We start from the raw sequence: 51,596 nt of genomic DNA, 5'->3' as shown, positions 1-51,596 counted from the left end.
CAAGCCGTTGGGTATCCCCTTGCGATTCAACCTAAATTCATCCCGCTCTAGCGCGCCTTTTTTGTAACCGGAATCGCATTTCCCCCGTCATCCCCGCGAAAGCGGGGACCCAGCGTGAGGCGCGGTCAGCGCCGATATAGTCATGTCGCAGCTAATCGCTGCTCTCGCTGGGTCCCCGCTTTCGCGGGGATGACGATAGGGGGTGCTTACAGTCAATGTATAACCGCTCTAGCGTAAGCATAATCCACGGAACGACGCGACCGGGTACCCGCGGATTACGGCTGACGCCTAATCCGCGCTACGAACCGTCCCATCCCCCCAGCGGGTATTCCTGCAGGATGTGATAGGTCGCACCCGACTTGCCCAGGACGCTTTCATAAAGGCAGTAACGGTCCACCGTGAACGGCCCCGCCTGGAACAAGCCGTTGGCCCCCATATAGTTTGCCAACTTGGCCGGCGGCGTGTCCTTCAGATAGGCCAGGGTCACATGCGGGCTGTATTTGCGCTGTTCCGGGGGCTGACCTGACCGGACCAGGGCGGATTCAACCTTGGCCTGAAGGTGCAGAAGCGGGTCGCTGTCCGCCAACCCGGCCCACAGCGCATGCTGCTTGTGCCCGCTGCCGAAACTGCCCAGGCCGGACAGGGTCAGCGGGAAGGAAGGGCCGGTGACAAGGTCCAACGCCTCATCCACATCATGGGCCGTGCCCTCGTCAATCTCCCCCAGGAAACGCAGGGTCAGGTGATAATTCTCCGGCGGCACCCAGCGGGCACCGGGCAGGCCGTGGGCCAGGCTGGACAGCCGTTCCACCACCGCCTCCGGCATCGGTATCCCGACGAACAGACGCAGCATGGCCTTCACTTCAAGGGCAGGGGTTGGGATTGGCGGCATGGACGGCATCCAGGGCGGCCAGCACCTCCGCCGACAGGGTCAGCGAGCCGGCATCAATGGCGACCTTAAGATGGTCCATGCTGGTGGCCCCGATGATCGTGCTGGTCACGAAGGAGCGGGAGACGACAAAGGCGATGGCCATGGCGGCGGGGTCCAGCCCATGGTCGCGGGCAATGGTCAGATAGTCGCGCGTCGCCACATCACCACGCGGCAGGTCATAGCGCGACTTGCGATGATCGACGGTACGGCGTGATCCCGCCGGCAAGGCGCCATCCAGATACTTGCCCGTCAGGGTCCCGGCGGCCAGCGGCGAATAGGCCAGCATCGACACATCCTCGCGCAGCGCCACCTCCGACAGCCCCATCTCGAACGTGCGGTTCAGCAGGGAATAGGGGTTCTGGATGCTGGCGATACGTGGCAGGCCCAGATGGTCGGCAGCGGCGACATAGCGCATGGTGCCCCAGGGCGTTTCGTTCGACACGCCAACATGCCGGATTTTGCCGGCCTTGATCAGGTCGGCAAAGACCGCCAGCGTCTCCTCAATCGGCACCTCACCCGGCTGGGCTGCCGGATGGGCCACGGTGCGGCCAAAGCGGTCGGCCTGCCGGTCGGGCCAGTGCAACTGATACAGGTCGATATGGTCGGTGCGCAGGCGCTTCAGACTGGCCTCCACCGCCTCCGTGATGTTTTTCCGGTCGGCGCGCGCCTTGCCACCGCGCAGGTAATCCATGCCCGACCCGTCACCCACCACCTTGCTGGCCAGCAGCACCTCATTGCGGCGGCCCGTCCGCGCGAACCACTCGCCAATAATCTCTTCCGTGCGGCCACAGGTGGCGGCGATGGGCGGCGCGGAATACATCTCCGCCGTGTCCCAGAAGAACAGGCCGCGATCCAGCGCCATATCCATCTGGGCGAAACCCTCTTCCGGGCTGTTCTGCCGGCCCCAGGTCATGGTGCCCAGGCAGAGGGCGGGAACCATCAGGTCGGTGCGGCCAAGGCGGCGAAGGGTCATCAGTTTATCCTCAATCCCAAAACGTAGCGCGGATTAGCGTGAGCGTAATCCGCGAAAACCCGGCGCCGTTGCACCGCGGATTACGCTTCGCTAATCCGCGCTACGAACGACGGCCCAAACCTCAATGCGCCTCGGCCCAGGACAGGCCGACGCCGGCTTCCGCCACCAGCGGGATGCCGATATCGGCGGCCCCTTCCATCACCCGGCGGACCAGGGCGGATGTGGCCTCCACCTCCGCGTCGGGCACCTCGAACAGCAGTTCGTCATGCACCTGCAACAGCATCCGTGCCTTCAACCCTGCCTCGGCCAGCGCGCCCGGCAGCTTGATCATGGCCAGCTTGATGATGTCGGCGGCGGTCCCTTGGATGGGGGCGTTGATGGCCTGACGCTCCGCATAGGCCTTGCGCGCGCCCTTTTCCTGGATGCCCTGTATCCAGCATTTGCGGCCCAGCAGGGTGCGGACATAGCCGTCGCGCGCCGCCTCGGCCTTGGTCTTTTCCATATAGGCCTGAAGCTCGGGGAACCGTTCAAAATAGGCCTTGATGAAGGCCCCGGCCTCGCCAGCAGCAATACCCAGCTGGCGCGACAGGCCGAAGCTGGAAATGCCATAGATGATGCCGAAATTGATGGCCTTGGCCCGGCGGCGAATCTCCGACGTCATCTGGTCCAGCGGCACGTTGAACACCTGGCTCGCCGTCATGGCATGGATGTCGATGCCATCGCGGAAGGCCTGGCGCAGGGCCGGGATGCCCGCCATTTCCGCGACGATACGCAGTTCGATCTGGCTGTAATCCACCGACATGATGCGGTTGCCGGGGGCCGCCACGAAGGCGCGGCGGATCTTCCGCCCTTCTTCCGTGCGGATGGGGATGTTCTGCAGGTTGGGGTCGGTCGAGGACAGGCGGCCCGTGGAGGTGGCGGCCAGCGCGAAGCTGGTATGGACGCGGCCCGTGCCGGGATTGATCTGTTCGCCCAGCGTGTCCGTGTAGGTCGATTTCAGCTTGGCGAATTGCCGCCAGTCCATGACCTTCTGGCAGATGGGAATGCCCAGATCGGCCAGTTCCTCCAGCACCGAACTGTCGGTGGACCAGGCGCCGGTCTTGGATGATTTCTTGCCGCCCGACAGCTTCATCTCATCAAACAGAATCTCGCCCAGCTGCTTGGGGCTGCCGACATTGAAGGTGCGGCCAGCCAGGACATGGATTTCAGCTTCCAGTTCCACCAGCCGCTTGGCGAAATCGTTGGACAGCTCTTTCAGGACCTGCCGGTCAACCAGCACGCCCTCCATCTCCATCTTCGCGACCACCGGCACCAGGGGACGCTCAATCGTCTCGTAAACCGTCACCATCCGGTCGGCCAGCACATCATGGCGCAGCACATGCCAGAGACGCAGGGTGATGTCCGCATCCTCTGCGGCATAGGACGTGGCCTTGTCCAGTGGCACGCGGTCAAAGGTGATACGGTTCTTGCCGGTGCCCGTCACCTCATCAAAGGAGATGGTGGTGACGCCCAGATGGCGCTGCGCCAGCTCATCCATGCCATGGCCATGCCGCCCGCCGCCAATGACGTAGGAGCGCAACATCGTGTCGTCGATGGGTGCGACCGTGACGCCATGCTTGGCGAACATCTGCCAATCGAACTTGATATTGTGCCCGACCTTCAGCACGCCCGGATGTTCCAGGAGCGGCTTCAGGATCGCCAGCGCGCGGGCCAGCGGCACCTGTTTGGGCGGCGGCGCGCCATCGCCGAAATCCAGGCCGCCCGCCCCTTCCTTGGGCGTGGACGGATCGATATGGGCAAGGGGGATGTAACAGGCACGGCCCGGTCGGGTGGACAGCGAGATACCTACCAGATTGGCGCGCATGGGCGTCAGGCCATCGGTTTCGGTGTCGACGGCAACGACCCCGGCCTCCATGCCTTCGGCCACCCAGGCGGCCAGCGCCTCCTCCGTGTCGACCAGCAGATGCTCAACCTTGTCCGGCCGGGGGATATGGGCATCGGCCCGTGCCTCCACCGGGGTCGTAGCCGGGGCAAAGGAACGGCCATCCAGGGCGGCGCGCAGGTCGCGGCGCTGCTGTTCCCCGCCACCGCCGGCGGCGGCCTGGATGGCGGCCCCATCGGCCAGGGTCCCGTCGGCGGCGATTTCCGCCTTCACCTTGGCAATGATCGACCGGAAGCCCTGCACACCCAGCCAGGACAGCAGCCGGTTCACATCCGGCTCCCGCACCTTCAGCTCTTCCACCGGCACCGGTACAGGGGCGTTTTCTTCCAGCTTGACCAGCCGCTTGGAAATGCGGGCCAGATCGGCATTCTCGATCAGTTTCTGCCGGCGCCCGGCCTGCTTGATCTCCCCCGCCCGCTCCAGTAGCGCTTCCAGCGAGCCATATTCGGTGATCAACTGCGCCGCCGTCTTGATGCCGATGCCGGGCACGCCAGGGACATTATCGACGCTGTCGCCGGCCAGGGCCTGCACATCCACCACCTTGTCGGGCGCCACGCCAAACTTCTCAAACACCTCGTCCGGCCCGATCATCTTGTTCTTCATCGGGTCCAGCATGCGGATGCCGTCATCCACAAGCTGCATCAGGTCCTTGTCCGACGACACGATGGTGACGGGCCGACCCAGGGCGCGGGCCTGCCGGGCATATGTCGCGATCAGATCGTCGGCCTCAAACCCTTCCAGCTCGATACAGGGCAGGTTGAAGGCCTCCACCGCCTCGCGGATGATCGCGAACTGGGGGCGCAGATCCTCCGGCGGGTCGGGGCGGTGGGCCTTGTAGTCGGGGTAGAAATCATTGCGGAAATTCAGGCGCTTGCTGTCAAAGATGATGGCCACCGCATCGGCCTTCAGCTCTGCCAGCAGCCGCATCAGCATATTGGTGAAGCCCATGACGGCATTCACCGGCGTCCCGTCGGGCCGGTTCAGCGGCGGCAGCGCGTGATAGGCCCGAAAGATGAAGCCCGACCCATCCACCAGATAAAGCGGCGTGCCGTCGGCCGGCGGAAGGGCGGTGCTGGGGGCGCTATCGGTCGGCATGGGGCGGCCTGTCGTTCCGGCTGTGTTCTAGGGGACGGAACATGGCGCAACGGGGCCGGGATGTCGAGACTGTAGAAACCTGCCGTCGCTCCGCGGATTACGCTTCGCTAATCCGCGCTACCAAAGGGGCGGCGCAATGGCGTAGCGCGGATTAGGCATCAGCCGTAATCCGCGGAAACCCCGCCGTCGTTCAATAACGTTTGAACCGGTCCAGCAGACGGTCGATGTAATCCCGCTCCGCCTTGGGCCGGTTCTGTTCCCCGGCGCGGCGGCGCAGTTCCTCCAGGATCTGGCGGGCGCGCTGCATGTCGGCCTCGGCGGGGATTTTCACCTCTTCCCCGTCCAGGGTGCCGGAACCGGGCAGCGGGCGGCCCAGCGGGTCGCGGCCCTGCTGCCGGCCCGTGCGGTTGCGCTGGCCGCCGGCCTGTCCGGGGCTGGCCTTCGCCATCTGTTCCTGCATGGATTTCAGCGTCTGCTGCAGCTGTTCCAGCGCCTCCCCCTGTGAGGCCACGGCCTGATCCGGGGCACCGCTGCGCAGGGCGTCGGTGGCCTCCTTCATGGCGCGTTCGGCCCGACCCAGGGGACGGGGGATTTCGCCCCCCATCTCACCCAGCCGGCGCATGATGTCGCCCAACTCACCGCGCAACTCTTCTTGCTTACCCGCCATGGCGCCGGCATGGGCATCCGCCTTGCCCTGCTGCGCGCCCTGGTCACCGGGGCGGCGGCTCTGGCGGTTGGGCATGGAAAGGCCCGGCATCTGGTTCGGGGGCAACTCCCCGGCCCCATCAAACTGTTCCTGCTGACGGGTGAAGGTGTCATCCATCAATTGCTGCTGCTGCTTCTGAACTTCCCGCAGCTTCTGGTTCAGTTCGGCCAGCGCCTTGCCCTGCTGGTTCGCCTCCGCATCCTGCTGCGGTGGCGGCTGCCCGTTCTGAAGATTTTCCATCATCTGCTGGAGCTGCGACAGCATCTCCCGCGCCGCCTCATGATTGCCGGATGCGGCCAGATCGCGCATCTGGCGTACCATGTCCTCCACCTCGTCCCGGCTCATGGATTGGGCATTGGGGTCGGGTTCGCCCTGGTTCTGCGGCTGATTCTGGGCCTGCGGGTTCTTGGCTTCCTGCTGTTCCAGCGCATCCATGAAATCGCGCATGGCCTGCTCCAGGCGCTGCATGGCCTGATCAATCTCTTCCGCCGGGGCGTTGCGGTCCAGCGCCTCCATCAGCGCCTTCTGCGCATCGCGCAACTCACGTTCGGCCAGTGACAGGTTCCCATCCTCGATACGCAGGGCCACATCCCACAGCATGGCGATGGAACTGGGCACCGTGTCCGGCCCGGCATTGCGCATCAGGCGGCCCACCGCGCTGCGCAGCGCCAGGAAGGCCAGCGGATCGCCATTGTAACCGTCCAGGTTCACCGACAGGTCATGCAGGGCACGGCCCACCAGCGGACGCACCGTGTCCCCCATCAGGATCAGGGTCTTGCGCTGTTCGATGATGGCGCGGGCCACGGGGTGCTTGAAATGCCGCTCCGGCAGGGTGATGGCCTGTTCGGCACTCTGCGACACCTGCCCGGCGCCATCGGTGGCGCGCAGGCGGACCGTCACCGGCATGCCGGCCCAGGGATGGCCCGACAGATCGTGATAGCCAGTGCCCGCAATCTCCCGCTTGTTCTTGGCCGGGACAGGCAAAGGCAGATCGAAGGGCGTCTTGTCGATGCCCATGGGCAGGTCGGTGGCCAGCGTTACCGTCGCCGTGACGGCATGGATGCCGTAATCATCGGCCCCGGTATAATCGATGCGCAGCGCATTGCGTTCGGTGGCCGCCGGGGGGGTGCGAAACGCGATTCCCGGCGGTTGGTCGGGGATCAGACGGATGGGCCAGGACGCCACCTCCCGCCCGAACTGCCGCACAGAGACCCCTTCCCCCTCGGTCAGGGCCAGTTCCACCTGATGGCCGCCACCAGCCACAGGCTGGAAATCCACATCCTGGTTGTTGGCGCGCAAGGTCGGCGTGCCCAGCCCGCCATCAAGCCGCACCACCAGCTTGGTTCCCGCCGGCAGGAACAGGGGTTTTTTCTCCCCCTCTTCCGTCCCGTCATCCGCCGCATTTGCGGGTTTCAGGCCCGTCAGGAACACGGGCGGCTGCCCGGTATAATCCGGCGGCGTGGCCCAGGCATCCAGGCGGGTGGGCGTGAACACACCCCCCAGTCCGATGGAAGGCACAAAGGCACTCAAAGTACGCCCGCCCAGATCGCCCCAGCCGACCGTCGCCCCCACCACCATCAGAAGCGCGACGGCGACGCGCAGGGCCCAGGGGTCCCGCTTGACCAGATCGCTGTCGGGCAGGTCGACGCGCAAATCCCGCGACTGCCCCTTCGCCCGTTCCTGCGCCAGCCGCCACAGCGCATGGGCCAGCGGATCACCGGCCCCGCCAGCGATGCCATCCTGCAATTGTGACAGGGGACGGTGTACCAGCCCGCTGTCGCGTTCCAGGCGGCGGCGGGCATCCGCCTCCGTCGGCAGGTACAGCGATCGCAGCCCTTGCCGCACCAGATAACCGACCCCACCCAGCATGAGCAGCAGCAGCGGCACATGCAGCCAGGGTGACAGATGCACGAACAGGCCCATCCAGGCCACGGCCAGGAACAGGCCCAGCAGCGACAAGGGTCGCCAGAACGGGGGCCACAGCGCCTCCCACCACAGGATGGCGCGGGCCAGTTTCAGGGGCCGGCTGCCGGCATCGCCCGGCAGGGGTGCCTTGGCCGGCACCTGCACCGATCCCACCCGATAGCGGCCCAGCAGCGACCGCAGCCGCGCGGCCAGCGTCCGGGCGGGACTCTGGCCGGCGGGACGCGGGCCGGGATCACGGGGCGGGGCGGGGCGGGGCGGCATCTGTCGTTCACACCTTACAAGTCTGACCGACAGCCTACCCCGCTTTCACCGCTTAAGGGGAGAGCCAATCGGGCATCTGCTCCAGCGTCAGGCTGTCCTCGAAGCTGGGGCGGCGGCGCACCACCTCGAACTTCGCGCCCGACACCAGAACCTCGGCCACCAATGGACGGGAATTATATGTCGAAGACATGGCAGCGCCATAGGCACCCGCCGTCAAAAAGGCCAGCAGGTCGCCCGGCGCCACGGGCGGCATGGGGCGCAGGCGGGCGAACGTGTCTCCCGTCTCGCATACCGGGCCGACAATGTCGGCATCGGCCAGCACCGCGCCACGGGCGGGTTCCGCCACGGGGATCACCGTGTGCCAGGCCTCATACATGGCCGGACGCACCAGATCATTCATGGCGGCATCGACGATCAGGAAGCGGCGGTGCAGCCCTTCCTTCACGAAGATGGTGCGGGTCAGCAGCAGGCCGGCAGCGGCCACCAGCGACCGGCCCGGTTCCAGCGTGACATGACAGCCCAGGCCGCCCACCGTTTCGGCAATGGCCTTGGCATAGGCGGGATAATCGGGGGCCTGATCCTCCGGCTTGTACGGCACGCCCAGACCGCCGCCCAGGTCGATACGGCTCAGCGGCACACCCTGGGCCTTCAGATCACGCACCAGCTCGGCCAGCTTGCCGAATGCCTTGCGGAACGGCGTGGTCTTCAACAGCTGGGAACCGATATGGACGGCGATGCCGACCGGATTGATACCGGGCAGCGCCATGGCGCGGGCATAGGCTTCACCCGCATGGGCGAAATCGATGCCGAACTTGTCTTCCTTGCGGCCCGTGGCGATCTTGCCATGGGTTTCGGCATCGACGTCGGGATTGATACGGATGGCGATGGGCGCTTGGACGCCCAGTTCCACCGCGACTTCCGACAGAACCTCCAGTTCGGGCAGGCTCTCGACATTGATCTGGTGGATGCCGGCCTTCAGCGCCGCGACCAGTTCATCGCGCGTCTTGCCCACGCCGGAAAACACGATCTTATCGGCAGGAATACCGGCGGCCAGCGCACGCCGCATCTCCCCCACCGACACAACGTCACCGCCGGCGCCCAGCTGTGCCAGGGAGCGGATGACGGCCAGATTGGAATTGGCCTTCAGCGCGTAGCAGATGGTGACATCCTGGCCGGCAAAGGCATCGGCATAGGCGCGCCATGCCGCCTTCAGCCCCTCTGTCGTATAGACATAGGTGGGCGTGCCGACCGAGGCGGCGATGGCGGGCAGGGCCACACCCTCGGCATGAAGCTGACCATCGGTGTAACGGAAACCGGGAACGGGGAAGCAGGTCATTGTTGCGGCTTCTCAGGCGAAGGGTTGGCCGGCTTCGGATCGCTGGCCGGATCGGGATAGGTCTTGGGCGGCGGACTGCCCGGCGGGGCCTTGGGGAAATGCGGTTTCATCCCACACCCGGCCAGCGCCAGAAGGGCAACGAAAAGGATGGCTTTGCGCATGGGCGGTCGTCCTTCTGGGGCCTTCCTTCCCGGTTTCCTCTCCCCCGTCATCCCGGCGGAAGCCGGGACCCAGGGGCGGGAAGGAAGCACGGAAGGGTTTTCATCAAACAAAAGGGGCGGACAAGGTCTGGCTTGTGGCCCCTGGGTCCCGGCTTTCGCCGGGATGACGGAGGGGTGGTGCCATCAGCATCCTACAGAAACCGCGCCTTCGCGGCTTCCACGGCGGCGCGGACGCGCGACGGGGCGGTGCCGCCAAAGCTGGTGCGGCTGTTGACCGACGCTTCCAAGGTCAGCACGCCATAGACGGCGTCGGTGATGCCGGCATGCACCGCCTGCATCTTTTCCAGCGGCACCTCGGCCAGACCGGTGCCCGCCTCTTCGGCCAGCTTCACGATGCGGCCCGTGATGTGGTGGGCATCGCGGAACGGCACGCCCAAGGACCGGACCAGCCAGTCGGCAAGGTCGGTGGCCGTGGGGAAGCCCGCCTCCACCGCGCGGCGCATGGAGGCGGGATCGGGCGTCATGTCGCGGATCATGCCGGTGGTGGCCGCCAGACACAAAGCCAACGTCTCATCCGCCATGAAGACTGGCTCCTTGTCTTCCTGCATGTCCTTGGAATAGGCGAGCGGCAGACCCTTCATGACGATCAGCAGACCGTTGAGCGCGCCGATGACGCGGCCCACCTTGGCACGCACCAGCTCGGCAGCGTCCGGGTTGCGCTTCTGCGGCATGATGGAGCTGCCGGTGGTAAACGCATCGGTCAGGCGGATGAAGCGGAACTGGCTGGTGCACCAGATCACGATCTCTTCGGCCAGACGCGACAGGTGGGTGCCGCAGATGCTGGCGGCGGCCAGATAATCCAGCGCGAAATCACGGTCGGACACAGCGTCCAGCGAATTGGCCGTGGGCCGGTCGAAGCCCAGTGCCGCCGCCGTCGCCTCACGGTCGATGGGATAGGGCGTGCCGGCCAGGGCGGCAGAGCCTAGCGGGCATTCATTCAGGCGGGCGCGGGCATCGCGCATGCGCGCCCGGTCACGGCCCAGCATTTCCACATAGGCCAGCAGATGATGGCCGAAGGTCACGGGCTGTGCCGTCTGTAGATGTGTGAAGCCCGGCATGATCAGGTCCGGGAACTGCTCTGCCCGGTCGATCAGGGCTGCCTGCAGCGCCTGCAGATCCTTGTCCAGCCGGTCGAACGCGTCACGCACCCACAGCTTGAAATCGGTCGCCACCTGATCATTGCGCGACCGCGCGGTGTGCAGCCGGCCTGCGGGTTCCCCGACAATCTCCTTCAGGCGGGATTCCACATTCATGTGGATATCCTCATTCTCCACCGTGAAGGTGAAGCGGCCCCCGGCAATTTCCGCCGCGACCTGATCCAGGCCGGACAGGATGGCATCGCGGTCGGCAACAGAGATGATGCCCTGGGCCGCCAGCATGGCGGCATGCGCCTTCGATCCCGCGATATCCTGCGCCCACAGCTTCTGGTCAAAGCCGATGGAGGCGTTGATCTGCTGCATGATGGCGGCGGGACCAGAGCCAAATCGCCCGCCCCACAGCGCGTTGGCGTCGGTTCCGGCGGCGGCGGTTTGGGTGGTTTTCTCGGTCATCATCATTCTGCGTCGGTTTGCGGGGTTGACGGCGGGGCCGTCGGGCACGAACTCTGTCACACAAAGTTCGATAGAGGGCAGAATGGCGATTTTCCGACGCATCGCAACAATCGTGGCCGTGGGTACAGCAATTCTCGTAACGGGGGGCTGCGGCGAGAAGAAGGAAAGTTCCGCGACCGCCCCCCCGGCGACGGCACCCGCAACCACCCCCGAAGCCCCGTCGGCACCCGTCGCCATGCCGGTTTTCCAGGGCGAGGCACGCCCCTTCGTGGCCAGCCCGGACCGCCCGCCTTTGCCCGCGATGACCATCAGCGACAAGGATGGCAACCCGGTCGACATGGCGTCGTTCAAGGGCAAGGCGCTGCTGATCAATCTTTGGGCCACCTGGTGTGCGCCCTGTATCCGCGAAATGCCGGCCCTTGACCGGTTGCAGGCGGAAATGGGTGGCGACAAGTTCCAGGTCATCACCATCTCCGTCGACCGCGGCGGCCTGAACGAGGTCGGGCCGTTCTTCGAGAAGGCGGGGATCAAGTCCCTGCCCGTCTATCTGGATCAGAAGATGACCAGCATGAAGGCCTTCCCCCTGAAAGAAGGCCTGCCCCTGTCGATCCTGGTCGATGCAGAGGGGCGCGAGGTCGGCCGTCTGGCCGGTGCCGCCCATTGGGACGGGGCAGAGGCCAAGGCCCTGATCGGCTGGGTTACACGCTGATCAGCGAAAAAATGCGCCGGGAGTGAAAATACCGCTTGCCCACCCCCGGCCCTTTCGCATAGAAAGCGCGCCTCGCACGGCTCTAGTCCCCATCGTCTAGAGGCCTAGGACACCGCCCTCTCACGGCGGTAACAGGGGTTCGAATCCCCTTGGGGACGCCAGCGCACTAATTCGACGCCAAATCAAGGCCGTAGCATCGGGCTAACCACAAGCCAGCATGCAGTTTGTATCATGAAAGTGTATCACCCTGAAGCTTTGAGTTGGCCTCAAGCGGTAGATAGGTGCTTGCCCTAAGTGAGCAAGCGCGCCTTCTGTCTGTTGAATTCGTCATCGGTGATAATCCCCAAGCCCCTTAGCTCCACTAGCTTTTTAATTTCTTCAGCCACCCCCAAAACTGGGCCGGGGTTATCGGAGTGCTGAATGCCGTCAGATTTGTCAGCTTGATGGATGGCATATTTGAACCTTGCCACCCATTCGTTTGCTTTGTTCCGAAACAGCATATGGCTTCCACTGCCCGCCTCGACTTCAGAGCGCAGGAAATTTATAGTAACAAACGGGCATTGTGGATGATTTATAGTTAAATGGACGTCAATCCTAGAAACTATCCCCTCATGAGTTGCTCCGTGCATCAATGCACCAACGATTGCACCGGCACCCCCAAACATGAGCCCACCTAAGGCTGCTTTTCCGGCTTGTCCAATCCTATTCTCTTTTGAAATTGTCCTTCCATTTTCTGATAACTGGACCTCTAGAATGTCTGATACATTGGCCACAAAACGAAATCTCTGGCCATTATAGTGTGACGATATAATAAAGCATGATAGATTTTTATTGGCAGAGACAGCGCTATTGCCGTCAAGCCCAACATAGAAATATTCAGCGATGTACTCACCTTGCGATCCAACTATTCTCTTTAGATCATCTTTTGACATTGATTCTAATGCGCCAAATATAAGGCACATAATTACAAAAACTATGAATATGAAAATAGCCCAATCTGGAATTTCCATTTTTTACACCCCTGTAAAGCGCTTCATAAAGAGAAATTACACAATATTAGAATTCCTAAGATAGTCGCATTGCAATCCTCCTAACTTGCATCGAACTCCACAACCCACCCTCTCTTGCCAGAAAACCACGTTGGTTTAGCAAGCCAGCAATGCTAGCAAAGCTTTCCCCAGCGTTTCTAAGCTCTATCACTACAGAGCCGACCTTTTCAGCGTAAATTGCCGCATGCAAAGCATTCTTGTTTGCACCACGACGTTGAGCCTCCACCAAATTTGTCCGGTTGCCCAGCGCCACCCCACGAGCTTTTGCAGCGGCCAGGGCTGCCTTTGTGCGAACGCTGATCTGATCCCGCTCATGCTCCGCGAAGGCGGCCAGCATATGCACCATGAGCTTGTTGGCATGGGGATTATCCGCCGCAACAAAATCAACCCCGCTCTCCATCAAGCGCGATAGGAAAGCTACAGAACGGGACAGGCGGTCCAGTTTGGCGACGATAAGTGTGGCCTTTTGCTTCTTAGCCTCGGCAAGGGCCTTAGCCAGTTCGGGCCTATCCGAGCGCTTCCCTGATTCCGTTTCGACGTATTCGGCAACGAGCGTAAGTTCACCCCCCTTAAGATGGCGAGCAACGGCTTCCCGCTGCGCTTCCAAACCCAGACCGCTTTCACGCTGGCCTTCTGTGCTGACCCGCAGATAGGAAATGAACTTGCCGTTTGCCATCGCGTCACCCCACCAACTTCATAACATCTCTATACGCTCGTTTAGAGGTGTTATGAAGAGCTATTTGCATGGGCACCACACACCTATGGAATCCCTGCGATTCTCCAATCGCATGGCTCCACATCCTATCCGTATGAAACTTAGTTTAGCCGCTATATGGCTTTAGGATTGCTTTAGGCGGCCTTAGCTTCTGACGGCTCAAAGGCGCAGAACTGCGCATAACGTATAAATTTCAGCGTCAGTTTGAACAACGCACCAACCCCATATTTTCACGAATCGCAGAATGTATTTCCCGGCTATAAACAATATGTTGCCCAGGAATTTTCTGTAGTTTTTTCAGGTTTCTGGAAATGTAACCTGCCCATCCCACAGCGTAATAAATCGGCCCTGACTGAACCTGCGTCCTATGGCGCTGGCCCTCCACTATCTCCCCTCCGGCGTTCCTCGCAGCGTCGCGGACAGCGACCATTTGGTTATCGTTAGCCAAGACTGCCCCATGTGTGTGGAGACGCTCCTTGTCGTCGATATCCAAACAGAAGACCGAGATCAGCGGGCTACCGAGCTTCCGCCTGACGTTTTCATCAAACCGTCGTTTGAACGGGGCAAGCCCTCTCTCCCGTACCTCCTTCTGCACTTCGTCACTGAGATTTACGTTGAGCGTCCTCCCACCCATATCGGCTATGAACTGAACGAACGTGTAAAGCTGTTGCACCCGCCTTTTTGTCGAGTCCTTCAGCGAAGAAGCAGGACTCTTTCCCGCAAATCTTTTCGCCCCCGAAGCTACCAACCCATTGGATTTACTAATATCTTCGTTGTCGTTGATTGCACTGGCAGGAGCGCGCTCTTTGCACTTTCGGCTCGCGAATGAGGATCGTGTCATGGTGCTGATTTTCCTTAAGGGGTGCCATTAGGCACCCCTGTCCAACTGATTGATTATCTTGTCGATATCGGCACCCAGCCCTGGAAACGATAGATCGCTTAAGACGGCGGAAGCTTCGAGGGTCCGTAGGTCAGCTCCTGCTTCACGTTCGTTTAATGCCGAAAATACGCTGATATCAATATCTGGCTCATCGGAATTAATATCAATTTCAACTGACTCTACTGCTTCCGCGAACGCAGACAATAAATCCCGTCCATTGCCCTCAGATTTATTAACGCCCTCTCTTAGCCCCCTGGAATAGGAACTTTCGAGTCCGCTATGCAGTGTGGTATTTACTTTTTCCTCAAGCCTTCGCTGAACATCAGCGGAGTATGACGCTATCCTGGCGTCGATTGCCAGCTCTAGCACACGACACATGCTCCGGTTTTCAAAAGCGGCCATCGCTCTGAGCTTCGCCATAGCCGAATTTCGTACACTCAAACTACGATACAAGTTCATGACTTCTCTCTTTCTGCCCGTAGGCACAATAATAATACCACATGAAATTCGGCACATCTTGCACATTCTCCACCCCTATCCGTAATATTTTGAAATAACCTAGGACTTCGTTATCAAATCACCGACGCCGATAGGGACATATAATCTAACAGATTCGTGAACTCTTTTAGCTTCAGCGACTGATAGAGCCCTTCCATAACCTGAACCGGCAGTCCCATTGTCATGGCCGAACACCTTATTGGATAATTCGTCGCCAATTCCGCTCGCTCTGAGCATCTGACGGAAGTTGTGCCGCAAGCTATGCAGCGTGACTTCGCTATTGGCGATGCCAATCTGATCCAAATACCTGTTACCCCACTTGGACCATGCTTCCCCCGATTTGCCGAACAAAAGAGGTTCGCCTGCACCCTGTCGCTTCTCCGCGTACTCAATGAAGCCAAGCGCTTCCAAGGCAGGTAAGACCGGCACCAAGCGGGCTCCGGCAACCGTCTTCGTCTCAACACCTCGAAGGTCGATACACCAGACGTCTCCCATAAGAATGAGTTTGGACGGCGCATCGGCGAGCTCCCCCGCCCTGGTACCCGTAAGCAGCCCCGCTGCCAGAAAGTAATATTTATCGTCACGATAGATGTTTTCGCCCGGAAGGTGCCGATGCCCTTCGGACTTACATCCCGTGAAAATTGGGCTGGCAGCAAAACGTGCGAGCTGTTCCTCGTTAAGGGCTTGCCGCCGTTCGGCGGCTCGTTCCCCTCGATGCCGTGTCCGGGGTTTTACGGTTTGGGCAGGATTCACCTTCAACAGCCCAAGCTCTACCAGATAGGCGAAATACCCCTTTACATGGGAAAGCTTCTTCACAATCGTCGCATGGGATGGCTTGCTGGCCCCCGCACGATTGATAGGTTTGTCCCGGACAAAGTCCGCATACTGTTTAATGTCAGGCGTAGTTACCTCGTCCAACGCCTTCTGCCCAATGAGCGTTTCAAGCTCATTGAATGCCTGAATATGTGAGGCCCTGGCTGAATCCCCAATGCTCGGTCTGTCCTTGAAGAACTCCGCCTCGTAAGCCCGCCACGACGGCTTTGCCGCGCTGCCAGCAGAATGCGTTGGCGCGTTGGGCATGATGTCGCGTTCAGCCTGTTCATCGGCGACACGGCTTTTAATCTCGCCGCCGTAGCTCGTTCCTAACCGTGGAACCACCTTTTCAAGGCCGGAGAACTCGACAAGCCATTTCCTTTGTATATGCCGCAACAGGCGGTCATAGGACGCACTGCCCCGGCTGAATGACAAACCTTCAGCCTCCAGGAACTCCTCTACGGTCGCCGCTAGGTGGAAGCCATTCCCTTGGGATATGTTCCGGGCCACCATCCGCTTAGACGTATCAACGTACCTAGACGCTGCCTCTCTGGCGTCGTCCAGTTCGGGAACCTCCGCCAGTTCCGTGAACAGGTCGTGATACTCGTCCAACTCCGCTTGAACGAAGCGGCGGCAGATGCTCTCCACCTGTTCCGCATTGATATGTTCGACATCCTTCATCATCGCTACCGCCCGGTTCCAAGCCGCCCATACGGTCGGCAGAATCTGTTTCGCGACGCGGATATCACTCGTCTCTAAGCTCCGAGCAACCTCGCGTCGGGGAGCGTATAGGGACCAGGGTTGAGGAAGTTTTCGCCTAAATCGATAAACGCCACCTCTTTTTTGCAGATGTTGCATTTTTGCCACAAAACTCTCCGTGTACCGGCGTGGTGTACCACTGCTGGCATCTTGGAAAGCCATAGCGACGCACTGCCTTGCATGGCGTCGAATCTAGGCGCGTACCATGTCCCCTCCCCTTGGGGACGCCAAGCGATTATCAAAAAAGCCCCGCTGCTCGCCAGCGGGGCTTTTTTGGTTTTCCCCTCTACGGCAAAGCCACAACCCTCTTCAGTCAGCCCCCACCATCTCGGCGATAAGGCCTGGATTCTTCTGGATAACGCGAAGGTACTGCTGCGCTGCGACCTCTGGTGACCGCGTCCCGCGCTCCCATTTACGGAGTGTATCCAGGGGAATGCCGTAGCGGGTTGAGAACTCTGCCTGGGTAACGCCGACGGACTTGCGCAGCGCCCGCACGTCAATTCGGTCGGGCACGTTTACGGTGGTGACGCGAACATCATTCGGTCGGCCCTCCAGATAGGCCGCCGCATCTTCCAGGCCTTCCAGAATCTCTGCTGCAATATCGCGACCCATGGTCAGTTCTCTATGTTAGCAACGGCAGAATGGACGAGGCTGATCAGCTTACGAATGTCCCGCCTGATCAAACTCCCCCCAACACCCCCGTCCGGTACAGCGTCACAGGCAGCCCGCCATGCGACACGGGCGGCAGGGTGGGCAGGAAGGGCAGTTCCGTGACCTTGGCCAGTGCCGCCTCGTTGGTGATCACGCCGACGCGCCAGCCCTTGAAGCGGTTCAGCATGGTTTTGCCGAAGGCGCCGTAGAGGCCGTAGAGTTGGCGCGTGTCGCCGATGCGGCCGCCATAGGGCGGGTTGACGATGACAAGGCCGGGGGGGCCTTCGGGGGGCTCCAGATCGCTGATGGCATGGGCGCGGAAGGTGGTGATGCCCCCCACGCCGGCGCGTTCGGCATTGGCCGTGCTCATCTTCACGGCCCCGGCGTCGCGGTCGCTGCCATAGAATCGCAGAGGCGTGTCGGCGGTGGTGGCCGTGCCGCGCAGGGTGGCCCAGGCGGCGGGGTCAAAGCTGGCCAATTGCTCAAAGGCGAAGGAGCGGGCGCGACCGGCATGCAGGCCGGCGGCGATCTCCGCCGCCTCGATCACGAAGGTGCCCGATCCGCACATCGGGTCCACCACCGGTTCGGTGCCATTGTACCCGCATTGGCGCAGGAACATGGCGGCCAGATTTTCGCGCATCGGCGCCTTGTTCACCGCCTCCTTATAGCCGCGCTTGTGCAGCGCCTCCCCGGATGTGTCGATGGAGAAGGTGCAGAGATCATCATCGATGCGCGCCTTCACCACCAGTTCGGCATCCTTGGTGATGGGGGCGCCCAGTTCCTCTGCAATGGCCTTGGCAATGCGCTGCGCGGCGGCACCGGCGTGATAGATGCGGGATTTGTTGCAACTGGCCTCTACCCGCACCGGCACATCGGCACGCAGCACCGTAGCCCAGGGAAATTTGCGGGCGCGCTTGTCCAGCTGTGCCAGATGCATGGCGCGGAAGGACCCGATCCGGGCCAGGACGCGGGCACCGCCGCGCAGTTCCAGATTGGCGCGCCAGACCTCGCGCCAGGGGCCATGCGTGGTGACGCCGCCCTTGGCGATGACCGGCTTCGCGAATCCCTTCTCCTGCATCTCCGCGCACAAGGCGGGTTCCAGGCCAGGCGTCGTCACCACGAAAATCTCAAGATCGGCGGTCTGTTCCATGGTGTTCTTCGGGGGCATATTTCCGGCAATCGGAAACATGCCCTAGCCTTTCGTTTTCCTCAATCGCCGGCGCTGCATCCGCAGCTTGGCTTCACGCCGCATGTGCGGCGCGGCGGCAGTCGCCGCCGGAGCAGTGTACGGTAGCCCGTAAACTGCTCTAACCCGGCATCACAAAAGAAGAAAGCCCCGCCATCCGGGGATGGCGGGGCTTTCAGACCTGTAACGGCCCGACCGTTTAGCGGGTCGAGGTGGCCGTCGTCGTCGAGGTCGAGGTGCTGGTGGCGACCGGCGGGCCGCTTTCATCATCACCACCGCCGACGGTGGCGGCGATCACACCGGCAGCCGCGACGGCGGCGACACCGGCCAGCGGAATCAGGTTGCCAGAAGCGAAGAACGAGGCCTTGTTGGCGCCAGCGGCGGCACCGGTGACGCGCGGAGCATCAGCAGCCGGGGCGGCCGGAGTCGACTGGGCCAGGGCCGTTGCCGGCGCGGCGATCAGCGCTGCGGAAAGCAGCAGGCTGGTGGTAAAACGGGTCATGTTCATAAATCCATATGGTCGAAAGGCGCCCCTACGGACGTAAATTAGCGTCCCGCACCCGCGAAGGGAAGGGGAAAGCCCGAGGTAATTCAACGGGTCGGATATGCATGGCCCTAAAGGAACAAAAGTGAAGGCCGGCACTGACGGTGCCGGCCCTGCGCAATTGTTCGTTCGGTGGAGGAGCCGAAGGGGCCGTTTCCGGCTGACCGACAACCGCCCTCCCCTTGGTGATCAGGCCGGAACGGCGGTCAGGCGCGTGCAGATATTGGCCACCAGGATCTGGCGGGCGCGTTCCACAATGTCATCCATGCTGGGCGTGCGAACGAACATCTTCGAGGCGCGCTGACGCAACTCATCGGTGGTGGGCAGGTGCGGCAGCTGGATATTGGCGACCAGCGCCTCCACCCGGACCTTGGCCTGATCACGGGCCTGGCGCATGCGCTCCTCGATCTCGGCCAGGGTGGGTGTATGGGCCAGCGCCTCACGCACCTGCTGGGTCAGCTTTTCCACCTGGAAGCTGGCGGCCAGCTGCGCGGCGGCGGCCTCGATCACCTTGGTGCCCAGACGCTGTTCGTTGCGGACCACCGATGCCGGCGGCTCGTGCACGTCCCAGACCAGACCCACAGCCTGCATGGCCTTGATGATGTAGTAGGAGGTGTCGATCTCCCACCAGCGGAAGCCCTGGCGGGCCGCCGACTGATAGTGATGATGGTTGTTGTGCCAGCCTTCACCCATGGTGGCGATGGCCAACGCCCAGTTGTTGCGGCTGTCATCGCCCGTCAGATAGCGCGGGCGGCCCAGCACATGGGCCAGCGAATTGATGCAGAAGGTGGCGTGGTACAGCGCCACCGTGCTCCACACGAAACCAACGACCAGACCGCCCCAGCCGAACAGCGCCCAGGTGGCAAAACCCAGAACGACCGGTGGCAGATAATAATAACGGTCCAGCCAGACCAGTTCCGGGAACTTGGTCAGATCACCGATGGTCTTGTAATCCGCCCCATTGTGCTTCTCCGTGAAGATCCAGCCCATATGGGAATAGAAAAAGCCCTTGTGGCGGGGCGAATGCACATCATGTTCCGTGTCGGAATATTTGTGGTGATGGCGATGCGTCGCCGCCCACCACAGCGCCCCGCGCTGGGCCGAGCTTTGCGCCAGGAAGGCCAGCAGGAACTGCACCACCCGGCCCGTCTTGTAGGAGCGGTGGGAGAAGTATCGGTGATACCCGCCCGTGATGCCGAACATCCGGGCACCGTACAGGACCAGGGCCAAGACCACATGTTCCCAGGCCACACCGGTCCAGATGGCGCCGAAGCACGCAATATGGACCAAGATAAAGGGGATCATGGTGCTGTACTGGATCTTGTCATCCGCCGTTCCTGCAAGGGTCGTGGCGGGTCGCGCGGCATCGCGTCCGGTATCGGTGGGCACGGTCACTGTCGAAAGACTCCAAACGAAAGCAATAGGCCACCCTACCATAAATCCCCCATCGCACGGATGGGCAAATTCGCGCGGGACTACCCGTTAACCATCCTTTCGGGGCTGTTCTTTCGGTCAGGTGGATAATGCAGCCGACCGGCATGCCCACCGAACCATTGTGCGGTCGCGAGATTCACTTGTGCGATGCACGGGAATTTGAACGCGGCGCCCTTCGCGTTTACCATCCCCGCCATCAAAGGGGTTAAGCCGGGAGGTTCCGCCGTATGAAGCAGCCCATCCAATGCCCAGAGACGGCAGCGGCAGAGATGCCGGAACGGGCCTCAAGGCGGCGCTTCATCACGGGGGCGGGCGGGGCCGCTGCCGGCATGGCAGTGGCGGGTGTCGCCATGCCCAATGTCTCGCGTGCGCAGACGGTCAGCCTGCGGTTTCAGTCCACCTGGCCCGCCCGCGACATCTTCCATGAATTCGCGGGCGATTATGCCAATTTGGTCAACAAGCTGGCGGGCGGACGGCTGCGCCTGGACATGCTGCCCTCGGGCGCGGTGGTCGGGCCGCTGCAATTGCAGGACGCGGTGGTGAAGGGCACGCTGGATGGCGGGCACGGCGTCACCGCCTATTGGTACAACCGCCACCCCGCCTTCTCCCTGTTCGGCACACCCCCGGCGCTGGGCTGGAAGGCCGACCATGTGCTGGGCTGGGTGAAATATGGCGGCGGTCAGGCGCTCTATGACGAGTTGGTGCAGCAGGTGCTGAAGCTCGACCTTGTTGGTTTTCTCACCGGCCCCATGCCCAGTCAGCCGCTGGGCTGGTTCCGGCGCGAGATCACCGGTCCGGCGGATATGCAGGGCATGCGCTACCGCACCGTGGGTCTGGCCGCCGAACTGGCGCGCGAGATGGGGGTGGCCGTCACCGTGATGGGGGCGGGCGATATCGTGCCGGCCCTGGATCGCGGGCTGCTGGACGGGGCGGAATTCAACAACCCTTCCTCCGACCGGGCGCTGGGGTTCCAGAATGTCACCCGCACCTACATGGTCGGCTCCTACCACCAGTCGGCGGAGATGTTCGAGATCATCTTCAACAAGAAGCGTTACGACAGCCTGCCCGAAGAGATGCAGACCATCCTGCGTGTCGCGGCGGAGGCATCATCCGCCGACATGGCGTGGAAGGCCATGGACCGCTACTCCGCCGATTTGGAGGCGCTGAAGGCCGAGGGGGTGAATGTCGTCAAGACACCCGACAGCGTCCTGCTGGCGCAGCTTGCCGCCTGGGACAAGGTGATCGCCGCGAAGTCGACCGATCCCTTCTTTCAGAAGGTTCTGGACAGCCAGAAGCAATGGGCCCGCCGCATCCTGTCGTTCGAAAACGAGTATGCGGTACGCACCGATCTGGCGTTTCAGCACTTCTTCGGGAACGCCGCCCCTACCCCGCCTTGACCAGACCATGACCGCCCAGGGGCGTGGTCTCTGACCGGCTGTCGAACCCGGCGATCAGGGGACGCCCCCTGGCAATGGCAGCCTGAACGGCAGGCAGTTTCAGGCTGGCCGCGTGGCTGTCCTTGCTGTCCCACACCTCCGTGATCCATAGCGCGTCCGGGTGTGTCGGATCAGCGGCAATAATATAGGACAGGCACCCCGGCATGGCGCCGGTCCCTTCCAGCAGGATGGCCGCCAGTTCATCCCGTTTACCGGGCGTGGCGATCATGCGGCCGATCAATCCATACATACTTTCCCCCTGTTGTGCCTTTGCCCCGCCAACATCGCTGCCGGCCAGGGCCAGAACCGCCCCGCCCGCCAGCAAAATCTCCCGCCGCGTCGATCCGCTGCTCACGGTTTCCCCCGTCGTGAAACAGGGATAGTGTCATCCTTCCGGACACAGCTTACAAGCCGGCAAGGCAGCCACTTTCACATGAAATTTTCTTGATATTACTCAATTTATGATACTCATTTATACTATGATTTACTTCTGGAGAACATCATGGGCTTGCGTGACAAGGGCGGTGAGGAAACCGCGACGGCCACGGATTGGTCCTGGCTGGCCGGCACCTACTGGTATGTGCCGACCGAGTATCTGCCGGCGATGCAGCAGGTGAACATCGCACAGCCCAAGATCACCCAGGTGAACGACCAGACGCTCTGGTATTTCACCGAATACAGCAACGGCTACCTGATCGGCCAATGCGCCTGTTCCGTTGATGGCGGCGATTTTTCGTATCAGAGCATTGTCGGGTCGGTGACGTCGGACGGCGATGTCAGCCTGTCCTTCACCCCCGTCGGCGGCGTCAGCCTGCATCCCGTCCAGGGCAGCCTGACCGTTGCCAATTTCATCCTGGGCCGGGGGAAAATGGCCCAGTATCAGGGACAGCCAGCCTTCCTGATGCAGATGACAGGTGGCAACGGTGCCTACAACCTGACCCACTGGGCCTATATGATGCAGACCAAGCAAGGTGATGCCAGCTGGACCGATATCCCCGGCACCGATGGCAGCGAAAGCGTAGACGAGGTGTTTGCCGATTGGGGGTGACGGCTATCCCGTCACGCGTTACAATCTGTGTAACGCGTGACGGAAAGATTCACCCATGGCAAGTGCCGCCGAACGGATGAAGGAGATGAGGAAGCGACAACGCGCCGGGGGCTTGCGCGAAGTGCGCCTCATCGTGCCAGACACACGTATCGCCGACGTCAAGCAGCGCTTGGCCTTGCAGGTCGCGCGCCTGTCGTCAGCGGACGAACAGGATGCGCTGGACTGGATCGAGCAGGTAAGCGAATTCGATGAAGCGCGGTGACGTCGTTGTTGTTGCCGCCACCGGGGATTATGGCAAGCCCAGGCCAGCCATCATCGTCCAAACCGATTTACTTCCTGAAACGCATGCGTCCGTCATCATCTGCCAGATGACCAGCCAACTGGTTGATACCCCGGACTTCCGCGTCACCATCGCACCAAATCCCGAGAACGGCCTGCGGGAAACGTCACAGGTGATGGTGGACAAGCCCGTTACCATACGCCGTGACCGCGTGGGCCAAGTCATCGGTCGACTGAACGCCGCCCAGATGGCGCAAGTGAATACAGCTATCGCGCTCGTGATGGGGTTGGCGGACTGAGGGGCCACTCAGGCGTCGATCAGCTCAATGTGCAGCCGCTTACCTACGGCGCTGGCAGCGCGCTCCAAGGTCAGCAGCGTAACGGAGGCGTTTGAAGAGTCGAGCAGACGGTCGAGCGACGTCCGACTTGTGCCCATGCGCTCAGCCATTTCCGTTTTGGTAAACTCTTTGGCTTCCATGGCCTGGGAGAGCTGCCAAGCGATGACGCGCTTCAGGGCGCGGGCCTTGACCATCTCCAAGGTACCGTCTTCTGCCAAAAGGTCGTCCAACGATGACCCAACATAAGTGCGCTTATCTTCCATAACCCTTCCCTCGCCTCTCGACGCAAGAGCCAAAGGCCTAGCGTCAGAGATTCCTCATCCGGTCCCTGGCCAGTTCAAGATCGGCTTGCGGAGTCTCCTGAGTTTTTTTGATAAACCCATGAAGCAGGACCATCCGCCCTTCATGCACACAGAACAGAACTCGCACGATGCGGCTTTGAAGATTGGTGCGAACCTCGAAAAGCCCACCGCCCATGGGACGACAGGTTGGCATGCCAATCGGCCAGCCGAATTCAATGACGCTCAGAGCCTCACCTATCCGCGCACGTTCCTCTTTGCTGAAAGTCAGCAACCAGTCGCGCACCGGCTCTGCACCGCTACTGAGGGCGCAAAACTTCACTGGCAGTCGCTTCGGCACATAGATCACTTGCGCCTCCATTATCGCAGGGAGACACATATGAACCATTTTTGGTACGCAAACAAGCCAAAAAAACGTCGGAATTTCCGACATACGAGGATTTATAACCAGCAACGTCAGCACGCGTCAACTACAAAATAGCACCTAACGACGTCCAACGACGTCCAACGACGTCCAACGACGTCCAACGACGTCCAACGACGCTATTAGATCAACACAAGCGCCGCAACCCTATTTACGCTCACGCCCCCACAGCCGCCTTCCCCTCCACGCCAAGCGCCTTCAGCGCCGTCACCACGATGTCGCGCGCCTGCAGGCCGGCTTCCTCGTACTGCTTCACCGGGTTGTCATGGTCCTGATAGACATCCGGCAGCACCATGGGGCGAACCTTGCAGCCAAGGTCCAGCAGGCCGCTGGTGGCCAGATGGTGCAGGACATGGCTGCCGAAGCCACCGATGCTGCCCTCCTCGATGGTGATCAGCACTTCGTGGCTGCGCACCAGCCGTTCGACCAGTTCCATGTCGATGGGCTTGGCAAACCGGGCATCGGCGACGGTGGTGGACAGGCCCAAGGCGGCCAGATCCTCAGCGGCCTTTGATGCCTCCGCCAGACGGGTGCCCAGCGACAGGATGGCGACCTTGGCCCCTTCACGGATGATGCGGCCCTTGCCGATGGGCAGGGCCACACCTTGTTCCGGCATGTCCACGCCCACGCCCTCTCCGCGCGGATAGCGCACGGCGATGGGGCCGGCATCATAGGCGGCACAGGTGGCGACCATATGCACCAGCTCCCCCTCATCCGCCGCCGCCATCACCACCATGTTGGGCAGGCAGGCGAGGTAGGCGACGTCGAAGGCGCCGGCATGCGTCGCCCCGTCGGCTCCCACCAGACCGGCACGGTCGATGGCGAAGCGCACGGGCAGGTTCTGCAAGGCCACATCATGGACCAGCTGGTCATAGCCGCGCTGCAGGAAGGTGGAATAGATGGCGCAGAACGGCTTGTACCCTTCGGTCGCCATGCCGGCGGCAAAGGTGACCGCATGCTGTTCGGCGATGGCCACGTCGAAGCTGCGCTTGGGGAATTTCTGCTGGAACAGGTCCAGGCCCGTGCCCGACGGCATGGCCGCCGTGATGGCCACGATCTTCTCGTCCTTCTCGGCCTCCTTGATCAGGCTGTCGGCAAAGACGCGGGTATAGCTAGGGGCGTTGGCCTTGGGCTTGGCCTGGGTGCCGGTGATGACGTCGAACTTGCCGACCGCATGCAGCTTGTCCGCCGATGCCTCTGCGGGGGCATAGCCCTTGCCCTTCTGCGTGACGACATGGACCAGCACGGGGCCGCCGCGCGGATCGTCGCGCACATTCTCCAGGATGGGCAGCAGGTGATCCAAATTATGGCCGTCGATGGGCCCGACATAGTAAAAGCCCAGTTCCTCAAACAGCGTCCCGCCGGTGACCATGCCTCTTGCATACTCCTCTGCCCGGCGCGCGGCGTTCAGCAGCGGACGCGGCAGGTGTTCGGCCACCTGTTTGGAGAAATCGCGGAAGCCGCGATAGGATTTGGACGAGATCAGCCGCGACAGATAGGCCGACAAGGCCCCCACCGGCGGGGCGATGGACATGTCATTGTCGTTCAGGATGACGACAAGGCGCGACTGCAACGCGCCGGCATTGTTCATCGCCTCATAGGCCATGCCAGCCGACAGGGCGCCATCACCGATGATGGCCACGACATTGTTGGTGCGTCCCGCCAGATCGCGCGCCGCCGCCATGCCCAGGCCGGCGGAGATGGAGGTGGAGCTGTGGGCGGTGCCGAACGGATCGTACTCGCTCTCCGAGCGCTTGGTGAAGCCCGACAGGCCGCCGCCCATGCGGAGCGTGCGGATACGGTCACGCCGCCCTGTCAGGATCTTGTGCGGATAGGCCTGATGGCCGACATCCCAGATCAGGCGATCCGCCGGCGTATCGAAGCAGTAATGCAGGGCCACGGTCAGTTCGACCACGCCCAAACCAGCCCCCAGATGCCCACCCGTGACCGAGACGGCGTCGATGGTCTCATTGCGCAGCTCATCGGCAAGCTGACGCAATTGTGCGGGCTGCAACCGCCGCAGATCGGCGGGAACCTTCACCTGGTCAAGCAACGGCGTCTTCGACTGGGACATCGTCCCCACCTCTTGATTTGTTTTTATGTGCGCCGCTCAACGACATAATGCGCCACCTGCCGCAGCATATCAGCCCGGTCACCGAAAATCTCAAGGTGCTGGGCCGCCTGATCGGCCAGCCGGCGTGCCTGATCGCGCGCCCGCTCCGGCCCCAGGATGGAGACGAATGTGGCTTTTCCTGCGTCGCCGTCACGGCCCACGGGCTTGCCCACCTCGTCCTCGGTGCCTTCAACATCCAGAAGATCGTCGGCAATCTGGAAGGCCAGACCCAGATCATGGGCATAGGCCTGCAGCGCGTGGTGCTGCGGCGCACCCGCCCGGCCCAGGATGGCGCCGGAAACGGCGGAAAACGCGATCATCTCGCCGGTCTTCAGACGCTGAAGCCGGGTGATCGCCCCGATATCCAGCGGCTTCGTCTCCGCGATCAAATCCAGCATCTGCCCACCCACCATGCCTCTAGGGCCGGCGGCCTTGGCCAGTGCCGCCACCAGCTTGCAGCGGACCTGTGGGTCCTCATGCGTCTCATGGTCGGCCAAAATTTCGAACGCCTGGGTCAGCAGGCCGTCGCCGGCCAGGATGGCCGTGGCCTCGTCAAATTCCAGATGCACCGTCTTGCGGCCCCGGCGCAGCTCGCTGTCATCCATGGCGGGCAGATCGTCATGGACAAGGCTGTAGCAATGGATGAACTCCACCGCCGCCGCGGTGCGCAAGGCGCAGGCCGGGCTGACGCCGAACATGCGGGCACTTTCCATGACCAGGAAGGGACGCAGACGCTTGCCCCCGCCCAGGCAGCCATAGCGCATGGCGTCGAACAGGCGCGCCTCCATCAGGTTGCTGCGCGGCAGCAGCACCTCGATGGCGGCTTCAACCTGTTCAACAGTATCCGCCATGGCGGCGGTCAGGGTCTTGGGCAGGGAGGGCATGGATGGAGGCTTTCAATCCAGACGGGCGGGCTCGGCACCGATGGTGCCGTCGGCAGCGATGGTGATACGGTCCACCTTGGCCTGTGCCTCACGCAGCCGGGATTCGCAATGTCGCTTCAGCCAGGTGCCACGCTCATAGGAGTGGATGGCATCGTCCAGCTTGGCCTTCCCTTCCTCCAACTGGCGGACAATCCGCTCCAGCTCGGCGAGCGCATCCTCAAAGCTGAGGGCGGCGATGTCGGGGGGCAGGGTCTGATCGGTCATGGCTTCGGCACTGTCATTCGGAAGGCCGGACTGTATGTCCCCCGGCCCGCCGGTTCAAGTGCCAGTCACACGAAGTCTCAGGCGACCATCAGCGTCTTCACATGCGCCGCCGTGCTGTTGGCGAGCGCGCGCAGGTCGTAACCGCCTTCCAGGACGGAGACGATCCGCCCCTTGGCATGGCGGTCCGCCACCTCGATCAGCTTCTGCGTAACCCAGACGAAATCATCCTCCGTCAGGTCCAGCCCGCCCACGGGATCGCGCATATGGGCGTCAAAGCCCGCGGAGATCATCACCAGATCCGGCCTGAACGCATCAAGGGCCGGGATCAGCGTGGACTGGATGGCGTGGCGGAATTCCGGGCTGCCGGCCATGGGCGGCAGGCAGGCATTGACGATATTGCCGAACGCCCCCTTCTCCTTCACCGATCCGGTGCCCGGATAAAGCGGCCATTGGTGGGTGGAGCCATAGAACAGGTCGGCATCCTGTTCACAGAAGGTCTGGGTGCCATTGCCGTGATGCACATCGAAATCGATGATGGCGACGCGGCGGACGCGGTGATTGGCGCGGGCATGCGCCGCCCCCACCGCGACATTGTTGAACAGGCAGAAACCCATGGCCTGGTCCGGTTCGGCATGGTGCCCCGGCGGGCGCACGGCACAAAACGCGTTGCGCGCCTCCCCGCCGCAGACGGCATCCACGGCGGCGACCACGGCCCCGGCGGCACGCAGGGCGGCCTTGCCGGTACCCGGCGACAGAACCGTATCGGCATCGATGCTGCCATGGCCATCGGCGGGAATGGCGTCCAGCAGGGCCGTCACATGGGCCGTGGGATGCACCCGCTCCAGCTGTTCGCGCGTGGCCAGGGGTGCGTCGCGTCGGTCCAGAAACATGAAGGCCTCATCCTCCAGCGCCGACAGCACGACACGCAGCCGGTCGGCGCATTCGGGATGGCCATAGCCCGTATCATGGTCCAGGCAGTCGGGATGGGAGAAAAGCAGCGTGTTCATGCGATGCGGCGTCCCCGGTCATTTCCTCAAATCTGGCCCGCCGGTCTTTTGCGCCGGCTGTCGCCAATTCCATCATGGGCGGTGACCCGTTTTCTGTCTTTGCGACAGATCAGCCGCCACGCCTGATGGTGAACCGTACCAACTGCCCCTGGGGCGTGTCACCCAGGACATCGGTCGCAATCAACATGTGCCCGCCTTCGGTGCAGAAGGTCTGAAAATCCTTGGGCGCCGCCTTGTCGGTCGCCGTCACGGACAGGACCTGACCGACGCTCATGCCCCGCAGCGCCTTGGCCGCGCGCAGCACCGGCATCGGGCATTTCAGACCCGAACAATCCAGTGTGACATCGGCATGGATCGCGGCATCCATTGGCTTTCCCTTTTTTCGGAAAATCTTCTGGACCCTGGGCTTGACGGGGGCACGGGGCGGTCCAGTTTCCCGTTGGCTATGGATGCCATGACCCTGCCTGTCAAGACCGACGCCGCTGCTGCCCTGCTGAAGGCCATGGGCAATGAACGGCGCTTGTGCATCCTTCTGCACCTGGTCCATGGCGAGAAATCGGTGGGGGAGATGGAGATGCTGGTCGGCCTGTCACAGTCCGCCCTGTCACAGCATCTGGCCATCCTGCGGCAGGAAGGTCTGGTCCGCACCCGTCGGCAGGCACAGACCATTTTCTATGCCCTGAAGGGCGACGCACCGATTGAGGTTCTGTCCCTGATGCGGCGCCTGTTCCCATCGCGTCCTTGAGGATGGCCGTAGCGCGGATTAGCGAAGCGTAATCCGCGAAAACCCCGCCGTCGGCCCGCGGGTTACGCTTCGCCTAACCCGCGCTACGAACGCCGGCAATCCCGGTCAGTAGCCAGCCCAGGATGAAGCACAGCCCACCGATGGGCGCCACAGCCCCCATGGCGGACGGCCCGTACCAGCCCAGCGCATAGAGCGCGCCCGGAAACAGCACGCAGCCAATGGCAAAGCACAGGCCCGCCGCCGCCAGCCAACGCGCCTGTCCCGGCAGCGCACGGCGCAGCGGGGCCAGCACCAGGATGGCCAGGGCATGGACCATCTGATATTGGCTGGCCGTTTTCCACAGGTCGGCGGCATGCGCATCGCGCACTGCCGACAGCCCGTGGCTGGCAAAGGCCCCCGCCGCCACCGCAACCGCCCCGAACAGGCCGGCCAGCAGCATCAGGCGGGCGGCAACGGGATCTGGAGGTGAATCGGGCATGCTAGACAAGCGAATTTCCTTCCATTCATTATCTATTCAATAACATAACATAAACCCAATCCATAAAAGTGGACTGATCGACGCGAAACAAAGACTTGAGAGCGATAAAAATGAACGACAACCGAAATCGCTGCCCAAGCATAGAAATGCTAGATATTCCTTGACAATTATAATCAAATAAGATTTATAAATTCAAATAGGGTATAGGAGGCACTGTGTTCGAAATGGCTGGCGCTATCTTTAGCAACAAATTGGCAATGATGGGCTTGGCTGCTGCAATTTTTGCCGCGATTTCAGCCTTTCTTTCAGCATTGGACCAAGATAAAACCCAAAAAGAATTAGAGAAATCACAAAAGGAAGTTACAAATCAACAGCAAAAAATACTATCTTTAACAGAAGAACTCGGGAGAAAATCAGATTTGATTGCCAGTATAAGTACAAAAACAGCCAATACGGTAACCGGTGGAGACAGTTTTTTATATGCACAAGTTTTGCGCAATCAAGAATCGCAAGGCAGATTTAGTTTTATTCTGCTGCACAATGGCGACTATCCACTATACGATATGGCCGTACGTATTGTCAATGTAGAGGAGTTCAAATCAACTCAAAACAAACAGGAAAACATAGGAATTCTCACGGGAGATACATTCAACATTCCAAATCAGCAGCCCAAAAGTGGTCAAGTTTTGCCCTATAATTTCACACCCAATAAAAATAAAAAAATTTCCTTCAACTTATTTTTCTCTGCCAGAAATGGCTTTTGGCGTCAAAATATCGTTGGTCAGCTGGACAAAAATGGTCGCTGGCTATTTGCAACTCGAGTCTTCAAGGAAAAATCTGTAATTTATGAACATACTGAATCTGAATTCCAAGGGAATCCCTGGGAGGATGGATAAGAAGGCCAAATTCTGGAATCCCAACCAAGAAAATTTTGGAATATTTCTTTAAATAATAGAGTTTACTGTACAAAGTTGCGTGATGAAAATTGACGCTATCAAGTCCGATGCTGACCTGAAAGCGGCATTGGCCAGCATCGAAACCCTGTGGAAGGCGGAACCCGGCACACCCGACGGTGACCGGCTGGCGGTGCTGCTGGCTCTGGTCTCCGACTATGAGCAGACACACCATCCGATCCCGCCACCCGATCCCATCGCCGCCATCGAATTCATGATGGAACAGAAGGGTATGACGCGGCGCGACCTGGAACCGATGATCGGCGGGCGGGGACGCGTAGCGGAAATCCTGAACCGCAAACGGCCATTGACGCTGGACATGATCCGCCGGTTATCGGCGGGATTGGACCTGCCGGCGGATATCCTGATCCGTGAATATCCACTGAACCGCGCAGCATAGCGCCCAAAAATAAAACGGGCGGCGTCCGGGGGGGGGACGCCGCCCTTTGAAACCGGGACCGGCCTTCAGGGGGGATGGGGGAGCCGGCCCCGGTATGGTGGACCCTGCCGATCAGGCCGCACGCGGCAGATCAGCGAGGATCAACTCAGCCTCTTCCAGCACCTCGATGGTCAGGACTTCTTCGTCCTTCACCGCGGCGCCGTCGCGGGCATCAAGGGTCAGGCCATTGACCTTCACCTTGCCCCGGGCGGGGACCAGATAGGCCAGCCGATCACCCAACCGATGGGTTAACACCGTACCCGCCGGCAAGGTTCCACCCAAAAGTGCAGCATCCTGGTGAATATAAAGCGCACCGCTGTCCTTATCCTGATCCCGGCCCGATGCCAGGATGCGCAGCTGACCCTGGGCATCGGTGCCCTTGGGGAACTTCGCAGCCTCCCAGCGGGGCTTCACGCCACGCTTGTTGGGGATGATCCAGATCTGGAACAGGGTGGTTTCACCCGGTTCGCGGTTATATTCGGCATGCACGATGCCGGTGCCCGCCGACATCACCTGCACATCGCCCGCTTCCGTGCGGCCCTCATTGCCCAGGAAATCCTGGTGCGTGATGGCGCCCTTGCGGACATAGGTGATGATTTCCATGTCCTGATGGGGATGCGGGTCAAAGCCGGTATTGCTGTCGATCGTGTCATCGTTCCACACCCGCAACGGTCCCCAATGGACCCGCGACGGATTGTGATAGCCGGCAAAGCTGAAGTGGAAATTGGCGCGCAGCCAGCCATGGTTGGCCTTGCCCAGGCCGGCGAAGGGGCGATGTTCGATCATGACACTTCTCCTTGATGGCTCCCGGCAGCGCCCCTGATCGGCGACGCTGCAAGGACCGTTACGGTCATGGAATAAAACCCGATGATCATGACCCCATGACCATCGGAGGCCGGCGACCGCCGGCCCGGCACCTGAGGGAACAGGCGTTAAGCCGACAGCTTGGCCGCCAGACGGGCCACATGGGCACCCTGGAAACGCGCGCCCTCCAGCTCATTTTCCGAGGGCTGGCGGGAACCATCGCCGCCGGCGATGGTGGTGGCGCCATAAGGGCTGCCGCCCGTCACCTCGTCCAGGCGGGTCTGACCGCCGAAGCTGTAGGGAAGGCCGGCGATGACCATGCCATGGTGCAGCAGGCTGGTATGGAAGGACAGCAGGGTCGCTTCCTGACCACCATGCTGGGTCGCCGTGGACACGAAGACCGAGCCGACCTTGCCGATCAGCGCACCCTTGGCCCACAGACCGCCGGTCTGGTCCAGGAAGTTGCGCATCTGGCTGGCCATCATACCAAAGCGGGTGGGCGTGCCGAAGATGATGGCGTCATAGTTCGGCAGCTCGTCCACGGTGGCGACGGCGGCGTCCTGTTCCAGCTTGATGCCGGAACGCTTGGCAACCTCTTCCGGGATCAGTTCCGGCACGCGCTTGACCACCACTTCGGTGCCGGCGACAGAGGCCGCACCCTCGGCAACGGCCTTGGCCATCGTCTCGACATGGCCGTAGGAGGAATAGTAGAGGACCAGAACCTTGCTCATTTCGCTCTCCGTAAGGTGCGGTGTGTTGCGCTGTTGAGAGGAAGATAGGCCGTTGCATCGTTCCCGATAATGGTCCAATTTTGAACAGCTTTGTCCCGCTGGGCGGGACAATCGAGAGGGAACAAAATGGACCGGCTTGAGGATCTGCGGCTGTTCACGCTGGTGGCGGAGGGGCGCAGCTTCACCAGGGCCGCCGAAAAGCTGGGCCTGTCGAAATCCGCCGCCAGCCGCCGCATCGGGGAGTTGGAGGCGCGTCTGGGTGCCCGCCTGTTCAACCGCACCACCCGCCATATCAGCCTGACCCAGGTGGGCGAGGGCTTCTATGCCCGCGTCACCCAGGCGCTGGACGCGCTGGAAGAGGCGGAACGGTCGGTGGCCAGCCAGCATGCGGCCCCGCGCGGTGTCCTGAAACTGGCCGCCCCCATGTCCTTCGGCTTTGTCCACCTGTCCGGCGCCATTGCCGATTTCATGGGCCTGTATCCGGAAGTGATCGTGGATATAGACCTGTCCGACCGGTTCGTCGATCTGGTGGAGGAAGGCTATGATCTGGCGGTACGCATCGGGCGGTTGAAGGACAGTTCGCTGGTGGCCCGCCGCTTGTGTCCCGTGCGCGCCGTGATCTGCGCCAGCCCCGAATATCTGAACCGGCGCGGCACACCGCAAAGCCCCGCCGACATCGCCGATCATGATTGCCTGATCTACACCAATGTCCAGAACCCGGACCAATGGACCTTCCGCACGGCACCGGGATCAGAAGAGACGCAGAATGTGCGGCTGAAGGGACGGCTGCGTGCCAATAATGGCGATGCGCTGCGCGAGGCGGCGCTGCATGGCCAGGGGCTGGTGCTGCTGCCCACCTTCATCGTGGGCGATGCGCTGGCGGCGGGGCGGCTGCTCCCCCTGCTGGATGCCTGGCTGCCCGGCCCGCTGGCGGCCCACGCCGTCTATCCCGCCAACCGCCATCTCAGCCCCAAGGTCCGGGCCTTTGTGGATTTTCTGGCGGGCCGGTTCGGGCCTGTCCCCTACTGGGATGCTGCCCTGACGGTGATGAAGGGCGGTTGAGACTGGCGCGCCTGTCACGAATCCGTCATGGCTTTCTGGCATCAAACCCGAACTCGATCCCAGCAGCGGGGGAATGGTTGGACCGGGACAGGGACCACGCCCCAGGCAAGGGGATAGCGGATAAGGCCTGGACCGCCGCACGGCTGTGCCGCACCGTACCGTCGGTGCCGGAACAGACGCGCTGCGGCAGTGTAGCCGAACTGTTCCAGACCGACCCCACCCTGCCCGGCGTGATCGTGGCCGATGCGGGTGGGCGGCCCCTGGCGCTGGCCGACCGGGCGACCTTCCTTCTGCATTTCTCCCAACGTTATGGCCGCGATCTCTATGCCCGCCGCGCCGTCACCCATCTGGCGGACCGGGAACCGCTGCTGGTGCCGCTGGAGACCGGCCTTTCGGCGTTGAATACCCTGATCGCGGAACAGAAGCCCGACGCCCTGCATCGGGGTTTCGTCCTGGTGGATGGCGGTGGCAGGGCCATGGGGCTGGGCCAGGGCATCGACGTCATGCGCCTGACGGCGGAGGAGATGGCCCGCACCCTGGACCGGCTGCGCGCGACACAGCGCGACCTGATCCAGGCGGAAAAGATGGCGGCCCTGGGCGGGCTGGTGGCGGGTGTGGCGCATGAGATCAACACGCCGCTGGGGGTCGCGGTCACGGCAGCGACGGCCTTTGCCCAGGATACCGAACGGTTTGGCGCCGCCTATCGCGACGGGTCCCTGCGCCGCAGCCTGCTGGAGGATTACGTCGCCTCCGCGACGGAGGCGATGGGGTTCGTCCTGGGCAACATCACCCGCGCCGCCGATCTGGTGCAAAGCTTCAAGCAGGTGGCCGTGGACCAGACCACCGATCAGGTCCGCCGCTTCGATCTGGGCGATTATCTGGGGGAGGTGCTGCGCAGCTTGCAGCCGCAATTGCGCCGCGCTCCCCACCGGCTGCTGCCCGATCTGGCCGAAGGGCTGGAAGTGGACAGCACGCCCGGCGCCATCGCGCAGATCGTCACCAATCTGGTGATGAACGCCCTGACCCATGCCTTCACGGGCCGCGACGATGGTGGGACCATCCGGGTCCAGCTGCGCGCGGCTGAGGCACCGGCGGATTGGGTCGAACTGTCAGTAGCCGATAATGGCAGTGGTATCGACGCCACCACCCTGCCCCGCATCTTCGACCCGTTCTTTACAACCAACCGGGATGCAGGCGGCACCGGCCTGGGCCTGCATCTGGTCTATAATCTGGTCACGCAGCGTCTGGGCGGGCGCATCGATGTCGACAGCCGGGTGGGCGACGGCACCTGCTTCACAATCCTGTTCCCCCGGCGCGGATAGGGTTCCCTTGCCATCGCGGGCGGTGGGCATAGTTCAAGATTGTTGACGTGGGCGACCACGAACATATCATGAACAAAATCCCTTCCCCCGACCCGTCCGGACCATGGCCAAATCGCTGAAACAACGTCTCGCCGTCCTGTCCGATGCCGCGAAATATGATGCGTCCTGTGCGTCCAGCGGCACCCAGCGGCGCGATTCGTCGGCCAGCGGCGGGCTGGGATCGACGGAAGGCATGGGCATCTGCCACGCCTATGCACCCGACGGGCGCTGCATCTCGCTGCTGAAGATCCTGCTGACCAATTTCTGCATCTATGACTGCGTCTATTGCGTCAACCGGTCGTCCAGCAATGTGGAGCGGGCGCGGTTCACGGCGGACGAGGTGGTCTGGCTGACCCTGGAATTCTATCGCCGCAACTATATCGAGGGGCTGTTCCTGTCGTCGGGTATCATCCGCTCGTCCGATTACACGATGGAACAACTGGTCCGCGTGGCCAAGGACCTGCGCACGCTCCATAATTTCCGCGGCTATATCCATCTGAAGACCATCCCGGAGGCATCGCCGCAACTGATCGAGGAGGCGGGGCTATATGCCGACCGCCTGTCGATCAATATCGAGCTGCCGACCGATCAGGGCATCGAACAGTTCGCACCGCAGAAGCATCCGGCCCGCATCCGCCGTTCCATGTCCGACCTGTCCGCCAGGATCGAGGCGTCGAAGGAACAAACATTGCGGACCAAGCGGCGCATCCGCTTTGCGCCGGGCGGCCAAAGCACACAGATGATCGTAGGCGTGGATAACACGACCGACGCCACCATCCTGGGCTCGTCCGCCAATCTCTACAGCCGCTTCCGCCTGCGCCGGGTCTATTACTCGGCCTTCAGCCCCATTCCCGATGCGTCCAGCGTCCTGCCCCTGTCGCGCCCGCCGCTGATGCGCGAACACCGGCTGTATCAGGCGGATTGGCTCTACCGATTCTATGGGTTCGACGTGGCGGAGATCACGTCGGTCAGGGAAGATGGCAATCTGGAACTGGATATCGATCCGAAACTGGCCTGGGCGCTCGTCAACCGCGACCGGTTCCCCGTGGATGTCAACCGGGCGGAGAAGGAGATGCTGCTGCGCGTGCCGGGCCTGGGCACGACATCGGTGCCTTCCATCCTGTCGGCCCGGCGGCACAGAAACCTGCGGCTGGAGGATCTGGAACGGCTGGGCGTGGGCGTGCGCAAGGTGCGGCCCTTCATCATGGCGGAGGGCTGGTCCCCCCTGCGCCTGACCGACCGCACCGACCTGCGCGACCTGTTCGCGCCCAAGCCCAAGCAGTTGAGCCTGTTCGGATGATCCGCCTGTGTTTACGCGGGCGCGGTGATCTGGGGGAATGGCGGGATGCGGCCCGCGCTCTGCTACGGGCCGGCATGGGTCCGGGCGATGTGGAATGGCGGGTGCGGGATGCGGGGGCCGACCTGTTCGGCATGGCCGATGATCCCCTGCCCCCGCCCGACCCGTCGCTGCCCGCCCCCACGGTGCCCGCCGCCTTCCTGACCCTGGCCGATGCCGTCATCTGCCATATCGACCCGGCCCGCTTCGCCCTGCTGTACCGTCTGCTTTGGCGGGTGCAGCGGGAACGGGCGCTGCTGTCCAACCCGTCCGATGCGGATGTGGCGCGGGCAGAGACCCTGACCAAGGCCATCCGCCGCGACGCGCACAAGATGAAGGCCTTTGTCCGGTTCAAGGAAATGGGACCGCCGCAGGATGGCCGCCGCCGCTTCGCCGCCTGGTTTGAACCGGACAATTACATCGTGGCCCGCACAGCCGGCTTTTTCCAACGCCGCTTCACCGACATGGATTGGATCATCGCGAGCCCCAAGGGATCAGCCGCCTGGGACGGGCAGCACCTGACACTGTCCGACGAACCGTCGGAAAAGCCCGACCTGATCGATGATACGGACGATCTCTGGCGCACCTATTTCGCCCATATCTTCAACCCGGCCCGGTTGAAGGTGCGGGCCATGCAGTCGGAAATGCCCAAGAAATACTGGAAGAACCTGCCCGAAGCCGACCTGATCCCCGACCTGATCGCCGGGGCCGAGGACCGGATGCGGGAGATGATCGAGCGGGAGGCGACTGAGCCCAAGCCCTTCCATTACCGCCTGCGGGAACGGGATTGACCCTGCTGCCCATACTGGCCCGGCGTGGCGGCGACATGCGCCTTAAACACCCGCTGGAAATGGGCCTGATCGGCAAATCCGGCATCCAGCGCCACATCGACAATGGCTTCCCCCCGCCGCAGCCCCGCCTGCCCCACCCGGACCCGCTGGTTGGTCTGATAGGCGTGCGGGGTCAGGCCGTAACGCGCCTTGAACGCCCGGATCAGATAGGAGGGGGAGAGGCCCGACGCTGCCGCCACCTCCTCCACCCGTAAATCGCGGGTGCAGTGACGGGTGATGTAATCGGCGGCCCGCGCCAGGGCGTCATGGCTTTGCGCCATGGGCAGCCCAGTCCCATCCACACGTTCCGCCAGGAATGAGAAGAAACGGCAGGCCCCGGCTTCCTTGTCCGCGATCTCAACCCCGTCATCGAACAGCAGATCAAACAGGGCCATCAGGTCGGCATAAAGATCGCGATCGCGGCTGATCACGGCGCCAAAGGGCCGGAACGCCGGCAGCCCCTGCACACGCGCCAGCCAGCCGGTATCGGCATACAGCATGCGGTAGGACCAGGGCTGGTCATTGACCGGGTTGCAGGCGTGCACAATTTCCGGGTTCATCAGCACAACAGTGCCTTCGACCGCCTCAAACCGGTCGGTGCCGGTCAGATATTCGCTGTGTCCACCCGTGATGGCGCCGATGGAAAAGGTCGGATGGGAATGCGGCACGTAACAGACGGTGCGGCCATCCATGACCTCCCGCGCTTCCAGATGCGCAAGGGCGGGATCACGCCAGAAAATATGGGAATCGGCGGGGCGGCGGGGCATCGGGCAAGCCTTGGCGGCGGGGTGTGAGACCCACTATACCGCAACCCCAGAAAGACCAAAAGCCGCCCGCGGGCTTTCCCAGGGGCGGCATTCAATCCCGTGGCCTTTACGGCCAACTGGCAATCTGTCTGATGGACAGGGAGGGCTATTAGTAGCCCTCGCGCTCCAGACGCTTGCGCAGCAGCTTGCGGGCGCGGCGAACGGCTTCAGCCTTTTCGCGAGCGCGCTTTTCCGACGGCTTCTCATAATTGCGGCGCAGCTTCATTTCGCGGAAGATGCCCTCACGCTGCATCTTCTTCTTCAGCGCGCGCAGTGCCTGATCGACGTTGTTATCACGAACCAGAACTTGCACGGGACATCCACTCCAATCGTGCGCTCACACCAGCCAGGGCCAGCACTTGCGGGTAGGGTTGAAAACAAAGACAAAGGCAACGCGAGACCATGAAGGTCGCGCCATCGCCCGATCCAGTCGGCGGGGTTATACACATGCCGGTGGGGCTTGTGAAGACCCGCAGCGCGTCCTTGTGAAGATTCATGCGGAATGGCGGGCATGCGGCCATAGGGGGCACGCTTTCCTTGCCTTGCATCGCCCCGCCGGGGGGCTCACAATAGCGATATAGCCGAATCGCCCCTTTTTTCGGAGCCTTTTCCATGGCCGTGCTTCCCATCGTCCGCATGGGCAATCCCGTCCTGCGCCGTGTCGCCGACCCGATCCCGGTACCGGTGGCCGGCGGTTTCGATGATGGGTTGCGGCAATTGGCGGCCGACATGGTGGAGACCATGTTCGATGCGCCCGGCATCGGCCTTGCCGCCCCGCAGATCGAATTGTCCCGCCGCATCATCGTTTTCCGGGTGCCACCGGAACGCGCCACGGGCGACCAGGGCGACGCCCCCATGGGGCCACAAGTCCTGATCAACCCGGAATTCGTGCCTGTGGGAGCAGAGACGGTGCTGGGCTGGGAAGGGTGCCTGTCCATCCCCGGCCTGCGCGGCGTCGTGCCACGCTATCGCCGCATCCGCTATCGCGGCTATGATCTGGATGGCAATCTGGTGGAACGCGAGGCCGCGAACACCCATGCCCGCGTGATCCAGCATGAGCTGGATCATCTGGACGCCGTCCTCTATCTGGACCGCATGGAAAGCCTGGCCACGCTGACCTATATGGAAGAGCAGAAGTTTTTCGGACCCGATGTGCTGGCGCCATCGCGCTGACACGCCGGATGGGAGACATGTGATGACCGACGCCACGACACCGCCGCAACAAGACGCCTATACCCGCGCCCAGGCCGCCCTGGCCGCGCGCAAGGATGCGATCCTGGTGGCCATGCTGCCCGATGTGGCGTTCGATGGCTGGACCGGCACCACCCTGCGGCGCGGCGCGGAGGCCGCTGGCTTCCACGCGCAGGAGGCCGATGCCGCCTTCCCCGGTGGGCCGGTGGAGGCTGCCTGCTGGTTCAGCGATTGGGCCGACCGGCAGATGGTGGATGCCCTGGCTGGCACCGACCTGACGGCATTGAAGGTGCGCGAACGGGTGACCCTGGCCGTGCGCAAGCGACTGGAAATCCTGATCCCCTATCGCGAGGCGGTGCGCCGCGCCAGCAGCCTGCTGTCCCTGCCGCAGAACGCCACGCGCGGGCCGCAACTGGTTTATGCCACCGTCGATGCCGCCTGGCGGGCCGTTGGCGATACTTCCGTCGACTATAATTTTTATACCAAGCGGCTGCTTCTGGCCGGCGTCGTCACCGCCACCACGCTTTATTGGCTGGATGACCGCTCCGACGGGCTGGCCGACAGCTGGGCCTTCCTGGACCGGCGCATCGCCAATGTGATGAGCGTGGGCAAGGTGATCGGACAGGTCACGGGCAGGGCCGACAAGGCAGCAGGCCTGCTGGCCCATATCCCGTCGCCTGCCCGCTTCATGCGTCGGCTGCGGGGGGCGGCGGGGGTCTGATGGGGGCCGGGGGAATGTTGCTCCCTCACCCTCCCATCGGCTGACGCCGACGGGCCCCTCCCTCTCCCACCTTCGTGGGCGAGGGTAGAAGTTTCGCCCACGAAGGTGGGAGAGGGAGGGGCCCAAGCCTTAAGGCTTGGGAGGGTGAGGGAGCCACGCTAAAGCCTCACCCCACCGCCCGAACCCCCTCACCCAGGAACCGTTCCTCGAACTCCGCCGCCGGCAGGGGGCGGGAGATCAGGAAGCCCTGGATCGTCTGACAATCCAGCGTGCAGAGCCAGTCGCGCTGCGCCTCCGTCTCCACCCCTTCGGCCACGATCTCCAGCCCCAGGCGCTGGCCCAGTTCCAGGATGGTGGCGGGGATGGCCACATCATGCGGCACCGTCTGCATGAACCCCCGGTCGATCTTCAGCACGGTCAGCGGGATGCGCCGCAGGTGGGACAGGGAGGAATAGCCCGTCCCGAAATCATCGATGGCCATGCCGACGCCGATATCCCTTAACAGCCGCAGCATAGCGAAATCGCCCGCCGCCTGTGTCATGGCCACCGTTTCCGTGATCTCCAGCGTCAACAGATTTGCCGGCAAGCCGGAAGTGGCGAGCGCCGCCCGCACGCGGGTGGGGAAATCCGCATCCGCCAGCTGTCGCGGGCTGACATTGATGGCCACGGGCAGGTCGCCATAGACCCGGCGCCAGGCCGCCGCCTGCCTGCAGGCATCGCCCAGCACCCAGTCGCCGATAGGGCCGATCAGGCCCGTCTCCTCCGCCACGGGGATGAAGTCGGCGGGGGCGATATAGCCGTCCTCCGTCTTCCAGCGCAACAGCGCCTCCGCCCCCCGCAGGGTCAGGCTGCGCGGGTCCACCTTGGGCTGGTAGAACAGTTCGAACTCCCCGCGCAGTTCGGCGGCGCGCAGCCGCGCCTCCGTGCGCAGGCGGGCCATGGCCTGTTCCGACATCTCGGCGCTGAACATCCGCCAGCAGCCGGTGCCCGCCGCCTTGGCCGCGTACATGGCGACATCGGCGCAGCGCAGGATCTGCCGCGCATCCTGCCCGTCGCTGGGCCAGAGCGAGATGCCGATGGAGGCGCTGGGATGCAGCAGATGGCCTTCCAGGTCCAGCGGACGGGCCAGGGTAGCCAGGATGCGGTCGGCAACCTGGATCGCCTCCTTCGGCTCCTTCACATCCTCCACCAGGACCAGGAATTCATCCCCGCCCAGGCGGCCCACCGTGTCGGAATGGCGCAGCGTATCGTCCAGACGGCGGGCGATGCCCTGCAGCATCCGGTCGCCCATGTCATGGCCCAGGCTGTCATTCACATGCTTGAACCGGTCCAGGTCCAGGAACAGCACCGCCACGCCACGCTTGGTCCGCCGGGCCCGCGCCAGCGCATGTTCCAGCCGTTCCAGCAGCAGGGCACGGTTGGGCAGTTCGGTCAGCGGGTCACGCGTCGCCAGTTGCCGCAGCTGCCCCTGGCTTTCATCCAGCTTGTCCAGCGTCTCATTGATACGCTGGGTCAGGCGGCCCAGCTCATCCGTTTCGTGGCCTGCGGGCACCTTCACGCGGGTGTCGCGGGGATTGTCGGGATCGATCCCCGCCACCGCCTGTTCCAGTTCCACCAGCGGTCGGGTCAGGAAACGGTGGAACACCCAGGTCAGCATCAGGCCCAGCAGGATATTGCGCGCCAGCCCGCCCAGCAGCGATGACCCGACAAAGGCGATATAATCCGCCGACACGCGCGCCATATCCAGGTCGATGCGCAGAATGCCGATGGGCGGCTTCTCCCGCCCGTCAGGCAGGGGCCGGTAAAGAAGGCGGGTGCCCCGCGCCAGATCGCCGAACACCAGTCGACCGATGACGCCATTGCCAGCGGTGGGTGCGGGCAGGGCGCGGTGGCGGGACCAGAGGGGCTGTTCCTCCGATATGCGGATATCGATGCCGGCGATGGCGCCGATGGACAGCGCGGAATTGCCGATCTGCTGGGCCAGCGCCTCGTCGACGTTCCAGGCGGCGGCGGCGGCACTGCCTTCCGTCAGGTCGAGCATCTGTTCGACCAGATCGCTGGCCTTCCCGCGCTCGCGCCACGTCGCCCAGGCGACCTCCAGCCCGCTCAACACCAAACCGATGAGACAGGCGGCAAGCACGGCACGCGCCGCCTGCCTGGCCGCCAAGGAACTGCCCAGCCCTTTCAGCATCGCCCTCCCCAAAAGGCCTGCATCCGGCCGTACATCGCGTGGCGCGTTACTGGTCACCCCGTGATGGGGTTACGCAACCGCGCTGCGATATTCCGTCGCGGTGATCATGCCCGAAAAGGGTCGGACCTGTACAAGCAAATATTGGGCATTCGCCCCCACCCCCGGATAAGGCGCAAAGAAAAAGGGCCGCCCTGGCGGGACGGCCCCTTCACATTCCGTTACGCGCCCGAAAGGGACGGCGGATCAGGAAGCGCGCTTCAGCTTGCGGAACTGCGCCCACATCGGGGACGGGTTCTTGTCCAGGTCATAGGCGCGGGTCTTGCTCGGGTCCATACCCTGGCGGCGGCATTCCAGCGCGAAGATATTGGTGTTGGCGGGATCCAGGCCCAGCTCAACGCAGGCGGCGGTGAAGACGTTATCGAAATCGGCGCTGCTCATCATGTCACCTTCGCAGGTTCAACGTTTGTCACGGTCGGGACCATCGGGCCTGGCCGGTGTCGGTTGGCGGTGAAAAACCGCCGCCCTTCACGCATCGCAGCATCGCCAGCCATTACGGCTAATTTGCGAAACTGTTGATCCAAAACGATGGCGTTCACGTGACTAGATCAAATCATCAGCCAATCTGTTGCAACAGCGAACAACGCATGGCCGCCCCTTCCGCATCGCGGGATGACTATACGGAATTGTCGGGGGCCGGTTTCTCGTCGGCGATTCGACCCGGTTCACCCGCCGGCGCATGCGGTCAGGGGGGCTGGCCGACGGCCCCATCCCGCGCCATATCATGACCAGAAGTGGCAAAAGCGAAGCGGTCGTTACGGATTGTTAAAGGTGTGCGGCTGTATGCTTTGACCCATGGCCCCCTTTCGGGTCATGCTGTGTCTACGGACCCCCCGTTGCTGGATGGGCGGGGGTGGACAGGGGACAGGGTTCCCCCAAACGGGCAGGCGCCGAACGCCGCCCGGTCGCCCGGACGGGCAGGTCCCCCGGCATGCATACATGCCTTCGGCCTGCCCCAATCGGGGGAGATGATGCTTTGCGTCGGTTCGGTTTCGTGATGACATTTTTGCGTTCAGTACCAACAGCTTGATTACCGATTGACCCCCAACCTTGGGAGACGCGGTGATGGGTGACGGTAGGGCCATCAGCAAGCACAAAGACCGGTCGGTCCGACCGGATGGTGCCCTGCGGCCCGCCCCCGACACATCCCCGTTCCCCGTGGCGGGTTCGACAAGAATGACCCGACGGTTCGCGTTGACGCGGCCGGAACGGGTTCGGGCCGGGGAGGCCCGGCGCGAGCCAACGATCGACCGCCACCCTATTCCACTGCCCCCCGCCGGCACGGCGGCGCGGTGCATGGCATGCCCATGCCCGCGCTATCGCCCCCTGACCGGCCGTCTGGAAGGAGAGTGCCGATGAGCAGTCTGGTCACAGACCTTTTCGCCAGCTACGCCAGTTCCTATGAAAGCCGCCGCGACGTTGAGATGTCGCTGATGGAGTACCTGGAGGGGTGCCGCGACGATCCGCTGATGTATGCCAGTGCCGCTGAACGGCTGCTGGCCGCCATTGGCGAGCCGGAAGTGATCGACACGGCCAAGGATGCGCGGCTTGCCCGCATCTTCATGAACCGCACCATCAAGGTCTATCCCGCCTTCGCCGAATTCTTCGGCATGGAAGAAACCATCGAACGTATCGTCGGCTTCTTCCGCCATGCGGCCCAGGGGCTGGAGGAACGCAAGCAGGTGCTGTATCTGCTGGGCCCCGTCGGCGGTGGCAAATCCTCACTGGCGGAACGGTTGAAGGCGCTGATGGAGGACAAGCCCATCTATGCGCTGAAGGCCGGCGACCAGATCAGCCCCGTGTTCGAAAGCCCCCTGGGCCTGTTCGATCCCGTCACCATGGGTGCGACGATTGAGGAGAAGTTCGGCATTCCCCGCCGCCGCCTGACCGGGTTGATGAGCCCCTGGGCACTGAAACGGCTTGACGAGTTTGATGGCGATATTCGCCGCTTCAAGGTGGTGAAGCTGCGCCCGTCGCGCCTGCGCCAGATCGGCATTTCCAAGACGGAGCCGGGGGATGAGAATAACCAGGACATCTCTTCCCTGGTCGGCAAGGTCGATATCCGCAAGCTGGAGCTTTACAGCCAGAATGATCCCGATGCCTACAGCTACTCCGGCGGCCTGAACCGGGCGAACCAGGGCATGTTGGAATTCGTGGAGATGTTCAAGGCCCCGATCAAGATGCTGCACCCCCTGCTGACCGCCACGCAGGAGGGCAATTATATCGGGACGGAGAATATCGGCGCCCTGCCCTTCCAGGGCGTGATCATGGCGCACAGCAATGAGGCCGAGTGGCAGAGCTTCAAGAACAACAAGAATAATGAGGCCTTCATCGACCGTATCTGTGTGGTCAAGGTGCCCTATTGCCTGCGGGTGATGGAGGAACAGCGCATCTATGAAAAGCTGATCAAGACGTCGGAACTGTCGGCTGCCCCCTGTGCGCCGGCTACCCTGGAAATGCTGGCCCGCTTCACGGTCCTGTCCCGCCTGCGCGACCATGGCAATTCCAACCTGTTCAGCAAGATGCGGGTCTATGACGGGGAAAGCCTGAAGGAGACGGACCCCAAGGCCAAGACCATGCAGGAATATAAGGACGCCGCCGGCGTGGATGAGGGGATGAACGGCATCTCCACCCGCTTCGCCTTCAAGGTCCTGGCCAGCACCTTCAACTATGACAATACCGAGGTCGGGGCCGATCCCGTCCACCTGATGTACATCCTGGAACAATCCATCAAGCGGGAGCAGTTCCCCGACGAGGTGGAGAAGAAATACATGGAGTTCATCAAGGGTGATCTGGCCCCGCGCTATGCGGAATTCATCGGCAATGAAATCCAGAAGGCCTATCTGGAAAGCTACCACGATTACGGCCAGAACCTGTTCGACCGCTATGTCGACTATGCCGATGCCTGGATCGAAGATCAGGATTTCAAGGACCCCGACACGGGCCAGCTGTTAAACCGCGACCTGTTGAACCAGGAGTTGACCAAGATCGAAAAGCCGGCGGGCATCGCCAACCCCAAGGATTTCCGCAACGAGGTGGTGAAATTCGCCCTGCGCATGCGGGCCGGCAATAGCGGGCGCAACCCGTCCTGGACCAGCTATGAAAAGCTGCGCGACGTCATCGAAAAACGGATGTTCAGTCAGGTAGAGGAACTGCTGCCCGTCATCAGCTTCGGGTCCAAGAAGGACAGCGATACGGAGAAGAAACACAGCGAGTTCGTCAATCGCATGATGGCCCGCGGCTATACCGAACGGCAGGTCCGCCGTCTGGTCGAATGGTACATGCGGGTGAAGCAGGCGGGGTGATGGGGCGTTGGTTTGGTATTCGTAATATGTAACGCCCGTCACCCCATCACACGACGTCATCCCCGCGAAAGCGGGGACCCAGCGTCAGGCGCGGTTAGCGCCGATATGAGTCATGTCGCAGCTATCGCTGCTTACGCTGGGTCCCCGCTTTCGCGGGGATGACAAGGTGATGTGATTGGACAGGGGGTTACAGTGAAAGGACGGTGCAACCTTGTTCACCATTGTCGATCGACGTCTCAATCCTTCTGGTAAAAGTCTGGCCAACCGCCAGCGGTTCCTGCGCCGGGCCAAGGAGCAGGTGATGCGGGCCGTGCGCGACGCCTCGGCCAAGCGCGGCATCCGCGACATCGATATGGGCGGCGATATCGCCATCTCCCCCGACGGCATCAAAGAACCGACCCTGCGTCGGTCCTCCACCGGCGGGCAGCGTGACTATGTGGTCCCCGGCAATAAGGAGTTCATGTCCGGCGACAAGATCAAACGCCCGCCGCAGGGTGGCGGGTCCGGCAGGGGCAATGAGGGGGCGGAGGATGGCGACGGCCAGGACGAATTTCGTTTCGTCCTGAGCCGGGAGGAATTCATCGACCTGTTCCTGGAAGACCTGGAACTGCCCGATCTGGCCAAGCGCAAGCTGGCCGTCACCGACGCCATGGACTGGCACCGCGCCGGCTATTCGGTGGCGGGATCGCCGGCCAATCTCAATCTGGTGCGCACCATGCGCAACAGCCTGGCCCGCCGCATCGCCCTGCACCGCCCCACGGGCGAGGAGATCAAGGCCCTGCGGCAGGAGATCGATGATCTGGAACGAACCGGGCGTGACCGCGACCGGCTGGAACAGGCGCGCCTGGACTTGGGCGAGGCGCTGACACGGACCCAGCGCATCCCCTATATCGACCCCGTCGATGTCCGCTACAACCGTTTCGCGGCCACACCCAGGCCGGCGGCGCAGGCGGTCATGTTCTGCCTGATGGATGTGTCGGGCAGCATGACGGAGCATATGAAGGATCTGGCCAAGCGCTTCTACATGCTGCTCTACCTGTTCTTGTCGCGGCGGTACAAGCATGTGGACGTGGTCTTCATCCGCCACACCCACCGCGCGGCGGAGGTGGATGAGGAGACCTTCTTCTACAGCGCGGAGACCGGCGGCACGGTGGTGTCGACCGCGCTGGAGGAAATGGCGCGGGTGATCAAGGAACGCTACCCGCCCGGTGAATGGAACATCTATGCGGCACAAGCCAGCGACGGCGACAATGCCCTGTCGGACAATACAAAGACAGCACAGCTGATGACCGACAGCATCCTGCCTGACTGTCAATATTACGCCTATCTGGAGGTGGGGCAGGAAGGGATGATGCCGGGCCTGCCCTATGGCGGCGGCCCGCGCGAAACCGACCTGTGGCGCACCTACAAGCAGATCAACGCCGGCGGCGTGCTGGCCATGCGGCGCGTGACCGAGCGTCGGGAAATCTACCCCGTCTTTCGCGAACTGTTCGCCAAGGACAAGGCCGGGCAACCGGCGGAGGTGAGTGCATGACCCTTACCGCCTTTGAAACCGCCCCGCTCTATACCGGCGCCGACTGGGACTATGACAAGGTCCGCCGCGTCTATGACGCCATCGAGAAGGTGGCGTTGGGGGATATGGGCCTGGATTGCTACACCAACCAGATCGAGGTGATCACGTCCGAACAGATGCTGGACGCCTATTCCAGCATCGGCATGCCGCTCTTCTACAAGCACTGGTCCTTCGGCAAGCATTTCGCCCGTGACGAGGCGATGTACCGCAAGGGCCAGCGGGGGCTGGCCTATGAAATCGTGATCAATTCCAACCCCTGCATCAGCTACATCATGGAAGAAAACACCATGACGATGCAGACACTGGTGATCGCGCACGCCGCCTTCGGCCATAACCATTTCTTCAAGAACAACTATCTGTTCCAGCAATGGACCGATGCCGACGGCATCCTGGATTACCTGTCCTTCGCCAAGGCCTATATCAGCCAGTGCGAGGAACGGTATGGCCATGCCAATGTGGAACGCGTGCTGGATGCCGCCCACGCCCTGATGAATCATGGCGTCCACCGCTACCCCCGCCGACGCGGCCCCGATCTGCGGAACGAGGAACGCCGCGCGCGCGAACGGCTGGAACATGCCGAAGCAACCTTCAACGACCTGTGGCGCACCGTGCCCACCAAGGTCGGCGGGGCCAGCCCCCTGTCAGACCGTGACCGCCGCCGCACCCTGCTGGAACTACCGGAGGAGAATATCCTCTATTTCCTGGAGAAAAAGGCGCCGCGCCTGCAGGGCTGGCAGCGGGAAATCCTGCGCATCGTGCGGCATGTGGCACAGTATTTCTATCCGCAGCGCCAGACCAAGGTGATGAATGAGGGCTGCGCCACCTACTGCCATTACCGCATCCTGTCCACCCTGCACGAGCGGGGGCAGTTGACCGACGGCGCCTGGATGGAGGCGATGCACAGCCATACCAATGTGGTGTTCCAGCCGGAATTTGATGACCGCCGCTATGGCGGCATCAATCCTTACGCGCTGGGCTTTGCCATGATGCAGGATATCGAACGGATCGTAACGCAGCCCACACAGGAGGACCGCTACTGGTTCCCCGATCTGGCCGGGCGGGGTGATGCCATGGGCGCACTGCGCGATGCCTGGGCCAATTTCCGGGATGAAAGCTTCCTCCTGCAATATCTGTCACCGGCCCTGATCCGCAAATTCCGGCTGTTCCATGTGGCCGATGATGCGCGCGACCCGGAAATGAAAGTGGCCGCCATCCATGATGAACGCGGATATCGCGCCGTACGCCACGCGCTGGCCCGGCAGTACGACATCGCCTGGGCCGAGGCCGATATCCAGATTGTCGATGTCGATCTGGTGGGCGACCGCAAGCTGATGCTGGAACATCATGTGATGAACCAGATCCTGCTGGAGGAGGATGAGGCCCGCGCCGTGATGCAGCACCTGGCCAATCTCTGGGGCTATGAGGTGGTGCTGGACGAGGTGGAAACACCGGGCGCCACCCCGCTGCGCCGGATCATCGTACCGCCACGGGTGGTGCTGGGCGGAGCGTAGAGCGCTCCCTCACCCTCCCAACGGCTGACGCCGCCGGGCCCCTCCCTCTCCCGCAAGCGGGCGAGGGGCTAAATTTTCACCCCTCGCCCACGAAGGTGCGAGAGGGAGGGGCCCAAGCCTGTAAGGGCTTGGGAGGGTGAGGGAGCGAGCTTGGTGATTGACGACAATCGTTGCAGATGAAATGGTCGGGCAACACTGATCCAGGGGTGCCCGGTTCCATGAAGCCCAATGCCGTCGATCTGTCCCAGGAAGGGGTGCATCAGGCACCTGACCTGTCCTATGGCGCCTATCTGGGGTTGGAACCGCTGCTATCGTGCCAGCATGCGCGGTCGGGCGAGCATGATGAGCTGCTGTTCATCATCATCCACCAATCGTCCGAATTATGGATGAAACTGTGCCTGCATGAGCTGGCGGCGGCGCGGCAGCAGATCAAACAGGATGATCTGGGGCCGGCCTTCAAGATGATCGCGCGGGTGGCGCGTATCCAGCAGCAGCTGATCCAGGGCTGGGACGTGCTGTCCACTATGACGCCCGCCGATTACAGCCGCATCCGTCCGCATCTGGGCCAGAGTTCCGGCTTTCAAAGCTATCAATACCGGCTGCTGGAATTCATGCTGGGCAACAAGAATGCCGGGATGATTACCGTGCATCAGGGCATGCCGGACATCCATGCGCGCCTGACGGCGGCGCTGAATGAACGTTCGCTTTATGATGAATGTCTGGCGCTGCTGTCGCGGCGGGGGTTGGGTATCCCGGAAATGGCGCTGGACCGTGACTGGTCACAACCCTATCAGGCGGATAAGCGGGTCGAGGCGGCGTGGTCGGTCGTCTATCGCGATCCGCATGCGCATTGGGAGCTGTATGAGCTGGCCGAGAAGTTGGTGGATCTGGAGTACCGGTTCCAGCAATGGCGGTTTAGCCATATGAAGACCGTGGAACGCATCATCGGGTACAAGATGGGGACAGGCGGCACCGGCGGCGTCTCTTATCTGGTCAAGGCGCTGAGCCTGTCCTTCTTCCCCGAACTGCTGAGCGTGAGGACGGCGATTTGAGCGGGCGCATCTGGGATATCAGCCAGAAGGTGCAGCCGGGCATCCCCGTCTGGCCGGGCGATACCGCCTATCAGGAGGAACGGACCTGGGCCATCGGGCCGGGATGCCCCGTCAATGTAAGCCGCCTGACCCTGTCCACCCATACCGGCACCCATGCGGATGCGCCCTTGCATTATGATGCCGCGGGCGTGGGGATCGGGGCGCTGGACCTGGAGGTCTATCTGGGGCCGGCACAGGTGGTGACGGTGCCGCCGGGCATCGGACTGGTCACGATTGGGCACGTGATGCCGGTGTTGCGGGAGGGGATCACGCGGGTATTGCTGCATACGTTCGCGCGGTTCCCGGACGGTTGGGTCAGTGACTTTACGGCCATTGATGCCGGCTTGATCACGGCGCTGGCCGAACGCGGCGTGCGGTTGATCGGGACGGATGCGCCATCCGTGGACCCGGAGAGCAGCAAGACCCTGGACGCCCACAATACCGTGCGCCGGCATGACATGCGCATCCTGGAAGGGCTGGTCCTGGACGGGGTGCCGGACGGGGTTTATGAGTTGATAGCGCTGCCCATCCGGCTGGATGGCGCGGACGCGGCCCCGGTCAGGGCGGTGTTGCGGGAGATGGCGTAGGTCAGTTTCGGCGCATCAGCCCCAGATACACCAACGCCGAAATGCCCAGCCCCACGAACCACGCGTAGTTGTAGAGTTCGACGAAGAAGCCCGGCACGCCCGCGAAAGCGCCGGGGAAGGCGGCGTGCAGGAAGCCGGGCAGGTTGGGCAGGACGGCGAGCGTAAAGGCGATCAGGGCGGCGGGGTTCCAGCCGGACCGGAAGCTGTATTCGCCTTGCGCATCGAACAGGGCGGGGACGTTCAGCACCTGTCGGCGGATCAGCCAGTAATCGGCCAGCATGATGCCCAGCAATGGTCCCAGCAACGCGCCATAGCCGATTAGCCAGGTGAAGATATAGCCGTCCGTCGTCTCGATCAGCTTCCAGGGCATCATGGCGATGCCGATGCCCGCCGTGAAGTAGCCGCCGGTCGCGAAACTGACATGGCGGGGGAAGATGGCGGAGAAATCGTAAGCCGGGCCAACGGTGTTGGCGGCGAGGTTCACGCACAGAGTATCGATGGTGATGATGATCAGGCCGATGGCAACGGCAATGCCCTCCAGCCGGCCGGCCAGATCGACCGGGTCCCACACCGCCTCGCCATAGATGATGATCGTGGCCGAGGTGACGGCGACGGAGACGAAGGCCAGCAGGGCCATGGGGATCGGTAGCCCCACCGACTGTCCCAGCATCTGATCTTTCTGGCTTTTCGCGAAACGCGTGAAGTCCGGGATATTGATGGCCAGCGTGGACCAGAAGCCCACCATGGCCGTCAGGCCCGGCCAGAATACGGCCCAGAATTGGCCTTCCCTGGCCCCACCGGGTTCGAACTGGGACGGGGCGGAGAGGAGATGGCCGAAGCCGCCGGCCTTGTCCCAGGCCCACCAAAGCAGGGCCAGCATGATGAGGATCTTCAAAGGCGCCGTGACTGTTTCGATCCAGCGGATACTGTCCGGCCCGCGTTTGATGAACCAGAGATGCAGGGCCCAGAAGAACAGGAAACAGGCCAGCTGTCCGCCATCAATGCCCAAGGCCGCGATCTTGTCCCCCGCCAGGGCACCGCCCGTCATGATGTTGGCGATGGCATAGATGGCGCTGCCGCCCACCCAGCATTGGATGCCGAACCAGCCGCAGGCGATCAGGGCGCGCAGGGCGGCGGGCAGTTTGTTGCCGCGTGTCCCGAAACTGGACCGCACGATGACGGCGAAGGGCAGGCCGTATCGGGCGCCGGAATGGCCGATCAGGACCATGGGCACCAGCACGATAAGGTTGCCGGCCAGCACGGTTGCCACCGCCTGTCCCGCCGACATGCCCTGCTGTATCAGGCCCGAGGCCAGCAGGTAGGAGGGGATGCACATCACCATCCCGATCCAGAGCGAGGCGTAATGCACCCAGTTCCAGGTCCGCCGTTCCGCCGGGACCGGCGCCAGATCGGGGTTCCAGAGGCCGGAATGGGTGTCAAGCGGATCGGACATGGGCGGGGCCTGTGGGTTGGGGGGAGGGGAAGGGAAACTAACTCATCCTCGTCATCCCGGCGGAAGCCGGGACCCAGCGTCAAGGCGCGGTCAGCGCCGATAT

51 protein-coding genes, 1 tRNA gene and 1 pseudogene are annotated in these 51,596 nt (G+C 62.6%); 20 read left to right on the top strand and 33 right to left on the bottom strand.

Annotated features, from left to right (window positions below; genetic code table 11):
* Nucleotides 1-298: 298 nt before the first annotated feature.
* The 7 genes from thpR to argH form a co-directional block, all read right to left on the bottom strand.
* The gene (thpR, locus tag ACODSP_RS24650) at nucleotides 299-889 is read right to left on the bottom strand and encodes an RNA 2',3'-cyclic phosphodiesterase (protein WP_488968180.1); all 591 of its coding nucleotides are present in this window, start codon (nucleotides 887-889) and stop codon (nucleotides 299-301) included.
* Complete coding sequence (locus ACODSP_RS24645; protein WP_488968179.1) at nucleotides 861-1,901, bottom strand: aldo/keto reductase; 1,041 nt, start codon at nucleotides 1,899-1,901, stop codon at nucleotides 861-863. Before ACODSP_RS24645 ends, thpR begins: the two co-directional genes overlap by 29 nt.
* 121 nt (nucleotides 1,902-2,022) lie before the next feature.
* Nucleotides 2,023-4,938, bottom strand: a complete 2,916-nt coding sequence (gene polA / locus ACODSP_RS24640; RefSeq protein WP_488968178.1) for a DNA polymerase I — start codon at nucleotides 4,936-4,938, stop codon at nucleotides 2,023-2,025.
* A 190-nt stretch (nucleotides 4,939-5,128) separates the two neighbouring features.
* Complete coding sequence (locus tag ACODSP_RS24635; RefSeq protein WP_488968177.1) at nucleotides 5,129-7,831, bottom strand: TIGR02302 family protein; 2,703 nt, start codon at nucleotides 7,829-7,831, stop codon at nucleotides 5,129-5,131.
* A 52-nt stretch (nucleotides 7,832-7,883) separates the two neighbouring features.
* The gene (lysA, locus tag ACODSP_RS24630) at nucleotides 7,884-9,167 is read right to left on the bottom strand and encodes a diaminopimelate decarboxylase (protein WP_488968176.1); all 1,284 of its coding nucleotides are present in this window, start codon (nucleotides 9,165-9,167) and stop codon (nucleotides 7,884-7,886) included.
* Nucleotides 9,164-9,328, bottom strand: coding sequence for a hypothetical protein (locus tag ACODSP_RS24625; RefSeq protein ID WP_488968175.1), 165 nt, complete (start codon nucleotides 9,326-9,328; stop codon nucleotides 9,164-9,166). The genes lysA and ACODSP_RS24625 overlap by 4 nt, the downstream gene beginning before the upstream one ends.
* 191 nt (nucleotides 9,329-9,519) lie before the next feature.
* Entirely contained in the window at nucleotides 9,520-10,938 is a 1,419-nt protein-coding gene (gene argH, locus ACODSP_RS24620; protein ID WP_488968181.1) for an argininosuccinate lyase, read from the bottom strand.
* Nucleotides 10,939-11,020: 82 nt separating this feature from the next.
* Here argH and ACODSP_RS24615 point away from each other — a divergent pair, with 82 nt between their 5' ends.
* The gene (locus ACODSP_RS24615) at nucleotides 11,021-11,647 is read left to right on the top strand and encodes a TlpA family protein disulfide reductase (protein ID WP_488968174.1); all 627 of its coding nucleotides are present in this window, start codon (nucleotides 11,021-11,023) and stop codon (nucleotides 11,645-11,647) included.
* Nucleotides 11,648-11,732: 85 nt separating this feature from the next.
* A tRNA-Glu gene (locus ACODSP_RS24610) sits at nucleotides 11,733-11,808 on the top strand.
* A 129-nt stretch (nucleotides 11,809-11,937) separates the two neighbouring features.
* On the opposite strand, the gene ACODSP_RS24605 is transcribed toward ACODSP_RS24610, so the two are convergent.
* The 10 genes and pseudogenes from ACODSP_RS24605 to ACODSP_RS24560 all read right to left on the bottom strand — a co-directional run bounded on the left by ACODSP_RS24605 (nucleotide 11,938) and on the right by ACODSP_RS24560 (nucleotide 20,137).
* Entirely contained in the window at nucleotides 11,938-12,657 is a 720-nt protein-coding gene (locus ACODSP_RS24605) for an SHOCT domain-containing protein (RefSeq protein WP_488968173.1), read from the bottom strand.
* A gap of 55 nt (nucleotides 12,658-12,712) precedes the next feature.
* On the bottom strand, nucleotides 12,713-13,372 hold the full coding sequence (locus tag ACODSP_RS24600) for a recombinase family protein (protein WP_488968172.1): 660 nt from the start codon (nucleotides 13,370-13,372) through the stop codon (nucleotides 12,713-12,715).
* A gap of 238 nt (nucleotides 13,373-13,610) precedes the next feature.
* Entirely contained in the window at nucleotides 13,611-14,252 is a 642-nt protein-coding gene (locus ACODSP_RS24595; RefSeq protein WP_488968171.1) for a hypothetical protein, read from the bottom strand.
* Nucleotides 14,253-14,279: 27 nt separating this feature from the next.
* Nucleotides 14,280-14,750 (bottom strand): hypothetical protein, encoded by a 471-nt coding sequence (locus tag ACODSP_RS24590; RefSeq protein WP_488968170.1) that lies wholly within the window; start codon nucleotides 14,748-14,750, stop codon nucleotides 14,280-14,282.
* Between the two features lie 99 nt (nucleotides 14,751-14,849).
* Nucleotides 14,850-16,286, bottom strand: coding sequence for a site-specific integrase (locus ACODSP_RS24585; RefSeq protein WP_488968182.1), 1,437 nt, complete (start codon nucleotides 16,284-16,286; stop codon nucleotides 14,850-14,852).
* 3 nt (nucleotides 16,287-16,289) lie between these two features.
* A pseudogene (locus ACODSP_RS24580) lies at nucleotides 16,290-16,460 on the bottom strand (DUF6538 domain-containing protein); the annotation flags it as partial.
* Between the two features lie 210 nt (nucleotides 16,461-16,670).
* A complete protein-coding gene (locus ACODSP_RS24575; RefSeq protein WP_488968169.1) occupies nucleotides 16,671-16,973 on the bottom strand; it encodes a helix-turn-helix domain-containing protein in 303 nt (100 codons plus the stop codon).
* A gap of 67 nt (nucleotides 16,974-17,040) precedes the next feature.
* A complete protein-coding gene (locus ACODSP_RS24570; protein WP_488968168.1) occupies nucleotides 17,041-18,162 on the bottom strand; it encodes a THUMP domain-containing class I SAM-dependent RNA methyltransferase in 1,122 nt (373 codons plus the stop codon).
* Between the two features lie 235 nt (nucleotides 18,163-18,397).
* Nucleotides 18,398-18,700 carry a hypothetical protein gene (locus tag ACODSP_RS24565; RefSeq protein ID WP_488968167.1) on the bottom strand — a complete coding sequence of 101 codons (303 nt, stop codon included), beginning with the start codon at nucleotides 18,698-18,700 and terminating at the stop codon, nucleotides 18,398-18,400.
* 231 nt (nucleotides 18,701-18,931) lie between these two features.
* A complete protein-coding gene (locus ACODSP_RS24560; RefSeq protein ID WP_488968166.1) occupies nucleotides 18,932-20,137 on the bottom strand; it encodes an acyl-CoA desaturase in 1,206 nt (401 codons plus the stop codon).
* A gap of 266 nt (nucleotides 20,138-20,403) precedes the next feature.
* Here ACODSP_RS24560 and ACODSP_RS24555 point away from each other — a divergent pair, with 266 nt between their 5' ends.
* Complete coding sequence (locus ACODSP_RS24555; protein WP_488968165.1) at nucleotides 20,404-21,573, top strand: TRAP transporter substrate-binding protein; 1,170 nt, start codon at nucleotides 20,404-20,406, stop codon at nucleotides 21,571-21,573.
* On the opposite strand, the gene ACODSP_RS24550 is transcribed toward ACODSP_RS24555, so the two are convergent.
* A complete protein-coding gene (locus ACODSP_RS24550) occupies nucleotides 21,560-21,967 on the bottom strand; it encodes a putative quinol monooxygenase (RefSeq protein ID WP_488968164.1) in 408 nt (135 codons plus the stop codon). The two genes, ACODSP_RS24555 and ACODSP_RS24550, sit on opposite strands and share 14 nt — an antisense overlap.
* A 147-nt stretch (nucleotides 21,968-22,114) precedes the next feature.
* Between ACODSP_RS24550 and ACODSP_RS24545 the strand changes: the two genes are divergently transcribed.
* The 3 genes from ACODSP_RS24545 to ACODSP_RS24535 are packed head-to-tail and all read left to right on the top strand — an operon-like array spanning nucleotide 22,115 to nucleotide 23,238.
* A complete protein-coding gene (locus ACODSP_RS24545; protein ID WP_488968163.1) occupies nucleotides 22,115-22,660 on the top strand; it encodes a hypothetical protein in 546 nt (181 codons plus the stop codon).
* A 55-nt stretch (nucleotides 22,661-22,715) separates the two neighbouring features.
* Nucleotides 22,716-22,922: an antitoxin MazE-like protein gene (locus ACODSP_RS24540; RefSeq protein ID WP_488968162.1), complete on the top strand. Its 207-nt coding sequence runs from the start codon at nucleotides 22,716-22,718 to the stop codon at nucleotides 22,920-22,922.
* A complete protein-coding gene (locus ACODSP_RS24535; RefSeq protein WP_488968161.1) occupies nucleotides 22,909-23,238 on the top strand; it encodes a type II toxin-antitoxin system PemK/MazF family toxin in 330 nt (109 codons plus the stop codon). Before ACODSP_RS24540 ends, ACODSP_RS24535 begins: the two co-directional genes overlap by 14 nt.
* An 8-nt stretch (nucleotides 23,239-23,246) precedes the next feature.
* Here the strand turns inward: ACODSP_RS24535 and ACODSP_RS24530 are convergent, their stop codons facing one another.
* The 7 genes from ACODSP_RS24530 to ACODSP_RS24500 all read right to left on the bottom strand — a co-directional run bounded on the left by ACODSP_RS24530 (nucleotide 23,247) and on the right by ACODSP_RS24500 (nucleotide 28,635).
* Nucleotides 23,247-23,540, bottom strand: a complete 294-nt coding sequence (locus ACODSP_RS24530; protein WP_488968160.1) for a helix-turn-helix domain-containing protein — start codon at nucleotides 23,538-23,540, stop codon at nucleotides 23,247-23,249.
* 43 nt (nucleotides 23,541-23,583) lie between these two features.
* Nucleotides 23,584-23,925, bottom strand: coding sequence for a type II toxin-antitoxin system RelE/ParE family toxin (locus tag ACODSP_RS24525; protein WP_488968159.1), 342 nt, complete (start codon nucleotides 23,923-23,925; stop codon nucleotides 23,584-23,586).
* A 232-nt stretch (nucleotides 23,926-24,157) separates the two neighbouring features.
* The gene (dxs, locus tag ACODSP_RS24520) at nucleotides 24,158-26,074 is read right to left on the bottom strand and encodes a 1-deoxy-D-xylulose-5-phosphate synthase (protein ID WP_488968158.1); all 1,917 of its coding nucleotides are present in this window, start codon (nucleotides 26,072-26,074) and stop codon (nucleotides 24,158-24,160) included.
* Nucleotides 26,075-26,097: 23 nt separating this feature from the next.
* Nucleotides 26,098-26,997 (bottom strand): polyprenyl synthetase family protein, encoded by a 900-nt coding sequence (locus tag ACODSP_RS24515; protein WP_488968157.1) that lies wholly within the window; start codon nucleotides 26,995-26,997, stop codon nucleotides 26,098-26,100.
* Between the two features lie 12 nt (nucleotides 26,998-27,009).
* Nucleotides 27,010-27,261, bottom strand: coding sequence for an exodeoxyribonuclease VII small subunit (locus tag ACODSP_RS24510; protein ID WP_488968156.1), 252 nt, complete (start codon nucleotides 27,259-27,261; stop codon nucleotides 27,010-27,012).
* Nucleotides 27,262-27,338: 77 nt separating this feature from the next.
* Complete coding sequence (locus ACODSP_RS24505; RefSeq protein ID WP_488968155.1) at nucleotides 27,339-28,268, bottom strand: histone deacetylase family protein; 930 nt, start codon at nucleotides 28,266-28,268, stop codon at nucleotides 27,339-27,341.
* A gap of 109 nt (nucleotides 28,269-28,377) precedes the next feature.
* Nucleotides 28,378-28,635, bottom strand: a complete 258-nt coding sequence (locus tag ACODSP_RS24500) for a sulfurtransferase TusA family protein (protein ID WP_488968154.1) — start codon at nucleotides 28,633-28,635, stop codon at nucleotides 28,378-28,380.
* A gap of 87 nt (nucleotides 28,636-28,722) precedes the next feature.
* Between ACODSP_RS24500 and ACODSP_RS24495 the strand changes: the two genes are divergently transcribed.
* Nucleotides 28,723-29,013: an ArsR/SmtB family transcription factor gene (locus ACODSP_RS24495; RefSeq protein ID WP_488968153.1), complete on the top strand. Its 291-nt coding sequence runs from the start codon at nucleotides 28,723-28,725 to the stop codon at nucleotides 29,011-29,013.
* A 73-nt stretch (nucleotides 29,014-29,086) separates the two neighbouring features.
* Here the strand turns inward: ACODSP_RS24495 and ACODSP_RS24490 are convergent, their stop codons facing one another.
* Nucleotides 29,087-29,491, bottom strand: coding sequence for a DUF423 domain-containing protein (locus ACODSP_RS24490; RefSeq protein WP_488968152.1), 405 nt, complete (start codon nucleotides 29,489-29,491; stop codon nucleotides 29,087-29,089).
* Between the two features lie 224 nt (nucleotides 29,492-29,715).
* On the opposite strand from ACODSP_RS24490, the gene ACODSP_RS24485 reads away from it, so the two are divergent.
* Nucleotides 29,716-30,387 carry a hypothetical protein gene (locus ACODSP_RS24485; RefSeq protein WP_488968151.1) on the top strand — a complete coding sequence of 224 codons (672 nt, stop codon included), beginning with the start codon at nucleotides 29,716-29,718 and terminating at the stop codon, nucleotides 30,385-30,387.
* A gap of 82 nt (nucleotides 30,388-30,469) precedes the next feature.
* Nucleotides 30,470-30,844 (top strand): helix-turn-helix domain-containing protein, encoded by a 375-nt coding sequence (locus ACODSP_RS24480; RefSeq protein ID WP_488968150.1) that lies wholly within the window; start codon nucleotides 30,470-30,472, stop codon nucleotides 30,842-30,844.
* A 111-nt stretch (nucleotides 30,845-30,955) separates the two neighbouring features.
* On the opposite strand, the gene ACODSP_RS24475 is transcribed toward ACODSP_RS24480, so the two are convergent.
* On the bottom strand, nucleotides 30,956-31,669 hold the full coding sequence (locus tag ACODSP_RS24475) for a pirin family protein (RefSeq protein WP_488968149.1): 714 nt from the start codon (nucleotides 31,667-31,669) through the stop codon (nucleotides 30,956-30,958).
* Nucleotides 31,670-31,815: 146 nt separating this feature from the next.
* A complete protein-coding gene (wrbA, locus tag ACODSP_RS24470; RefSeq protein WP_488968148.1) occupies nucleotides 31,816-32,418 on the bottom strand; it encodes an NAD(P)H:quinone oxidoreductase in 603 nt (200 codons plus the stop codon).
* Between the two features lie 126 nt (nucleotides 32,419-32,544).
* Between wrbA and ACODSP_RS24465 the strand changes: the two genes are divergently transcribed.
* From ACODSP_RS24465 to ACODSP_RS24450, 4 genes are all read left to right on the top strand, one after another.
* The gene (locus ACODSP_RS24465; RefSeq protein ID WP_488968147.1) at nucleotides 32,545-33,480 is read left to right on the top strand and encodes a LysR family transcriptional regulator; all 936 of its coding nucleotides are present in this window, start codon (nucleotides 32,545-32,547) and stop codon (nucleotides 33,478-33,480) included.
* A 77-nt stretch (nucleotides 33,481-33,557) separates the two neighbouring features.
* Complete coding sequence (locus ACODSP_RS24460; protein ID WP_488968146.1) at nucleotides 33,558-34,802, top strand: sensor histidine kinase; 1,245 nt, start codon at nucleotides 33,558-33,560, stop codon at nucleotides 34,800-34,802.
* Nucleotides 34,803-34,905: 103 nt separating this feature from the next.
* The gene (locus ACODSP_RS24455) at nucleotides 34,906-36,141 is read left to right on the top strand and encodes a putative DNA modification/repair radical SAM protein (RefSeq protein WP_488968145.1); all 1,236 of its coding nucleotides are present in this window, start codon (nucleotides 34,906-34,908) and stop codon (nucleotides 36,139-36,141) included.
* Nucleotides 36,138-36,968, top strand: a complete 831-nt coding sequence (locus ACODSP_RS24450) for a TIGR03915 family putative DNA repair protein (protein WP_488968144.1) — start codon at nucleotides 36,138-36,140, stop codon at nucleotides 36,966-36,968. Before ACODSP_RS24455 ends, ACODSP_RS24450 begins: the two co-directional genes overlap by 4 nt.
* Here ACODSP_RS24450 and ACODSP_RS24445 read toward each other — a convergent pair.
* Both ACODSP_RS24445 and rpsU read right to left on the bottom strand, forming a co-directional pair.
* Nucleotides 36,944-37,774 carry an AraC family ligand binding domain-containing protein gene (locus ACODSP_RS24445; RefSeq protein ID WP_488968143.1) on the bottom strand — a complete coding sequence of 277 codons (831 nt, stop codon included), beginning with the start codon at nucleotides 37,772-37,774 and terminating at the stop codon, nucleotides 36,944-36,946. The genes ACODSP_RS24450 and ACODSP_RS24445 overlap by 25 nt on opposite strands.
* Before the next feature lie 148 nt (nucleotides 37,775-37,922).
* The gene (rpsU, locus tag ACODSP_RS24440; RefSeq protein WP_054168849.1) at nucleotides 37,923-38,126 is read right to left on the bottom strand and encodes a 30S ribosomal protein S21; all 204 of its coding nucleotides are present in this window, start codon (nucleotides 38,124-38,126) and stop codon (nucleotides 37,923-37,925) included.
* Between the two features lie 299 nt (nucleotides 38,127-38,425).
* Here rpsU and def point away from each other — a divergent pair, with 299 nt between their 5' ends.
* Both def and ACODSP_RS24430 read left to right on the top strand, forming a co-directional pair.
* Nucleotides 38,426-38,986, top strand: coding sequence for a peptide deformylase (gene def, locus ACODSP_RS24435; protein ID WP_488968142.1), 561 nt, complete (start codon nucleotides 38,426-38,428; stop codon nucleotides 38,984-38,986).
* 22 nt (nucleotides 38,987-39,008) lie between these two features.
* Nucleotides 39,009-39,725 carry a COQ9 family protein gene (locus ACODSP_RS24430; RefSeq protein ID WP_488968141.1) on the top strand — a complete coding sequence of 239 codons (717 nt, stop codon included), beginning with the start codon at nucleotides 39,009-39,011 and terminating at the stop codon, nucleotides 39,723-39,725.
* Nucleotides 39,726-39,891: 166 nt separating this feature from the next.
* Here the strand turns inward: ACODSP_RS24430 and ACODSP_RS24425 are convergent, their stop codons facing one another.
* Together ACODSP_RS24425 and ACODSP_RS24420 are read right to left on the bottom strand one after the other, a co-directional pair.
* Entirely contained in the window at nucleotides 39,892-41,916 is a 2,025-nt protein-coding gene (locus tag ACODSP_RS24425; RefSeq protein WP_488968140.1) for a putative bifunctional diguanylate cyclase/phosphodiesterase, read from the bottom strand.
* Between the two features lie 243 nt (nucleotides 41,917-42,159).
* Nucleotides 42,160-42,357, bottom strand: coding sequence for a hypothetical protein (locus ACODSP_RS24420; RefSeq protein ID WP_054168845.1), 198 nt, complete (start codon nucleotides 42,355-42,357; stop codon nucleotides 42,160-42,162).
* 971 nt (nucleotides 42,358-43,328) lie between these two features.
* On the opposite strand from ACODSP_RS24420, the gene ACODSP_RS24415 reads away from it, so the two are divergent.
* The 5 genes from ACODSP_RS24415 to kynB all read left to right on the top strand — a co-directional run bounded on the left by ACODSP_RS24415 (nucleotide 43,329) and on the right by kynB (nucleotide 50,040).
* Complete coding sequence (locus ACODSP_RS24415) at nucleotides 43,329-45,278, top strand: PrkA family serine protein kinase (protein ID WP_488968139.1); 1,950 nt, start codon at nucleotides 43,329-43,331, stop codon at nucleotides 45,276-45,278.
* A gap of 211 nt (nucleotides 45,279-45,489) precedes the next feature.
* Nucleotides 45,490-46,812: a YeaH/YhbH family protein gene (locus ACODSP_RS24410; RefSeq protein WP_488968138.1), complete on the top strand. Its 1,323-nt coding sequence runs from the start codon at nucleotides 45,490-45,492 to the stop codon at nucleotides 46,810-46,812.
* Nucleotides 46,809-48,362: a SpoVR family protein gene (locus ACODSP_RS24405; protein WP_488968137.1), complete on the top strand. Its 1,554-nt coding sequence runs from the start codon at nucleotides 46,809-46,811 to the stop codon at nucleotides 48,360-48,362. Before ACODSP_RS24410 ends, ACODSP_RS24405 begins: the two co-directional genes overlap by 4 nt.
* A 218-nt stretch (nucleotides 48,363-48,580) precedes the next feature.
* On the top strand, nucleotides 48,581-49,414 hold the full coding sequence (locus ACODSP_RS24400; RefSeq protein WP_488968136.1) for a tryptophan 2,3-dioxygenase: 834 nt from the start codon (nucleotides 48,581-48,583) through the stop codon (nucleotides 49,412-49,414).
* Nucleotides 49,411-50,040, top strand: a complete 630-nt coding sequence (gene kynB / locus ACODSP_RS24395) for an arylformamidase (protein WP_488968135.1) — start codon at nucleotides 49,411-49,413, stop codon at nucleotides 50,038-50,040. Before ACODSP_RS24400 ends, kynB begins: the two co-directional genes overlap by 4 nt.
* Nucleotide 50,041: 1 nt before the next feature.
* On the opposite strand, the gene ACODSP_RS24390 is transcribed toward kynB, so the two are convergent.
* Nucleotides 50,042-51,493, bottom strand: a complete 1,452-nt coding sequence (locus ACODSP_RS24390) for an NCS1 family nucleobase:cation symporter-1 (RefSeq protein ID WP_488968134.1) — start codon at nucleotides 51,491-51,493, stop codon at nucleotides 50,042-50,044.
* Nucleotides 51,494-51,596 lie beyond the last annotated feature (103 nt).

The organism is Niveispirillum sp. FG156, from assembly GCF_057809555.1.
This window is presented reverse-complemented; position numbering and strand designations above follow the sequence as displayed.

Excerpts from the sequence above, each read along its gene's own strand:
- ACODSP_RS24625 (WP_488968175.1), bottom strand. The coding sequence starts at position 9,328 with ATGCGCAAAGCCATCCTTTTCGTTGCCCTTCTGGCGCTGGCCGGGTGT.
- ACODSP_RS24515 (WP_488968157.1), bottom strand. The coding sequence starts at position 26,997 with ATGCCCTCCCTGCCCAAGACCCTGACCGCCGCCATGGCGGATACTGTT.
- thpR (WP_488968180.1), bottom strand. The coding sequence starts at position 889 with ATGCCGCCAATCCCAACCCCTGCCCTTGAAGTGAAGGCCATGCTGCGT.
- ACODSP_RS24400 (WP_488968136.1), top strand. The coding sequence starts at position 48,581 with ATGAAGCCCAATGCCGTCGATCTGTCCCAGGAAGGGGTGCATCAGGCA.
- argH (WP_488968181.1), bottom strand. The coding sequence starts at position 10,938 with ATGACCGAGAAAACCACCCAAACCGCCGCCGCCGGAACCGACGCCAAC.
- ACODSP_RS24605 (WP_488968173.1), bottom strand. The coding sequence starts at position 12,657 with ATGGAAATTCCAGATTGGGCTATTTTCATATTCATAGTTTTTGTAATT.
- ACODSP_RS24475 (WP_488968149.1), bottom strand. The coding sequence starts at position 31,669 with ATGATCGAACATCGCCCCTTCGCCGGCCTGGGCAAGGCCAACCATGGC.
- ACODSP_RS24615 (WP_488968174.1), top strand. The coding sequence starts at position 11,021 with ATGGCGATTTTCCGACGCATCGCAACAATCGTGGCCGTGGGTACAGCA.
- ACODSP_RS24480 (WP_488968150.1), top strand. The coding sequence starts at position 30,470 with ATGAAAATTGACGCTATCAAGTCCGATGCTGACCTGAAAGCGGCATTG.
- ACODSP_RS24635 (WP_488968177.1), bottom strand. The coding sequence starts at position 7,831 with ATGCCGCCCCGCCCCGCCCCGCCCCGTGATCCCGGCCCGCGTCCCGCC.
- ACODSP_RS24595 (WP_488968171.1), bottom strand. The coding sequence starts at position 14,252 with ATGACACGATCCTCATTCGCGAGCCGAAAGTGCAAAGAGCGCGCTCCT.
- ACODSP_RS24485 (WP_488968151.1), top strand. The coding sequence starts at position 29,716 with ATGGCTGGCGCTATCTTTAGCAACAAATTGGCAATGATGGGCTTGGCT.
- ACODSP_RS24530 (WP_488968160.1), bottom strand. The coding sequence starts at position 23,540 with ATGGAAGATAAGCGCACTTATGTTGGGTCATCGTTGGACGACCTTTTG.
- ACODSP_RS24425 (WP_488968140.1), bottom strand. The coding sequence starts at position 41,916 with ATGCTGAAAGGGCTGGGCAGTTCCTTGGCGGCCAGGCAGGCGGCGCGT.
- ACODSP_RS24590 (WP_488968170.1), bottom strand. The coding sequence starts at position 14,750 with ATGAACTTGTATCGTAGTTTGAGTGTACGAAATTCGGCTATGGCGAAG.
- ACODSP_RS24415 (WP_488968139.1), top strand. The coding sequence starts at position 43,329 with ATGAGCAGTCTGGTCACAGACCTTTTCGCCAGCTACGCCAGTTCCTAT.
- ACODSP_RS24645 (WP_488968179.1), bottom strand. The coding sequence starts at position 1,901 with ATGACCCTTCGCCGCCTTGGCCGCACCGACCTGATGGTTCCCGCCCTC.
- ACODSP_RS24445 (WP_488968143.1), bottom strand. The coding sequence starts at position 37,774 with ATGCCCCGCCGCCCCGCCGATTCCCATATTTTCTGGCGTGATCCCGCC.
- ACODSP_RS24500 (WP_488968154.1), bottom strand. The coding sequence starts at position 28,635 with ATGGATGCCGCGATCCATGCCGATGTCACACTGGATTGTTCGGGTCTG.
- ACODSP_RS24450 (WP_488968144.1), top strand. The coding sequence starts at position 36,138 with ATGATCCGCCTGTGTTTACGCGGGCGCGGTGATCTGGGGGAATGGCGG.
- polA (WP_488968178.1), bottom strand. The coding sequence starts at position 4,938 with ATGCCGACCGATAGCGCCCCCAGCACCGCCCTTCCGCCGGCCGACGGC.
- ACODSP_RS24495 (WP_488968153.1), top strand. The coding sequence starts at position 28,723 with ATGACCCTGCCTGTCAAGACCGACGCCGCTGCTGCCCTGCTGAAGGCC.
- lysA (WP_488968176.1), bottom strand. The coding sequence starts at position 9,167 with ATGACCTGCTTCCCCGTTCCCGGTTTCCGTTACACCGATGGTCAGCTT.
- ACODSP_RS24390 (WP_488968134.1), bottom strand. The coding sequence starts at position 51,493 with ATGTCCGATCCGCTTGACACCCATTCCGGCCTCTGGAACCCCGATCTG.
- ACODSP_RS24540 (WP_488968162.1), top strand. The coding sequence starts at position 22,716 with ATGGCAAGTGCCGCCGAACGGATGAAGGAGATGAGGAAGCGACAACGC.
- ACODSP_RS24600 (WP_488968172.1), bottom strand. The coding sequence starts at position 13,372 with ATGGCAAACGGCAAGTTCATTTCCTATCTGCGGGTCAGCACAGAAGGC.
- ACODSP_RS24405 (WP_488968137.1), top strand. The coding sequence starts at position 46,809 with ATGACCCTTACCGCCTTTGAAACCGCCCCGCTCTATACCGGCGCCGAC.
- ACODSP_RS24570 (WP_488968168.1), bottom strand. The coding sequence starts at position 18,162 with ATGGAACAGACCGCCGATCTTGAGATTTTCGTGGTGACGACGCCTGGC.
- ACODSP_RS24505 (WP_488968155.1), bottom strand. The coding sequence starts at position 28,268 with ATGAACACGCTGCTTTTCTCCCATCCCGACTGCCTGGACCATGATACG.
- ACODSP_RS24535 (WP_488968161.1), top strand. The coding sequence starts at position 22,909 with ATGAAGCGCGGTGACGTCGTTGTTGTTGCCGCCACCGGGGATTATGGC.
- ACODSP_RS24510 (WP_488968156.1), bottom strand. The coding sequence starts at position 27,261 with ATGACCGATCAGACCCTGCCCCCCGACATCGCCGCCCTCAGCTTTGAG.
- ACODSP_RS24455 (WP_488968145.1), top strand. The coding sequence starts at position 34,906 with ATGGCCAAATCGCTGAAACAACGTCTCGCCGTCCTGTCCGATGCCGCG.
- def (WP_488968142.1), top strand. The coding sequence starts at position 38,426 with ATGGCCGTGCTTCCCATCGTCCGCATGGGCAATCCCGTCCTGCGCCGT.
- ACODSP_RS24545 (WP_488968163.1), top strand. The coding sequence starts at position 22,115 with ATGGGCTTGCGTGACAAGGGCGGTGAGGAAACCGCGACGGCCACGGAT.
- ACODSP_RS24430 (WP_488968141.1), top strand. The coding sequence starts at position 39,009 with ATGACCGACGCCACGACACCGCCGCAACAAGACGCCTATACCCGCGCC.
- dxs (WP_488968158.1), bottom strand. The coding sequence starts at position 26,074 with ATGTCCCAGTCGAAGACGCCGTTGCTTGACCAGGTGAAGGTTCCCGCC.
- ACODSP_RS24565 (WP_488968167.1), bottom strand. The coding sequence starts at position 18,700 with ATGACCCGTTTTACCACCAGCCTGCTGCTTTCCGCAGCGCTGATCGCC.
- ACODSP_RS24585 (WP_488968182.1), bottom strand. The coding sequence starts at position 16,286 with ATGATGAAGGATGTCGAACATATCAATGCGGAACAGGTGGAGAGCATC.
- ACODSP_RS24575 (WP_488968169.1), bottom strand. The coding sequence starts at position 16,973 with ATGGGTCGCGATATTGCAGCAGAGATTCTGGAAGGCCTGGAAGATGCG.
- ACODSP_RS24490 (WP_488968152.1), bottom strand. The coding sequence starts at position 29,491 with ATGCCCGATTCACCTCCAGATCCCGTTGCCGCCCGCCTGATGCTGCTG.
- ACODSP_RS24555 (WP_488968165.1), top strand. The coding sequence starts at position 20,404 with ATGAAGCAGCCCATCCAATGCCCAGAGACGGCAGCGGCAGAGATGCCG.
- ACODSP_RS24420 (WP_054168845.1), bottom strand. The coding sequence starts at position 42,357 with ATGATGAGCAGCGCCGATTTCGATAACGTCTTCACCGCCGCCTGCGTT.
- ACODSP_RS24465 (WP_488968147.1), top strand. The coding sequence starts at position 32,545 with ATGGACCGGCTTGAGGATCTGCGGCTGTTCACGCTGGTGGCGGAGGGG.
- wrbA (WP_488968148.1), bottom strand. The coding sequence starts at position 32,418 with ATGAGCAAGGTTCTGGTCCTCTACTATTCCTCCTACGGCCATGTCGAG.